Source organism: Larsenimonas rhizosphaerae, from assembly GCF_023700005.1.
GTDB classification, from domain to species: Bacteria; Pseudomonadota; Gammaproteobacteria; order Pseudomonadales; family Halomonadaceae; genus Larsenimonas; species Larsenimonas rhizosphaerae.
This window is the reverse complement of record NZ_JAMLJK010000001.1, coordinates 2,089,568-2,147,094: the sequence shown is the minus strand read 5'-3', so window position 1 is coordinate 2,147,094 and position 57,527 is coordinate 2,089,568. Positions and strand designations below refer to the sequence as shown.

The 57,527-nt window shown below is 58.2% G+C and carries 50 protein-coding genes and 5 tRNA genes (2 of these 55 running past the window's edge); 29 read left to right on the top strand and 26 right to left on the bottom strand.

The genetic code is table 11. The features are described from left to right. The 5 genes from lnt to miaB form a co-directional block, all read right to left on the bottom strand. On the bottom strand, positions 1-171 hold the 5' portion of the coding sequence (gene lnt, locus NAT21_RS09845; RefSeq protein WP_250937873.1) for an apolipoprotein N-acyltransferase. 1,365 nt of this gene lie to the left of the window's left edge; only the first 171 of its 1,536 coding nucleotides appear in the window; the start codon lies at positions 169-171; the stop codon falls past the left edge of the window. A gap of 158 nt (positions 172-329) precedes the next feature. Continuing rightward, the gene (locus NAT21_RS09840) at positions 330-1,238 is read right to left on the bottom strand and encodes a CorC family transporter (RefSeq protein WP_250937870.1); all 909 of its coding nucleotides are present in this window, start codon (positions 1,236-1,238) and stop codon (positions 330-332) included. Next, positions 1,235-1,726: an rRNA maturation RNase YbeY gene (gene ybeY / locus NAT21_RS09835; RefSeq protein ID WP_250937868.1), complete on the bottom strand. Its 492-nt coding sequence runs from the start codon at positions 1,724-1,726 to the stop codon at positions 1,235-1,237. The genes NAT21_RS09840 and ybeY overlap by 4 nt, the downstream gene beginning before the upstream one ends. Beyond that, positions 1,723-2,730 (bottom strand): PhoH family protein, encoded by a 1,008-nt coding sequence (locus NAT21_RS09830; protein WP_250937866.1) that lies wholly within the window; start codon positions 2,728-2,730, stop codon positions 1,723-1,725. Before NAT21_RS09830 ends, ybeY begins: the two co-directional genes overlap by 4 nt. Positions 2,731-2,854: 124 nt before the next feature. After that, complete coding sequence (miaB, locus tag NAT21_RS09825; protein ID WP_250937864.1) at positions 2,855-4,198, bottom strand: tRNA (N6-isopentenyl adenosine(37)-C2)-methylthiotransferase MiaB; 1,344 nt, start codon at positions 4,196-4,198, stop codon at positions 2,855-2,857. Positions 4,199-4,492: 294 nt separating this feature from the next. Here miaB and NAT21_RS09820 point away from each other — a divergent pair, with 294 nt between their 5' ends. The 5 genes from NAT21_RS09820 (at position 4,493) to NAT21_RS09800 (ending at position 8,891) form a co-directional block, all read left to right on the top strand. Further along, a complete protein-coding gene (locus NAT21_RS09820) occupies positions 4,493-4,819 on the top strand; it encodes a DUF1820 family protein (RefSeq protein ID WP_250937861.1) in 327 nt (108 codons plus the stop codon). A gap of 238 nt (positions 4,820-5,057) precedes the next feature. Then, positions 5,058-5,669: a TIGR04211 family SH3 domain-containing protein gene (locus tag NAT21_RS09815; protein ID WP_250937858.1), complete on the top strand. Its 612-nt coding sequence runs from the start codon at positions 5,058-5,060 to the stop codon at positions 5,667-5,669. Positions 5,670-5,705: 36 nt separating this feature from the next. After that, positions 5,706-6,365 carry a class I SAM-dependent methyltransferase gene (locus tag NAT21_RS09810; RefSeq protein WP_250937856.1) on the top strand — a complete coding sequence of 220 codons (660 nt, stop codon included), beginning with the start codon at positions 5,706-5,708 and terminating at the stop codon, positions 6,363-6,365. Between the two features lie 107 nt (positions 6,366-6,472). Continuing rightward, entirely contained in the window at positions 6,473-7,891 is a 1,419-nt protein-coding gene (gene aspA / locus NAT21_RS09805; protein WP_250937854.1) for an aspartate ammonia-lyase, read from the top strand. A gap of 13 nt (positions 7,892-7,904) precedes the next feature. Further along, positions 7,905-8,891 (top strand): asparaginase, encoded by a 987-nt coding sequence (locus tag NAT21_RS09800; RefSeq protein WP_250937851.1) that lies wholly within the window; start codon positions 7,905-7,907, stop codon positions 8,889-8,891. Between the two features lie 49 nt (positions 8,892-8,940). Here NAT21_RS09800 and ggt read toward each other — a convergent pair whose 3' ends face one another. Continuing rightward, complete coding sequence (gene ggt / locus NAT21_RS09795; protein WP_434084393.1) at positions 8,941-10,683, bottom strand: gamma-glutamyltransferase; 1,743 nt, start codon at positions 10,681-10,683, stop codon at positions 8,941-8,943. Between the two features lie 154 nt (positions 10,684-10,837). Between ggt and NAT21_RS09790 the strand changes: the two genes are divergently transcribed. The 4 genes from NAT21_RS09790 to NAT21_RS09775 all read left to right on the top strand — a co-directional run bounded on the left by NAT21_RS09790 (position 10,838) and on the right by NAT21_RS09775 (position 13,192). Continuing rightward, positions 10,838-11,032 (top strand): hypothetical protein, encoded by a 195-nt coding sequence (locus NAT21_RS09790; protein WP_250937849.1) that lies wholly within the window; start codon positions 10,838-10,840, stop codon positions 11,030-11,032. A 111-nt stretch (positions 11,033-11,143) separates the two neighbouring features. After that, a complete protein-coding gene (rpe, locus tag NAT21_RS09785) occupies positions 11,144-11,830 on the top strand; it encodes a ribulose-phosphate 3-epimerase (RefSeq protein WP_250937846.1) in 687 nt (228 codons plus the stop codon). Further along, positions 11,814-12,140, top strand: coding sequence for a GIY-YIG nuclease family protein (locus NAT21_RS09780; RefSeq protein WP_250937843.1), 327 nt, complete (start codon positions 11,814-11,816; stop codon positions 12,138-12,140). The genes rpe and NAT21_RS09780 overlap by 17 nt, the downstream gene beginning before the upstream one ends. A 158-nt stretch (positions 12,141-12,298) precedes the next feature. Then, on the top strand, positions 12,299-13,192 hold the full coding sequence (locus NAT21_RS09775) for a ketopantoate reductase family protein (RefSeq protein WP_250937841.1): 894 nt from the start codon (positions 12,299-12,301) through the stop codon (positions 13,190-13,192). Here NAT21_RS09775 and NAT21_RS09770 read toward each other — a convergent pair whose 3' ends face one another. Next, positions 13,193-14,491: an NAD(P)/FAD-dependent oxidoreductase gene (locus tag NAT21_RS09770; RefSeq protein ID WP_250937840.1), complete on the bottom strand. Its 1,299-nt coding sequence runs from the start codon at positions 14,489-14,491 to the stop codon at positions 13,193-13,195. Between the two features lie 191 nt (positions 14,492-14,682). On the opposite strand from NAT21_RS09770, the gene NAT21_RS09765 reads away from it, so the two are divergent. From NAT21_RS09765 to trpC, 5 genes are all read left to right on the top strand, one after another. After that, complete coding sequence (locus tag NAT21_RS09765; RefSeq protein WP_250937839.1) at positions 14,683-15,360, top strand: phosphoglycolate phosphatase; 678 nt, start codon at positions 14,683-14,685, stop codon at positions 15,358-15,360. Positions 15,361-15,553: 193 nt separating this feature from the next. Next, the gene (gene trpE, locus NAT21_RS09760; protein WP_250937838.1) at positions 15,554-17,038 is read left to right on the top strand and encodes an anthranilate synthase component I; all 1,485 of its coding nucleotides are present in this window, start codon (positions 15,554-15,556) and stop codon (positions 17,036-17,038) included. Positions 17,039-17,277: 239 nt separating this feature from the next. Next, positions 17,278-17,892: an anthranilate synthase component II gene (locus NAT21_RS09755; protein WP_250937837.1), complete on the top strand. Its 615-nt coding sequence runs from the start codon at positions 17,278-17,280 to the stop codon at positions 17,890-17,892. Positions 17,893-17,945: 53 nt separating this feature from the next. Continuing rightward, positions 17,946-18,977, top strand: coding sequence for an anthranilate phosphoribosyltransferase (gene trpD, locus NAT21_RS09750; protein ID WP_250937836.1), 1,032 nt, complete (start codon positions 17,946-17,948; stop codon positions 18,975-18,977). Beyond that, on the top strand, positions 18,970-19,767 hold the full coding sequence (trpC, locus tag NAT21_RS09745) for an indole-3-glycerol phosphate synthase TrpC (RefSeq protein ID WP_250937834.1): 798 nt from the start codon (positions 18,970-18,972) through the stop codon (positions 19,765-19,767). The genes trpD and trpC overlap by 8 nt, the downstream gene beginning before the upstream one ends. A gap of 51 nt (positions 19,768-19,818) precedes the next feature. Here the strand turns inward: trpC and NAT21_RS09740 are convergent, their stop codons facing one another. Next, positions 19,819-20,562: a glycerophosphodiester phosphodiesterase family protein gene (locus tag NAT21_RS09740; protein ID WP_250937831.1), complete on the bottom strand. Its 744-nt coding sequence runs from the start codon at positions 20,560-20,562 to the stop codon at positions 19,819-19,821. 182 nt (positions 20,563-20,744) lie between these two features. Between NAT21_RS09740 and NAT21_RS09735 the strand changes: the two genes are divergently transcribed. Continuing rightward, complete coding sequence (locus NAT21_RS09735) at positions 20,745-21,323, top strand: GNAT family N-acetyltransferase (protein WP_250937829.1); 579 nt, start codon at positions 20,745-20,747, stop codon at positions 21,321-21,323. Positions 21,324-21,365: 42 nt separating this feature from the next. On the opposite strand, the gene NAT21_RS09730 is transcribed toward NAT21_RS09735, so the two are convergent. From NAT21_RS09730 to betI, 7 genes are all read right to left on the bottom strand, one after another. Beyond that, positions 21,366-24,443, bottom strand: coding sequence for an efflux RND transporter permease subunit (locus NAT21_RS09730; protein ID WP_250937827.1), 3,078 nt, complete (start codon positions 24,441-24,443; stop codon positions 21,366-21,368). Further along, positions 24,440-27,559 (bottom strand): multidrug efflux RND transporter permease subunit, encoded by a 3,120-nt coding sequence (locus NAT21_RS09725; RefSeq protein WP_250937824.1) that lies wholly within the window; start codon positions 27,557-27,559, stop codon positions 24,440-24,442. The genes NAT21_RS09730 and NAT21_RS09725 overlap by 4 nt, the downstream gene beginning before the upstream one ends. Beyond that, positions 27,556-28,776 carry an efflux RND transporter periplasmic adaptor subunit gene (locus tag NAT21_RS09720; RefSeq protein ID WP_250937822.1) on the bottom strand — a complete coding sequence of 407 codons (1,221 nt, stop codon included), beginning with the start codon at positions 28,774-28,776 and terminating at the stop codon, positions 27,556-27,558. Before NAT21_RS09720 ends, NAT21_RS09725 begins: the two co-directional genes overlap by 4 nt. A gap of 187 nt (positions 28,777-28,963) precedes the next feature. Further along, positions 28,964-31,414 (bottom strand): acyl-CoA dehydrogenase, encoded by a 2,451-nt coding sequence (locus NAT21_RS09715; protein ID WP_250937820.1) that lies wholly within the window; start codon positions 31,412-31,414, stop codon positions 28,964-28,966. 180 nt (positions 31,415-31,594) lie between these two features. Further along, complete coding sequence (betA, locus tag NAT21_RS09710) at positions 31,595-33,280, bottom strand: choline dehydrogenase (protein WP_250937817.1); 1,686 nt, start codon at positions 33,278-33,280, stop codon at positions 31,595-31,597. A 76-nt stretch (positions 33,281-33,356) separates the two neighbouring features. Further along, positions 33,357-34,826 (bottom strand): betaine-aldehyde dehydrogenase, encoded by a 1,470-nt coding sequence (gene betB / locus NAT21_RS09705; protein ID WP_250937815.1) that lies wholly within the window; start codon positions 34,824-34,826, stop codon positions 33,357-33,359. A 44-nt stretch (positions 34,827-34,870) separates the two neighbouring features. After that, complete coding sequence (gene betI, locus NAT21_RS09700; protein WP_250937812.1) at positions 34,871-35,494, bottom strand: transcriptional regulator BetI; 624 nt, start codon at positions 35,492-35,494, stop codon at positions 34,871-34,873. Between the two features lie 295 nt (positions 35,495-35,789). On the opposite strand from betI, the gene NAT21_RS09695 reads away from it, so the two are divergent. The 4 genes from NAT21_RS09695 (at position 35,790) to NAT21_RS09680 (ending at position 36,679) form a co-directional block, all read left to right on the top strand. After that, positions 35,790-35,866: transfer RNA gene (locus NAT21_RS09695), tRNA-Met, on the top strand. A 110-nt stretch (positions 35,867-35,976) separates the two neighbouring features. Next, positions 35,977-36,052 (top strand) — tRNA-Asn (locus tag NAT21_RS09690). A 40-nt stretch (positions 36,053-36,092) separates the two neighbouring features. Beyond that, positions 36,093-36,168: transfer RNA gene (locus NAT21_RS09685), tRNA-Asn, on the top strand. Between the two features lie 319 nt (positions 36,169-36,487). Then, positions 36,488-36,679, top strand: a complete 192-nt coding sequence (locus NAT21_RS09680) for a hypothetical protein (RefSeq protein WP_250937809.1) — start codon at positions 36,488-36,490, stop codon at positions 36,677-36,679. Positions 36,680-36,746: 67 nt separating this feature from the next. On the opposite strand, the gene NAT21_RS09675 is transcribed toward NAT21_RS09680, so the two are convergent. Continuing rightward, positions 36,747-38,786, bottom strand: a complete 2,040-nt coding sequence (locus NAT21_RS09675) for a carboxy terminal-processing peptidase (protein WP_250937806.1) — start codon at positions 38,784-38,786, stop codon at positions 36,747-36,749. A gap of 125 nt (positions 38,787-38,911) precedes the next feature. On the opposite strand from NAT21_RS09675, the gene NAT21_RS09670 reads away from it, so the two are divergent. Continuing rightward, complete coding sequence (locus NAT21_RS09670; RefSeq protein WP_250937803.1) at positions 38,912-40,216, top strand: M18 family aminopeptidase; 1,305 nt, start codon at positions 38,912-38,914, stop codon at positions 40,214-40,216. Between the two features lie 46 nt (positions 40,217-40,262). Here the strand turns inward: NAT21_RS09670 and NAT21_RS09665 are convergent. The 9 genes from NAT21_RS09665 to NAT21_RS09625 all read right to left on the bottom strand — a co-directional run bounded on the left by NAT21_RS09665 (position 40,263) and on the right by NAT21_RS09625 (position 47,233). After that, positions 40,263-40,339 (bottom strand) — tRNA-Met (locus NAT21_RS09665). A gap of 49 nt (positions 40,340-40,388) precedes the next feature. Beyond that, positions 40,389-41,480 (bottom strand): redox-regulated ATPase YchF, encoded by a 1,092-nt coding sequence (gene ychF / locus NAT21_RS09660; protein ID WP_250937802.1) that lies wholly within the window; start codon positions 41,478-41,480, stop codon positions 40,389-40,391. A 62-nt stretch (positions 41,481-41,542) separates the two neighbouring features. Next, positions 41,543-42,124, bottom strand: coding sequence for an aminoacyl-tRNA hydrolase (gene pth, locus NAT21_RS09655; RefSeq protein WP_250937801.1), 582 nt, complete (start codon positions 42,122-42,124; stop codon positions 41,543-41,545). A gap of 16 nt (positions 42,125-42,140) precedes the next feature. Further along, a complete protein-coding gene (locus tag NAT21_RS09650; protein WP_250937800.1) occupies positions 42,141-42,791 on the bottom strand; it encodes a 50S ribosomal protein L25/general stress protein Ctc in 651 nt (216 codons plus the stop codon). Between the two features lie 109 nt (positions 42,792-42,900). After that, on the bottom strand, positions 42,901-43,842 hold the full coding sequence (locus tag NAT21_RS09645; protein ID WP_250937799.1) for a ribose-phosphate pyrophosphokinase: 942 nt from the start codon (positions 43,840-43,842) through the stop codon (positions 42,901-42,903). 79 nt (positions 43,843-43,921) lie between these two features. Continuing rightward, a tRNA-Gln gene (locus tag NAT21_RS09640) sits at positions 43,922-43,996 on the bottom strand. Between the two features lie 21 nt (positions 43,997-44,017). After that, positions 44,018-44,887: a 4-(cytidine 5'-diphospho)-2-C-methyl-D-erythritol kinase gene (gene ispE, locus NAT21_RS09635; protein WP_250937798.1), complete on the bottom strand. Its 870-nt coding sequence runs from the start codon at positions 44,885-44,887 to the stop codon at positions 44,018-44,020. Beyond that, a complete protein-coding gene (gene lolB / locus NAT21_RS09630; RefSeq protein WP_250937795.1) occupies positions 44,884-45,486 on the bottom strand; it encodes a lipoprotein insertase outer membrane protein LolB in 603 nt (200 codons plus the stop codon). The genes ispE and lolB overlap by 4 nt, the downstream gene beginning before the upstream one ends. 4 nt (positions 45,487-45,490) lie before the next feature. Beyond that, a complete protein-coding gene (locus NAT21_RS09625; protein WP_250937792.1) occupies positions 45,491-47,233 on the bottom strand; it encodes a tetratricopeptide repeat protein in 1,743 nt (580 codons plus the stop codon). A 265-nt stretch (positions 47,234-47,498) separates the two neighbouring features. On the opposite strand from NAT21_RS09625, the gene hemA reads away from it, so the two are divergent. From hemA to NAT21_RS09605, 4 genes are read left to right on the top strand one after another with little or no spacing between them, the layout of a single operon-like run. Beyond that, positions 47,499-48,776: a glutamyl-tRNA reductase gene (hemA, locus tag NAT21_RS09620; RefSeq protein ID WP_250938059.1), complete on the top strand. Its 1,278-nt coding sequence runs from the start codon at positions 47,499-47,501 to the stop codon at positions 48,774-48,776. Then, positions 48,773-49,861: a peptide chain release factor 1 gene (prfA, locus tag NAT21_RS09615; RefSeq protein WP_250937790.1), complete on the top strand. Its 1,089-nt coding sequence runs from the start codon at positions 48,773-48,775 to the stop codon at positions 49,859-49,861. The genes hemA and prfA overlap by 4 nt, the downstream gene beginning before the upstream one ends. Next, entirely contained in the window at positions 49,861-50,700 is an 840-nt protein-coding gene (gene prmC, locus NAT21_RS09610; protein WP_250937772.1) for a peptide chain release factor N(5)-glutamine methyltransferase, read from the top strand. The genes prfA and prmC overlap by 1 nt, the downstream gene beginning before the upstream one ends. Before the next feature lie 18 nt (positions 50,701-50,718). Then, positions 50,719-51,474 carry a HesA/MoeB/ThiF family protein gene (locus NAT21_RS09605; RefSeq protein ID WP_250937765.1) on the top strand — a complete coding sequence of 252 codons (756 nt, stop codon included), beginning with the start codon at positions 50,719-50,721 and terminating at the stop codon, positions 51,472-51,474. On the opposite strand, the gene aptA is transcribed toward NAT21_RS09605, so the two are convergent. Continuing rightward, positions 51,471-52,793, bottom strand: a complete 1,323-nt coding sequence (aptA, locus tag NAT21_RS09600) for an omega-aminotransferase AptA (RefSeq protein ID WP_250937755.1) — start codon at positions 52,791-52,793, stop codon at positions 51,471-51,473. The two genes, NAT21_RS09605 and aptA, sit on opposite strands and share 4 nt — an antisense overlap. A gap of 170 nt (positions 52,794-52,963) precedes the next feature. Here aptA and NAT21_RS09595 point away from each other — a divergent pair, with 170 nt between their 5' ends. The 5 genes from NAT21_RS09595 to NAT21_RS09575 all read left to right on the top strand — a co-directional run. Beyond that, positions 52,964-53,932, top strand: coding sequence for a LysR family transcriptional regulator (locus NAT21_RS09595; RefSeq protein ID WP_250937752.1), 969 nt, complete (start codon positions 52,964-52,966; stop codon positions 53,930-53,932). Between the two features lie 170 nt (positions 53,933-54,102). Continuing rightward, positions 54,103-55,380, top strand: coding sequence for an NAD(P)/FAD-dependent oxidoreductase (locus NAT21_RS09590; protein ID WP_250937750.1), 1,278 nt, complete (start codon positions 54,103-54,105; stop codon positions 55,378-55,380). Between the two features lie 61 nt (positions 55,381-55,441). Next, positions 55,442-56,527, top strand: coding sequence for an ABC transporter ATP-binding protein (locus tag NAT21_RS09585; RefSeq protein WP_250937747.1), 1,086 nt, complete (start codon positions 55,442-55,444; stop codon positions 56,525-56,527). A 5-nt stretch (positions 56,528-56,532) separates the two neighbouring features. Then, positions 56,533-57,450, top strand: a complete 918-nt coding sequence (locus tag NAT21_RS09580) for an ABC transporter permease (RefSeq protein ID WP_250937743.1) — start codon at positions 56,533-56,535, stop codon at positions 57,448-57,450. Continuing rightward, positions 57,447-57,527, top strand: partial view of an ABC transporter permease gene (locus NAT21_RS09575; RefSeq protein ID WP_250937742.1) — the 5' portion only. Its footprint extends 735 nt past the window's final position; the window shows 81 of its 816 coding nt (coding positions 1-81); it begins with the start codon at positions 57,447-57,449; its stop codon lies beyond the right edge, outside the window. Before NAT21_RS09580 ends, NAT21_RS09575 begins: the two co-directional genes overlap by 4 nt.

Here is a 57,527-nt window from a genome sequence, read left to right as displayed (position 1 = left end):
GGTGCGACCCAGCGCAATCTGTTGCAGGCTGGCATAGACCAGTGCCATCAGCACCGGCGCCAGCCACCAGGCATCAAAGGGAGCAAATGTCAGGGTCATCAGGGCGCCGGCGGCCAGCGCCGTTAAATCGCCCAGCCAGGTACGTCTGGCAAGCGGGTCGGAAAATACCATACATGGCCTTTTGGATGGTCAATACAGGGCGCTACTCGCCGACAGGCGGTGCATACAGACGGTGAGAATATCAGGAAGGGAAGACGAGTGTCTGTGGAGAAGCGGGCTTTTAGTGCGCTGATCGGGGGATCGGAAGCCGCCCGCGGGCGGCTCTCGATTCAGTGGTCATCTCGTGAATCGGTTGAGGATTCATTGGGTGCCCCGGCTGCCTGGGTCCCGATATGGGTGGCCTTCAACAGGCGAATCCGGCGATTATCGGCATTGAGCACGGTAAAGCGCCACTGATTAAGGTCGGTCGATTCAAGCCGGCGAGGCAGATGACCGAGTCGCTGCATTACAAGACCGCCTACGGTATCGAATTCCTCGTCGGAAAATTCCGTTTCAAAGCGGTCATTGAAGTCCTCGATCGGGGTCAGGGCCTTGACGGCAAAGCTCCCGTCACCGAGATCACGAATATCGTCTTCTTCATCCGTATCGTGCTCGTCTTCGATATCACCCACGATTTGCTCGAGAATGTCCTCGATGGTGACCAGACCGGCGGTGCCGCCGTACTCGTCCACCACGACCGCCATGTGATTGCGGGTATCCCTGAACTCCTTGAGCAGGTTATTCAGCCGTTTGGATTCGGGGATGAACATGGCCGGGCGCAGCAGGGTGCGTATATCAAGGCTTTCACGCTCCTCCGGGCTTTGCATGATCAGGGGCAGCAGGTCCTTGACGAGCAACAGGCCAATAATCTCATCGAGATTCTCGTCAACCACCGGATAACGCGAATGTGCGCTGTCCATGATGATCGGGAGAAAGTCCTCTGGGGACTGGTCGGCGCGTATGGCAACGATCTGGGAGCGGGGAATCATGGCTTCCCGTGCCTGTTGATCGCTGATTTCGAACGCGCCTTCGATGATGGCCATGCCGTCCTGGTCCAGGCTCAGGCGGGTGCCGACGTCGCGAAGAAAAAGTTTCAGCTCGTCAACCGAGCTGGGTTCTTCGCTGTCGCTGGAAAATGCACCGAGCAACTTGTCGAGCCAGGATCTGCTGCCCTGGCTACTCGATCGATCATCGCTCATTCGGGGGGTCTCTCGTCCTCTTTGGATGGCAGGTAGGGGTCGCGGATACCGAGTTCTGATAAAAGACGTCGCTCCATGGCTTCCATCTCCTCGGCCTCGGCATCCTCGATATGATCATAACCCAATAGGTGCAAGGTGCCGTGAATCACCATGTGTGTAAAGTGATCCTGCAGGGTCTTGCCCTGTTCGCGGGCCTCACGGTCAATCACGTGGGGGCTCAGTACCAAGTCGCCCAGCAGGGGAAGCTCGATGCCGGCCGGGGCCTCGAACGGAAAGGACAGCACATTGGTGCTTTTATCCTTGCCGCGGTAGGTGGCATTGAGGTCACGCATTTCATCGTCATCAACAAAGCGCAGGGTGAGTTCCCGCTCATCTTCGATGCCGACGGTATCAAGAACCAGGCCGACCCATCGAGTCAGTTGGTCCTCGTCCGGCAGTGGTGTAAATGCCGTGGCAATCTGCCGGTCAATCAAGGCGGTGGTGTTCATTCGTGTGAATGATCCTCCTGGCCGGCTTCAAACCGTTCATACGCTTCGATGATGCGCTGAACCAGCGGGTGACGCACTACATCCTTGGCGGCGAAGTGGGTCAGGCTGATGCCGGGAACGTCCGACAGGATCTTCATGACGTGAATAAGGCCCGACGCCTGCCCCTTGGGAAGATCGACCTGCGTCGCATCTCCGGTAATGACTGCCGTGGAGCCAAAGCCGATCCGGGTCAGAAACATCTTCATCTGTTCACGTGTAGTGTTCTGGCTTTCATCCAGAATGATGAAGGCGTTATTGAGCGTTCGTCCACGCATATAGGCCAGTGGGGCGATCTCGATGACCTGGCGCTCGATCAGTTTGCCTACCTGCTCGAACCCGAGCATTTCATACAGGGCGTCATACAGGGGGCGAAGATAGGGGTCGATCTTCTGAGCCAGATCGCCGGGCAGAAAGCCCAGTTTTTCACCGGCTTCAACGGCTGGTCGTACCAGCAGGATACGACGTACCTGCTGCAGGTTGAGTGCTTCAACTGCCGCTGCCACGGCCAGATAGGTCTTGCCCGTACCGGCGGGGCCGATCCCGAAATTGATGTCGTTGTCGTGAATGGACTGAACGTAGCTTTGCTGATTGAGACCGCGAGGCTTGATCATGACCCGTGGCGTGCGGATCACTACACCGCCGGCCGACTCGTCGCTGGCATCCTCTTCCTCCAGCGCCTCTATGCCTGATTCCTGAAGATAAAGGTGTACCGTGTCCGGTGACAATTCTTCGGTAGCCGTTTCGCGATACAGGTGTTCGATGACATTGGCTGCTGCCCGGGTCTTGACCTGAGGGCCGGCAATCTGAAAGGCGTTGCCACGGTTTCTGACCGTGACGTCAAGGCGGCCCTCAATGAGCTTCAGGTGCTCGTCCTGCTGACCACACAGGTTGGCCAGTCTCATCGGGTCGTTGGGTTCCAGCGACAGCTGAAGAATGCGATGTGCGTTGCTGGCGTTCTGGCTCAAGTTGGATGTCCATGCAGGTTGTTGGATGTATAAGGGCAGCTTACTGTGTGAAGGCAGCAGGGGGCAATAACACAGGGCGAGTCAGGCCCGTTTCCAGGCCTGACCGGTGAGATGCGGGATCGAATCAGTAGCGCTGCTCGGAAACCAGCTCGCCACGCAGGGAGTTGGGATAGGCCGTGGTGATGGTGACATCCACAAAGTAGCCGATCATGTCGATCGGGTTGGCAGCCTTGAAGTTGACGACTCGATTGTTCTCGGTGCGTCCTGACAGCTCACTCGGGTCCTTGGGCGAAAATCCGGTGACCAGAATGCGTTCGACCCTGCCGACCATTCGGCGTGAGATCTGCATGGATTGCTCGTTGATCCGTGCCTGAAGCAGCGCCAGACGCTGCTTCTTCACGTCTTCAGGGGTCGTGTCCTCGAGGTCCGATGCGGGTGTGCCGGGTCGTTTCGAGTACACAAAGCTGAAGGACATGTCGAATCCGATCTGTTCGATCAGTGCCATGGTGTCCTGAAAGTCCTGCTCGGTTTCACCGGGAAAACCGATGATGAAATCCGACGAAAAGCTGATGTCCGGGCGCAGGGCACGAATACGTTCCATCTTGGCAATGTATTCCTCACGGGTGTGGCCGCGCTTCATGGCTTTCAGAATCGGGTCGGCCCCGGATTGCACCGGCAGGTGAAGGTGGCTGACCAGTTCAGGAATCTCGCCATAGGCCTCGATCAGGCTGTCGGAAAATTCGACCGGATGTGAGGTGGTAAAGCGAATGCGGTCAATTCCCTCGACCGCAGCCACACAGGCTATCAGCTCGGCCAGGTCGATTTCCTCGTCCTGCTGGTTCAGCCCGCGATAGGCGTTGACATTTTGCCCCAGCAGGTTGATTTCACGTACACCCTGGTCTGCCAGATGAATGACATCCTTCATGACACTTTCAAACGGCCGCGAGATTTCCTCGCCCCGGGTATAGGGCACCACGCAGAAACTGCAGTATTTTGAACAGCCCTCCATGATGGATAGAAAGGCCGTGGCCCCATCGGAACTGGGTTTGGGCAGGTGATCGAACTTTTCAATCTCGGGGAAGGTCACGTCAACGACCGAGATGCGCTTGCCTTCCTGGCTATTGAGCATGTCGGGGATACGGTGCAGCGTTTGCGGACCGAACACCATGTCGACATGAGGGGCGCGCTGTTGAATGTTGCTGCCTTCCTGGCTGGCGACACAGCCGCCTACGCCAATTACCAGGTCAGGGTTTTTGGCCTTGAGCTTTTTCCACCGGCCCAGCTGATGAAATACCTTGTCCTGTGCCTTTTCACGAATCGAGCAGGTGTTAAGCAGCACCACGTCGGCTTCGTTTTCATCGTGGGTCAGTTCCATCTGGTGCGATTCACCGAGCAGATCTGCCATACGGGCAGAGTCGTACTCGTTCATCTGGCAGCCGTGGGTCTTGATGAAGAGTTTCTTCGTCATGTCAAAAGCCGTTTTATCGCAGGCACCAGGGCCTGTCATGAGTGATGAACCAGTAACGTCGAAGCATCGCTGCGGTGATGTCAACATCCGCGCGGTGGCAGAGAGGTGGGCAGTGCACGGTCGGGTGTGAGCGGGCCGATGCGGCCATGATGATGCGTTCTGGTCGTTTGGGCAGCATTATACGGCGCGTGAGTGCGCTCGACCAGTGGGGCAGGTGCAGGGCCAGGGCTCTGTGGTAGACTCGCAAAATTGTATCATTAACCCGGATTTTTTTCGTGGAGGAAGCAGGCTCGCATGCCAGTCAAAGCAATGTATCGGGTGATTTTTCATCAGCAGGGTGAAGTCTGGGAGCTGTATGCCCGCGAAATTTATCAAAGCGAGCTATGGGGCTTTCTGGAAGTTGAAGGCATCGTGTTCGGGGAAGCATCCTCGGTGGTGGTCGACCCGGCCGTCGAGAAGCTGCGCAAGGCCTTCGAAGGCGTGCAACGCAGTTATATTCCCTTGAACATGGTTGTCCGCATTGACGAAGTAGAGCGCGAGGGCGAGGCGCGAGCCGTCAAGGCAACAGGAAATGTGTCTCCCTTTCCAACGCCTCCTCACTGGGGAGGGAGGGAAGACTGATAAATGACGTTTTGATGTCAGTTTGGTTAAAAATTGATCAATCTGTGCTCGCGGCAGGTCATTCGGCCCTCCGCCGATGCAGGGTTGGCTGTTGTCCAAAATGTTATCCACAGATTGTGTGGATGAAACGCCGGTTCCTGGGGCGTTTGATAACAGCGCAGGAACGCACTGATGTTTCACCGGGATGCTGAGCCGCGATGGGATGGCAGTATCCTCATAGCCACAAGATGATGTGAATATGTCCAGAATCAAATACTTGGTGATCGGTGCGCTGGCCTGCACCGTGGCAGGAGTTGCTCAGGCCGACCAGACCCGCTGGGTCAGTGATCATTTATCAACCTATGTGCGCAGCGGGCCCACGGATGAGTATCGGATCGTGGGTACCGTGGCATCCGGCGACAGGGTCACGCTGCTGGCGACCGATGGAGACTACAGTCGTATTCGTAGCCAGGGCGGCGATACGGTGTGGATAAAGAGCGCCGATCTTCAGGAGCAGGAAAGCGTGGCCGAGCAGGTGCCTGCGCTCAAGGCCAGGGCCGATGAGCTGCAATCACGCCTGTCGTCCATCAATGAAACCTGGGAAAAAAAGGTGGCCGGCTCGACGGAGCTGCTCAATGCCCGTCAGCAGCGCATTGCCGAACTTGAGCAGCACACCGCCAGCCTCAACAAGCAGCTGAGTCAGGCGCAATCGCAGTCCCGGACCTACAAGGCTCGCCTTGACAGTGAAAAGGACGACCTGCTGATGCGTTATTTTGTATATGGCGGCAGTGTGGCAGGGGCCGGCCTGCTGCTGGGGTTGATCGTTCCACACCTGCCAAGACGGCGCAAAAAGCGCGACCGCTGGTTCTAGCATCCATGAATGCGCATTGAGTGAAGGAGAACGCTGGTGGCGAATGAAGCCTGGCTGGCCAGGTGGCAAAACGGGCGGATCGGTTTCAACCAGTCCCGCCCTCATCCCGGGCTTGTGGAGCACTGGGCAACACTGGCGTTGCCTCCGCGTACCAGAGTGCTGGTTCCGCTGTGCGGTAAAAGCGTGGATATGCGCTGGCTGGCAAGACATGGTCACCCGGTGACCGGTGTGGAGCTGGCCTATCAGGCGCTGGAGCAATTCACTGCCGATAGTGCCGAAGGCGTCGAACGCATTCAGCGTGACGGATTCAAGGGGCTGCGCCAGGGCTGTATCGAGTTGCTGTGTGGCGACTTCTTTCATTTTCATCGCGGGCACAGCGATGTGGCACGGGCATTCTATGATCGGGCGGCGCTGATTGCCCTGCCGCCGGCCAGGCGCCAGCGATATGCCTTTCATCTGGCCCAGCTGTTGCCTCCCGGTGCAGCCGGGCTGCTGATCACCCTTGAAAAGCCACCCGCAACACAGCTTTCAGGCCCGCCTTATCATGTGACGCCTGAAGAGGTGGGTGCTCTGTTTGACGGCAACTTCGAGCGTACCCTGCTTGAGGAGTTCGAACCGGCGGAAGATGAGCGCGAATCGGTCTGGATGCTGGTCCGCAAGGGACCCTTGGAAGAAGAGGTCAGGGTGCAGCGGTGACAACAGCGCTATACGCGACCGACATACTCCAGAGCATACCGGCATTAGACGAATGAAGGGGGGCACCGTAAGGTGGCGTTTTCCCTGAATTCGAGTGGTTATCTGACATGAGCGTTGCCTTTCGTTGCGAGAAGGATCTACTGGGCAGTCTGGAGGTTCCCGGGGATGCCTATTACGGTATACAGACACTGCGGGCGGTAGATAATTTTCGCCTGACCGGCGTGCCCCTGTCACATTATCCAAAATTCGTGATCGCACTGGCCATGGTCAAGCAGGCCGCCGCCGATGCCAACCATCAGCTGGGCTACCTGAACGATGAAAAGCATCAGGCCATTACCGGCGCCTGCCGCAAGGTCATTGATGGCGAGTTTCATGATCAGTTTGTAGTGGACATGATTCAGGGCGGCGCCGGTACGTCGACCAACATGAACGCCAATGAGGTCATCGCCAATATCGGTCTGGAACTGATGGGGCACGCTCGCGGTGAATACCACTACCTGCACCCCAACAATGACGTCAATATGGCCCAGTCGACCAACGACGCCTATCCTACGGCCATTCGCGTGGGGCTGCTGCTGGGACATCACTACCTGCTGGACAGCCTTGATAACCTGGCTGGTGCCCTCACTGACAAGGGCAATGAGTTCTCCCATGTGCTCAAGATGGGGCGGACCCAGCTGCAGGATGCGGTGCCCATGACACTGGGCCAGGAATTTCATGCGTTTGCCAATACCCTGAAGGAAGACCTTCAGCACCTGAATCGCATGGCCCCGGAACTGCTGGTCGAGGTCAATCTTGGCGGCACCGCAATTGGTACCGGTATCAATTCCGATCCCGAGTATCAGCGCATTGCCGTTGCCCGGCTTGCGGAAATCAGCGGCATGCCGCTGCGTCCGGCGCTTGATCTTGTCGAGGCCACTTCCGACATGGGCGCCTTTGTACTGATCTCCGGCATGCTCAAGCGGCTGGCGGTCAAGCTCTCCAAGATCTGTAATGACCTTCGGCTGCTGTCCAGCGGGCCACGTACCGGCTTCAACGAAATCAATCTTCCACCACGACAGCCGGGCAGTTCCATCATGCCGGGCAAGGTGAATCCAGTCATTCCCGAAGCTGTCAATCAGGTAGCCTTTGATATCATCGGCAATGATCTGGCCGTGACCATGGCAGCCGAAGGAGGCCAGTTGCAGCTTAACGTCATGGAGCCGCTGATTGCCTACCGGACCTTTGACTCCGTACGTCTGCTGACGCGTGCCATGACCATGCTGGAAGAGCACTGCATCAAAGGCATCACCGCCAATGAAGAGCGCTGCCTGGAACTGGTCGAAAACTCGATCGGGCTGATTACCGCCCTGAATCCCTGGATCGGCTATGACAACGCCACGCGCATTGCCCGCGAAGCTCTGACCAGCGGCCGTGGCGTACTGGAACTGGTTCGAGAGGAAAAACTGCTGGATGACGATACCCTGACCGACATCCTGCGTCCTGCCAACATGATTGCCCCGCGGTTGAAACCGCTGAGAAGCTGACATCGGAGATATCATGACCCAGCCCGTTCATGTGCTGTATACCGGCGGCACCATCGGCATGCAGCTCGGTCCGCGAGGATTGGCCCCGGCCGCCGGGCTTGATTTGCTGGCCCGGGATGTCCAGCAGCAATCGCCAGCGCTGAAGGAGGTGCCAGAGTGGGAGTTCACTTCGCTTTCGCCCTTGATCGACAGCGCCAACATGACACCGTTGCAGTGGATCAGTATTGCCAGGGCAACCAGAGAGGCCGTGGAAAAAGGCGCTTCCGGGGTCGTGATTCTTCACGGTACCGATACGCTGGCCTTTTCGGCAGCAGCACTTCGCTTCTGGCTGATGGATGTGAGCGTGCCGGTCATCATTACCGGGGCCATGTTGCCTGCTGGGGCACCAGACAGTGATGCCTGGGAGAACTTCTTCGGTAGCCTGAAGGCGATTGCCGATGCTGCCCCTGGCGTGGGGCTTTACTTCCATGGGACGCTGCTGCCCGCCACGCGCACCCGCAAGGTGCGTAGCCATGGCCGTCATGCCTTCCAGGCAGTGGCGGGTGACAGTGGGCCCGCCACTGCGCCGGCAGATCGCTTCAACTTCGATATGCCCGACAAGGCGCAACAAGTGGGTATCGTGCCGCTTTACCCGGGATTTGACGCCAGTATCCTGACGGCACTGATTGATAGTGGCCGCTATGGGGGAGTGGTGCTGGAGTGTTTTGGCAGCGGCACGGGCCCCGGGGACGACCCCGCGTTCATGGCCGCACTCGAACGTGCCCGTCAGGCGGGTATATTGCTGGTGGCGGTCAGTCAGTGTCTGGAAGGCGGAATCATGCTGGATATTTATGAAGCCGGTCAGCAGCTGAGAGCTGCCGGCGTGATCTCCGGTGGTGACATGACCCGCGAGACGGCGTTGGCAAAGCTTCACTTCCTGCTTCACCAGTCTTCCCTTGACGAGACCCGTCGTCGTCAGTTGATGGAGACAAACCTGTGTGGCGAGCTGTCACCTGCGTGATGGCGCGGGGCCTTGGGGCCCCGTGCCACGGGCCTGTTTTCTTTCCGGCCTAAAGCCCGAGCGCCGAGGACGTTTCCCGGCGGGGATCGGCACCTCCGTAAAAATGGTCATTGTCGATGACAATCGACTGACTCGCCCCCATGGCGGGTTTCACCTTGACCGTGTGACCCATCTGTTCGAGCAGTCGGATCGTATCCGGGCTGATGCCGGCTTCGATGCGAAGCTCCTCCGGCAGCCACTGATCGTGAATACGTGGAGCGCTGACGGCGGATTGAATATTCATGCCATGATCAATGACATTCATGATCACCTGCAGCGTGGTGGTAATGATACGTGAACCGCCCGGACTGCCTGTAATCAGGAAGTTGTTGCCTTCATGCTTGACGATGGTGGGAGACATGGATGACAGCATCCGCTTGTTCGGGGCGATGGCATTGGCTTCGCCGCCGATCAGGCCATAGGCGTTCGGTACGCCTGGTTTTGATGAAAAGTCATCCATTTCATTGTTGAGCAGAAACCCTGCGCCATCAACGACCATGCCGGATCCATAGCTGAAGTTGAGGGTATAGGTGTTTGAGACGGCCAGCCCCTGGTCATCAGCCACGGAAAAATGCGTGGTTTCATTGGATTCATAACGGCTGACAGGCCCCGGGCCAATGTCGCTGGAGGGGGTGGCATGATCCATGTTGAAGGTCTTGCGAAGGGCGCTTGCATAGGCTTTTGATGTCAGGGCAGCCACCGGCACATCGACAAAGTCGCTGTCCCCCAGGTACTGAGACCTGTCAGCGTAGGCCCGTTTCATGGCTTCGCTCATCAAGTGGATCGTTGCGGCGGAATTGGGGCCCAGCGCGTGAATGTCATCCCCTTCCAGCATGTTGAGGATTTCGACGATATGCACGCCCCCGGAAGAGGGGGGCGACATTGAATAAATGTCGTATCCACGATAGGTACCGTGCGCCGGCTCCCGGAGTGCCGGCTGATAGGCAGCCAGGTCCTTCAGTGTCATGATACCGCCGTGGCGTTTGATCTGATCAATGATCAACTGTGCCGTTTTGCCGGTATAAAATTCCTGTGGCCCATGGGCGGCAATGCGTTTCAGCGTGGCGGCCAGTTCTGGCTGTTTGAAGCGTTCGCCGGCCTGATAGGTACTTCCATCCGGTTTGAAAAACACCTTGCGGCTGGACGGCCATTTCTCGAGGCGCTCACGCGCATCGGTTACTCCCTTTTCGAATCGCTCGGGCACAATGAAGCCATCCTCGGCCAAGGCAATGGCCGGGGCGAGGGCCTGCGCCAGGGTGAGCGTGCCGTAGGTATCCAGTGCCATTGCAAGGCCTGCCACGGTGCCAGGTACGCCGGAAGCATTGGCCGAGAAGCGGGAACGCTCCTGCACTACATTGCCGTCTTCATCCTGAAACATGGTGCGATACGCACCGCCAGGTGCCTTTTCACGGTAGTCGATGGCGATGACCCGGCCGCTTTTTTCATCCGATATCAGCATGAACCCGCCGCCACCAATATTTCCGGAGCGTGGCTGAGTGACCGCCAGAGCAAAGCCGGCTGTCACGGCGGCATCGACCGCGTTGCCACCATTGTCCAGTACATCCCGCCCGATACGGCTGGCCAGATAATGGCTGGTCGCAACCATGCCATGAGTACCTTCAGCAGGATGAAAACGCTCACCTTCGATGATAGGGGCTGAATCGTCCTGAGCTGCCGTGGCCGGAAAGGATAATGTGCATGCCAGGGCCATTGCCGCAGTGTGCACGCCGTAAGTGGATAGCCATGTTGGCATGAGCAGGTTCCTTGACGTCCTGTTATTGAAATCCCGCGTACCCGGGGGCCGAGGGTGAATTTTCAGAGTAGCACTTTCGTATCACCGGGGGGCCTTGCCCGGCTCAAAACCAGCTATAGTCGAAGGTGTACTTCCCCTTTCAAGGACGAGAAACATGCCGGATCAAGCACCATGGCCTCGCAAGGCCGAAATTGTCAGGGACCAGCGCGGTGAAACGCCGGAAGGCGAAGCGGTCTACATGTATGAGTTGCGCGGGGTGGTACCCGAAGAAGGGCTTTTATTGAGTGAACATGAAAGTGAAGCCGAAGCACTTGATGCCAAGCGTCGCTACGAAAGCGAAGAGCAATAGGCACGAAGTGCCCGCTGCCCTGCAGTGATCTGCGTTTTATTGCATTGCCGTCCTTCGGGGCGGCTTTGTTATACTGGATATCTTCGTTTTTGAACCCGCAAGGAGACGCCTGTGTCTGCATGCCGTATCGCGCCATCCATTCTGTCCGCCGATTTTGCGCGGCTTGGCCAGGATGTCGAGGATGTGCTGGCCAGTGGGGCCGACATGATCCACTTCGATGTGATGGATAATCACTATGTTCCGAACCTGAGTTTTGGCGCTCCCATTTGTCATGCATTGCGTCATTACGGAATCGATGCCTTCATCGACGTGCATTTGATGGTGTCACCGGTTGACCGCTTGATCGGTGATTTTCTGGATGCGGGTGCCAACATGATTACCTTCCACCCCGAGGCCAGTGAGCACATCGACCGTTCCCTGCAACTGATTCGTGATGGTGGTGCCAAAGCGGGTCTGGTGTTCAATCCGGCCACTCCCTTGCACTGGCTGGATTACGTGATGGACAAGGTTGATATGGTGCTGCTGATGAGTGTCAATCCAGGCTTTGGTGGCCAGTCCTTCATACCGGGGACACTGGACAAGATTCGCGATGCCCGCCGACGCATCGATGAAAGTGGCCGTGATATCTGGCTTGAGGTTGATGGTGGCGTCAAGGCCGACAACATTGCCGATATCGCGGCGGCCGGAGCGGATACCTTCGTGGCCGGTTCTGCCATCTTCAAGCATCGTCGTGATGAAGACCCCCACGGTTACGACAGCGTGATCGATACACTGAAGCGCAATGCACGCCGAAACTGAGCAACCGGTCTGGCATCTTTACATGCTGTGGACAGGCCGTGGTGCCCTGTATACCGGTATCAGTACTGATGTTGCACGTCGATTTCGGCAGCACGTCAGCGGACGCGGTGCAAGATCATTACGCGGAAAGGGGCCGTTGACGCTGGCATATCAGGAAGTGGTTGGCAGCCAGGGCGAGGCGCTCAGGCTTGAAGTCCGGATCAAGAAACTGTCTCCCAGTGCCAAGCGAGCGTGGCTGGCGGAGCGGCTCAACGACCAGGCCCTGAGCCCTGAAAGGGAAGCTGAAACCGGGCATGATGCCGGCAGATGAGCTGACGATCGTCGACCTGCATGGTATTATCTGCCCTGCGCTGCGTGCCTGAATCGCGTAGCGCCAAAAGTAGATAAAGTGCCGTAGAGTACTTGATGAGGACGCCACACGGGATATCCCGAGTGGCGTTTTTTTTGAAGAAACAGACGGGAGGGCGGATGAAGATTGCAGTACTGGGAGCAGGTGCCGTGGGCTGTTTTTTTGGCGGACTGCTGGCCGAGCAGGGACAGTCCGTTATCTTGATTACCCGGCCGGCGCACGCTGAGGCCATCACGTCACAGGGGCTTGGTATTCATGAAGGAGAGCGCACCCGCTTCATTCATGCCGTGAAGGCTACTACAGACAGTTCGGCTCTGGCGGACGCCGGGTTGGTGCTGTGCTGCGTGAAAGCCGATCAGGTCGTTCAGGCGGCCGAGGCAATCAGGACGTATACCCATCACGGCGTGCCGGTACTGGCTCTTCAAAATGGCCTGACCAGTGCAGACCATCTGGCGAACCGGTTACCTGATCATCAAGTATGGCCGGTACTTGTTTACGCAGCCATCGGGATGAAGGCGGCCGGTATCGTGGCACACCGGGGGGGGCATACCCTGTGTCTTGATCAGCGAGCGCGGGCCACATCCTGGCATCCGTCACTGGTTGGTGAGCTGATCGCCCTGGATCACAGCGATGACATGACCGCTGCGCGCTGGCGCAAGCTCATCGTCAACTGTGTGCTGAATGCGTTATCTGCCGTGGCGCAAAAATCCTATGGCGAGTTGATGCAGGTGCCGTCGATGATGGATGTGATGGACGCCCTGTTCTATGAGTGCGCTGCCGTGGCAGCCGCCTGTGAGGTGGCCATCGACCCGGGGCTAAGGGACGATATTCTGCATATTGTACGCACCATGCCTGAACAGTATTCCTCCACGGCGCAGGATATTGCGCGAGGGCGGGTGACTGAAATCGAGGAATTCAATGGGTTCATCATGCAAAAAGGGCGTGAGCATCAGGTGCCCACCCCCGTCAATACGACGCTTTATACGTTGACCAAGGCGATTGAGGTACCTTGATCAGTGCAGTTTCATGCGCGGTCGAATCCAGCTGTTGAGGGCATCAACCAGCATGGTCAGGCCGGCTCTGGCCGTGCCGTGCACTGCGCGCTGGTGCATGCGATAAAGCGAGACATAAAACAGTTTCGCCAGTTTCCCTTCCACGAACAGGCCCCTGGAAGAAGAGCTGCGCATCAGATTGCCGACAGCATCGAAATGAGCCAGTGATATCAATGAGCCAAGATCCCGATAGTTGAAGTCCTTGAGGGGCTTGTTCTCCATTGCGGCCAGGATGTTCCTGAACAGCAGGTTGGCCTGCTGATGGGCCGCCTGGGCTCGAGGTGGAACAAACTTGTCTCCTGGCTGGGGGCAGGCTGCGCAGTCACCAAAGGCAAAGATGTTGGCGTCATCCACGCTTTGCATATTCTGATGTACCAGCACCTGATGATTCGGTCGGGTACTCAGCCCCAGCTCGGATAGAAAGGCCGGGGCCCTGACTCCTGCTGCCCAGACGGAAAGGTCTGCCTCGATGCGCTTGCCGTCTCCGGTTTCAAAACCATGTTCATCGGCCTGGGTTACCCGGGTATCCACGTGCAGCTGAACGCCGAGTCGGTCAAGCTGACGATGCACTGGCTGGCTTATGCGCTCGGGCAGGGCCGGCAGCACGCGTGGGGCAGCTTCAATCAAATGAATCTTGAGCTTGTGCCGGTCCACGCGGGTGACGCCATAGCTGTTGAGCATGTCGGTGGCATCAAGCAGTTCGGCCGAGAGTTCCACGCCGGTTGCCCCGGCCCCCACGATGGCCAGCGTAAGTGGTGTCTGTTGGTCATCGTTTTGATGATTATGGCGCAGGAACGTGTTCAGCAGCGCCTTGCGAAACTGTTCGGCCTGCAGGGTACTGTCCAGAAAGTAGCAGTTGTCGCTGACACCGGGGGTGCCGAAATCGTTCGAGACGCTGCCCAGGGAAAGTACCAGGTAGTCATAATCCAGCGTACGCTGTGGCAGGATTTCATGGCCGTCTTCATCTGCGATGGCGGCCAGATGGATGCGGCGGGCTTCACGATCAAGGCCGGTCATGGTGCCACGCTGAAACCGATAGCCATTGTGGCGGGAGTGGCCCTGATAGGACACTTCATCAAGCCCGGAGTCCAGTTTTCCGGTAGCCACTTCGTGCAGTAATGGTTTCCAGACGTGCGTCTGGTCCCGGTCGACCAGCACGATATCGGCTTTCTTTTTCTTGCCAAGTTTCTTGCCCAGACGTGTGACCAGCTCAAGGCCGCCGGCACCGCCGCCTACAATTACAATACGAGGAGCATTCATGATGTTTTCCTGTCAGGGGCCTCGAGGGAGTACCTTACCCTGCTTCAATTAGCCCTTGTGAATTCAAGTTGCTGTCAGCAATGGAAAAAATGGAGTTCCAAGAATACTCTTACTGATGGCGCCATGACATACCGAAGCAGGCTGATGGCACAATCAGCCAGGACATGAACATACAGACAGGGGAGTAGCACATGCACGAGGTACTGGAGGGCATTACGTTGATTGCCTATGACCTGGACGGCACGCTGATCGATTCTGTCCCGGATCTGACGTTTGCGCTTCAGGAGACCATGAGCGAACGCCACCTGCCGGTCCCCCGGGAAGAGGCCGTGCGTCAGTGGGTTGGCAACGGATCGCTGGTACTGGTCGAGCGTGCGTTGGGGGCGGCCAGTGATCAAGGGTTGATGGCACCACCGGACAAGGCGCTGGTCGATGCACTCCATGAGCGGTTTCTGCATCATTATGGCCGTTACGCCTGCCGTGCTACCCGGGTCTATCCGGGGGTACATGAGTGCCTTGCTGCCCAGAAGGCTCGTAACCTGACGCAGGTGCTGGTGACCAACAAGCCATCGCGCTTCATTGCGCCGCTGCTCGAAGGGCTGCAGCTGGGCGGCTACTTTACCCTGTTGATCGGGGGAGACTCCCTGCTTCACAAAAAGCCCGATCCGCTACCGCTTTTACATGTGATGGAGCAGGTCGGGGCACGGCCGGGTCAGACCCTGATGGTCGGGGATTCAGTGCATGACGTTCGTGCCGGGCAGTCAGCAGGGTGCCGTACACTGGGCGTGCCCTATGGCTATAATCACGGCCAGCCGATCGCTGACGCCGGCCCGGATGTGATTGTTGAATCACTGATTGAACTCGTTTAGGGTAAATTTCCCCGCGCCGGGGCCTTTTTTCAATGAAGATCAGGATATTGCCATGCCCATATTCGAAACGCCGGACGCCTGCAGATGCAATGCGGCGGGCTGGCGAGGATAACGAGCGCCCTGTTTCCGGCCTGATTCCCGGGCCTTCGCTTCCTGTTATTCATGCGCCTGACGCGCTTGCCGAGACCCCCCCATGACACCTGAACGCTTTAATGAACTGGCTGATGCCGGTTATACCCGTATTCCTGTTTCACGCCGTATTCTGGCCGACCTTGATACGCCGCTGTCTACCTATCTCAAGCTGGCCAACGCGCCATGGAGCTTTTTGCTCGAATCCGTACAGGGGGGTGAAAAGTGGGGCCGCTACTCTATTATCGGGCTGCCGTGCCGCGAGCGAATTGAAGTTCGTGGCTTTACCATCCGTCATTTCATGGATGGTGAGGATGCCGGTGCTACACAGGTAACGGACCCGCTGGCCTGGATCGATCAGTACCGGCAGCGATTCAAGGTGCCGGAAGAAGATACGTTGCGCTTTACCGGTGGTCTGGTCGGGTACTTCGGTTACGACACCATTCGTTATATCGAACCACGCCTGCAGGGCGTCGAGAAGCCGGACCCCATCGATGTACCGGATATTCTGCTGATGGTGGCCGAGGAAGTCGTGGTATTCGACAACCTTTCAGGCCAGCTGACACTGGTTGTGCATGCGGATCCATCTCGAGAGGAGGCCCTGCGCGGCGCTTATCAGCGTCTTGATGTGCTGGAAGCCCAACTGCGGGCCACCATGTTGTCGGCATCCAGTCCGGGCTCCGGTCGCGACGACATTGGCGAGAATGATTTCTTTGCGAGCTTCTCGGAAGAGGGCTACAAGGACGCCGTTCGTCGCATCAAGGAATACACCCTGGCCGGCGATGTCATGCAGTGTGTACCTTCCCAGCGCATGTCGATTCCCTTTTCGGCTCCGCCGCTGGATTTGTACCGGGCGCTGCGTTACCTGAACCCGTCCCCCTACATGTTTTTCTTCAACCTGGACGACCACCACGTCGTGGGCGCATCGCCCGAGATCCTGGCGCGGCTCGAGGGTGACGAGATTACGCTTCGCCCCATTGCCGGAACGCGTCATCGTGGCGCCACCGCGGAAGAAGACCTGGCCCTTGAAGCTGAACTGCTGGCCGATCCGAAGGAGCGTGCCGAGCACTTGATGCTGATCGATCTGGGCCGTAACGATGTTGGCCGGATCAGTCAGCCGGGAACCGTCGAGTTGACCGATAACATGAGCATCGAGCGGTATTCGCATGTAATGCATATCGTGTCCAATGTGGTGGGGCGCATAAAGCCGTCGCTCGGGCCGATGGATGTTCTGCGAGCCACCTTCCCGGCAGGCACCCTGTCCGGCGCGCCCAAGATCCGGGCGCTGGAGGTCATTGACGAAATCGAGCCGGTCAAGCGGGGGATCTATTCGGGGGCGGTAGGGTATCTGTCCTGGTCCGGCAACATGGACATGTCGATTGCCATCCGTACTGCCGTCATCAAGCGGGGTGAACTGCACGTGCAGGCGGGCGGTGGCATCGTGGCCGATTCCGACCCGGACGACGAATGGCAGGAAACCCTCAATAAGCGGCGTGCCATGTTCAAGGCGGTCGCAATGGCTGAAAAAGGGCTCGATAATCTGGACTGATCTTATAAGGCCCGCCGCATGATGCGGGCCTTGACATGGTTCTGCGGGCAACACACTATGCATTGTATGATGATCACGACAACTACACTCGTTTCGCGCCTCGGCGCTTGGTGGCCTCGCTAGAAGACAGGCGGCCAGCGTGTGTTTGTGTGATCGACGATGCCGCCGCTAGGGCGGCATTTTTGTGTCTTCCCCTGGCGCGGTCGGCGGATGGTTTGATACGCAAGGAGTAGTACATCATGTCTGTACTGATGATCGATAATTACGACAGCTTTACCTACAACATCGTGCAGTATCTGGGGGAGCTGGGTGCCGAAGTCGAAACCCTCCGCAACGATGCCGTCACGCTTGAAGACATTGCCGGAAAATCATTTACGCACCTGATCGTGTCGCCGGGCCCGTGCACGCCGAACGAGGCGGGCATTTCCATGGCATTGATACGCGAATATGCCGGCCGGTTGCCCATACTGGGTGTTTGCCTGGGCCATCAGGCCATTGGTCAGGTTTATGGCGGTCAGGTCGTGCGTGCACCGCAGGTCATGCATGGCAAGACCTCGCTGGTGCATCATGAAGGCGTGGGGGTCTTCCAGGGGCTTGAAAACCCGCTGGAGGTGACCCGGTATCATTCGCTGGTAGTCGATCGTGACAGCCTGCCGGACTGCCTGGAGATCACGGCCCTTACCGGTGATGATGATGTCACGCCCGGGCTCGTCATGGGGCTGCGCCATCGGACCCTTGATATCGAAGGAGTCCAGTTTCACCCGGAATCCATCCTGACGCGTCAGGGCCATCAGCTACTGGCGAACTTTCTCGAACGAGGCGAATGTCCGATCACCACGCGGGCAGTCGCCTGAGCCGCCGGCGCACACGCCTCACTCAGGTTGAAACAACTACAGGAAGGATTGTCGTGGAACTGAAAGAAGCCATCACTCGTGTCACACGGGGCGAGCACCTTGCGCTAAAGGAAATGCGTGAGGTCATGCATCAAATGATGAGTGGCCAGGCCGACCCGGTTCAAATGGGCGGGTTCTTGATCGGTCTTGCCATGAAGGGGGAGACCGTCGACGAAATCACGGCGGCTGTTGAGGTCATGCGTGAGCTGATGACGCCCGTCCGGGTTCAGGCTGACAATGTGGTCGATATCGTAGGGACCGGCGGAGACGGTGCAGGGTTGTTCAATGTGTCTACAGCCTCGTGCTTTGCAGCCGCAGCAGCAGGCGCCCATGTGGCCAAGCATGGCGGGCGCAGCGTTTCCAGCAGCTCCGGCAGCGCTGATCTGCTGGTGCGGGCCGGCGTCACGCTGGATCTGACTCCGGCGCAGATCGGTCGCTGTATCGAAGACGTTGGTGTCGGGTTCATGTTTGCGCCGAATCACCATACGGCCATGCGTCACGCGGTGCCGGTGCGCCAGTCGCTCGGGGTCCGGACGATGTTCAATATTCTCGGGCCATTGACCAATCCAAGCGGTGCACGGCAACAGGTGATCGGTGTTTATGATGCCTCGCTGATCGAGCCCTTTGCAGAGGTGCTTCGTCGCATCGGCAGTACTCATGCCCTGGTCGTTCATGCCGAGGATGGTCTGGATGAGCTGTCGATTGCCGGAGTAACCCATGTCGCGGAGCTGAAGGACGGGGAGATCACGACCTATACCCTGACACCGGAAGACGTCGGGCTGTCGCGCAGCTCACTGGAGACGCTCAAGGTGTCCAATGCCGAAGAAAGTCTGGCGATGGTGAAGACGGCGTTGAAAGGTGATGGTCCTGCTGCGGATATGGTGGCCTATAATGCAGGGGCTGCCATTTACGTGTCAGGTATTGCCTCCTCGATCAAGGAGGGCGTGGCCATGGCCCAGGATGCCCTGTATACCGGCCTGGCAGCAGAGCGTTTGCGCGAGTTGTCCCATTTCACGTCTGTTTTTGCAGGAGTGGCAGATGAGTGAGTTGCCCACCATTCTGGCCCGTATCATCGCGCGCAAGCGCGAAGAAGTCATCGAGCGTCAGGCCATTGCACCACTGAACGCCCTCAAGGCCCGGGTCAAGCAGGCTCCGATGCCCCGCGGATTCATCAAGGCACTTGAGCGTACCATGCTGGCCGGTGACCCGGCGGTGATTGCCGAAGTCAAGAAGGCTTCTCCGTCCAGAGGGGTTATTCGCGAGGATTTCAGGCCGGCTGATATTGCACGGGAATATGAAGAGGCCGGTGCCAGCTGCCTGTCGGTATTGACCGATGTCGACTTTTTTCAGGGCTGTGATGAATACCTGATGGCAGCCCGCGATGCCTGTGCACTGCCGGTGCTTCGCAAGGACTTTGTGATTGATCCCTATCAGGTGCTCGAGGCCCGGGCACTGGGCGCGGATTGTATTCTGCTGATTGCGGCTGCTCTGGATGATGACGCGCTCAAGGCCCTTCACGATCAGGCCCGCAACCTGGATATGGATGTGCTGGTGGAAGTGCATGATGCCCTCGAACTCAATCGTGCACTGGCGCTGGATCTGACTCTCGTGGGAATCAACAATCGCGACCTGCATACGTTTGAAACATCGCTTGATACCACGTTCAGTCTATTGCCGATGATTCCCGATGGTGTGACCGTCATCACGGAATCAGGCATTGCCACCCGCGACGATGTGCACCGTATGCAGGCGCATGACGTCAATGGCTTTCTGGTTGGTGAAAGCTTCATGCGTGATCCTGATGCGGGCGCTGCGCTGCGTCGACTCTTCTTCTGATATCCTGCCCCGGGAGATGTCGGTGGCCGTCATGGAACGGCCACCGCCCCATCAGTTCTCGAGTGCCCGGGTGAAGCGATCAAAACGCAATGGGTCATCACTGATGACGCTGGTGACACCAATGTCCCACCAGTCATTGAACCTGTCGGGGTCGTTCACGGTGTAGCAGACCAGTGCCATGCCGCCTTCGATGATTTCCCGCGCCCTCGCTTCGTTCATGTAGCGCCAGTCGACGTGGATGCTCTCTGGTTCCAGCCGTTCCGCGTCCCAGAGCCAGTCTCTGGGTATTTCCTCGCTAAACAGAATCCCCAGGGGGGCTTTTTTATCCCGCTGGCGTATCTCATCAAGCACGTCGTTTGAAAAGCTCGACATCAGCAGGCGCTCTCGCGGTAACCCGCCGTTCAGAATCGGAAGCACCGCATCAATCAGTGGGGACGGCTCGTCCCGATGATCCAGTTTGAACTCCAGATTGAGTCCCAGTCCGCGCTCGGCAATGACATCCAGCGCTTCCTTGAGCGTGGCCATGCGCTCGCCTTCAAAGCGCGGATCGAACCAGCGTCCTACATCAAGTTGTCTGGCCTCGGCCAGGGTCAGCTCCTTGAGCCGGCCCTTGCCATCACTGCACCGTCGGACGTGGGTGTCATGCCAGATGACCGGCGTGCCATCGCCCAGGCACTGTACATCGAGTTCGACCCAGGCAATGCCTGCATCCGCGGCTGCATGCAGTGCAGACAGAGTGTTTTCAGGTGCTCGGGCGCTGTATCCCCGATGGCCGATAAATTGTGGAAGTGCCATGTTGAATCTGTCCTGCGGTAGAAAATAGCGGTGAAGCTCACCGGGTAAAAAGTATAGCGTGTTGCAGGTACCTGCCAGCGGTGCATGCTGTTTTACTGCGCGATCGACGCTGGCTGTGCTAGGCTCCGCGGTGAAATCGTATGCATCAAATACGGGCGTGTTCAGTAATAAAGAGTCTCCGCATGAGAGTGGCCGAAATCAAGGACAAGGCGCAGCGTGACAGCTGCGTGGCGCTGATGTGCGCCGAAGTATATGGCAAGCAGGCCGGCCTCAAGCCGCTGGTTGTATTTACCGGGGCCCTGGCTGCCCTGATAGATAACGATGCGGCCCGAGTGGTGGCCCTGCTTGATGCCCGTCAGAAGGTCTTGAGCACTGCGCTTCTGGTGCTGGATATCGAAGGCGAAGGGTTGGAGCTGAAGCTGATGGTAACCCCTGAACACGTGCGCGGACAGGGATATGGGCGTGAGCTGGTGGAACGGCTGACGGCCACCACCAGTCTTCGGGTGGAAACCCGCGATCCACGTCTGGAGCAGTTTTTCCATGCTCTGGGGTTCAACAAGTGGTTTTACGCGGATACCGGCAGCCGGGTCGGGTTCAACCAGCTGGCGCGGGTGACCTCCCTTCATGAGGCACCGGAAACCGTCAGCTTTGATGAAGACGTCATTCTTCGAAGCTTCAAGCACAAGTCGGAGCTGTTTGAAGAATGGAAAAACCGCTTCACTACGGCCCTTGCCGAAGCGCCATCCCTCAGCGCCGGCTGACATGCCCCACCCCCTGATCCTGCAGGGGGTGGTATCCCGCCCTTACTCGTCAGTAGCTTTTCTGCCTCGCCGCAACTTGTCCAGATACAGATATACCACCGGCGTGGTATAGAGGGTCAGCAGTTGACTGACAATCAGCCCCCCGACGATTGAAATACCCAGCGGTGCGCGAATGTCTGCATTTTCATCGGTGCCGAACATCAATGGCAGCGCGCCCAGAATGGCGGCCAGTGTCGTCATCATGATGGGGCGAAAACGCACCAGTGCGGCTTCACGGATCGCTTCAATCGGTGGCAGTTTGCGATTGCGTTCTGCGTCGAGCGCAAAATCCACCAGCATGATGGCATTTTTCTTGACCACACCGATCAGCAGGATGATGCCGATGGCGGCAATCAGGGTAAAGGGCTTACCCAATAGCATGAGCAGCAGCAGTGCACCGATACCGGCGGAGGGCAGGGTGGACAGTATGGTCAATGGATGAATATAACTTTCATATAGAATGCCCAGCACCAGGTAGACCGTCACCAGTGCGCCCAGAATGATCAGCGGCATGGCAGAGGCACCTTCCTGGTATCTGGCCGCCCCGCCTTCAAAGCCAGCCTGAATGGCGGTAGGCAGGCCGAGCTGATCCAGCGCCTCGTTGATACGCGTCGTGGCAGCGTCCAGAGTGGCCCCATCGGCCAGGTTGAAGGATACCGTGGTAGCAGCAAACTGGTTCTGATGGCTGACGCTGACCGGCGTGTTGGTGCGCTCGACATGGCTGAAGGCCGACAGGGGAATCCGGTCGCCGTCCCTGTTGAACACATGGAGGCGCGACAGAATATCTGCCGAGCGCCGATAGCGGGCATCCAGTGCCATGATGACGTAGTACTGGTGGGCTCCCTGATAGACACTGGCGACCTGCTTCTGGCTGAAGGCCCCCTGCAAAAGGGTATCGATCGTGGTCATGTCGACTCTCAGCCGAGACGCCTTGTCTCGATCTACCTGAAGTGTCAGTGACAGCCCCTGACTCTGGCTGTCGGAGCTGACGCTGGTAATGGCATCCACGCTTCTCAGTTTTTCCTGCACCCTGGGTGCCCATTCATTGAGCAGGGACAGGTTGTCGCTTTTCAGTGTGACCTCATACTGCCCATTGCTTTCCCGGCCACCAAACTGAAGATCCTGCAGAGCGCGCATGTAGACGCTCATGCCTGCCATGTCGCTGGTGCTGGCTGTCAGCTCATTGGCAATGGTCCGGGTGTCCTGGGTGCGCTCGTTTTTCAGGGTGATGAAGAGCGTTGCTGAATTGCTGCCGCCGCCGCCCGGGCCACTGCCGCCAACAAATCCGAGCACCTGGTGCACGTTCTGATTGGCCAGCAGCCGCGCCCGCAGGGTGTCGAGCTTGGCTGTCATGGCATTGAACGAGATGCCCTGGTCGGCCTTGGCCGTACCCATCAGTCGGCCGGTATCCTGGTCAGGGATAAAGCCCTTGTCGATGGCGGCATAAAGGTAGCCATTCAGAACAATGACCGCGACCAGCGACAAAAGGGTCAGCCGCCGGTGACGCAGGGCCATATCCAGGCTGCGGGCGTAGCCGCGGTTGAACATCTCGCCCAGGTGATTGACCCATCGAGTCATTCGGCCGGGTTCGGAGGCATGATGCGGCTTCAGCCAGCGGGCGCACAGCATGGGTGTCAGGGTCAATGATACGACCAGTGATACCAGTACGGTAATGGACAGGGTCATGGCAAATTCATGGAAAAGCCGACCCGCTATCCCGCCGAGCAGCAGCAGGGGTATAAAGACAGCCACCAGTGACAGGCTCATCGACATCACTGTAAAGCCGACTTCTCGTGCACCTTCAAGGGCGGCGCGCATGGGGGGCAGGCCGCGCTCGATATGACGTGCGATGTTTTCGGTGACCACGATGGCGTCATCGACCAGAAACCCGATGGCTACGATCAGGGCCATCAGTGACAGGCTGTCGAGGGAGTAGCCCAGCAGATACATCATGCCGAACGTTCCCAGCACTGACACTGGAATGGTGGCACTGGGAATCAGCGTCGCCCGTCCGCTGCGCAGAAAGACGAAGACCACCATTACCACCAGAGCTACGGCCAGCAGCAGGGTAAGCTGGGTTTCGTGCAGTGACCCCCGTATGCCTGGAGAGCGATCCATGACCGTAGTCAGCTGCGCGCTGGCAGGCAGGCTACGGGCGATATCTGTCATTCGGGCCTTGATACCGTCGATGGTCTCGATGACGTTGGCCCCGCTGGCGGCCGTCACGACCATCAGCACTGCTGGCGTCTCGTTCAGAAAACCGACCCGGTAGATATCTTCAACGCCCCGGCCGATCCGTGCCACATCACCCAGTCGTATGATGTTGCCCTTGCCATCATCGCTCAATATCAGCTGACGGTAGCTATCGACATCAAACAACTGGCTGTTGCTGTCCACTTCCCAGCGATACAGCCCGCTGTGAACAAAGCCCTTGGGGGCGTTGCTGTTGGTATTGCTGATGGCTGCGCTGACCTGATCGAGCGCAATGCCGGCATGGTCCAGCCTGACCGGGTTCAGGTTGATGCGTATGGCCGGGGATGAGCTGCCGGCCACTGACACGTTACCGACGCCCTTGGCCTGCGCTACCCTGGGTGAGACCTGCTCATCTGCCATGGAGTACAGCGCTCCCTGGCTCAGGGTGCTCGAGGTCAGACTCAGGATCATGATCGGCGAATCCGCCGGATTGAACTTGCGGTAGGTCGGGCGGCTTTTCATGGCGCTGGGCAGCAGGGCCTGGGCCGAATTCAGAGCTGCCTGCACTTCCCGCGCTGCATCGTTGATGTCCTTGTCCATGTCGAATTGAATGATGACGCGCGTTGAGCCAGTCGAACTGGACGACGTCATCTGACTGATACCTGCAATGCTGCCCAGCGACCGCTCAATGGGAGTGGCAACCGTCGATGCCATCGTTTCAGGGCTGGCGCCGGCCAGGTTGGCGCTGACCATGATGACCGGAAACGACACATCCGGCAGCGGGGCCACCGGCAGCCGAAAGTAGGACAGCGTACCGGCCATGATAATGGCCAGCGACAGCAGTACCGTGGCAATCGGTCGCCGAATGAAGGGCGATGACAGGCTCACGGGTGCGCTCCATGGTCGGGATCTGCAGGCTCGGTCTCCGGGCCGCCGGTGTTCGACGTGCGGCGCCATCGACCGGCCAGTCGGTCAAAGAACAAATAGATCACCGGCGTGGTAAACAGGGTAAGCAGCTGGCTGACCATCAGGCCTCCGACCATGGCCAGCCCGAGGGGCTGGCGGAGCTCGGCACCATATCCGCTGGCGAACATCAGTGGCAGGGCGCCGAGCAGGGCCGCAAAGGTCGTCATCATGATGGGCCTGAAGCGCAGGCAGGCAGCCTGATAGATGGCATCCTCAGGCGCCAGGCCCTGATGGCGTTCGGCATCAAGGGCGAAGTCGATCATCATGATGGCGTTTTTCTTGACGATACCGATCAGCAGGATGATGCCGATGATGCCGACCATCCCCAGGTTATTGCCACTTGCCATCAGTGCCAGCAGGGCCCCAATGGCCGCCGACGGCAGGGTCGATAGAATCGTCAGTGGGTGAATGAAGCTTTCATAAAGTACCCCCAGCACGATGTACATCGTGACGATGGCACCAAGTACCAGCCAGAGCGTATTGCTTGTTGATGACGAGAACGACAGTGCCGCTCCGCGATAGGCAAGCTCGGTACCGGCATCAAGCCGGCTGGCCTGTCTGGCATCATCAATGGCATCAAAGGCCTGGGAAAGAGAGTAGCCTTCGGCAACATCAAACGAGATCAGTGCCGACGGGAACTGATCTCGTCGCTGAATGGACAGCGCCGTGGTGGTTTCGCTGATATTTGTCAATGTTGATAGCGGAATGCGGTTGTCATTGTCATCCACCACATAAAGCCTCGACAGTGCGGATGGTCCCTGTTGATGCTGTTGGTCAACACTCAGGACGACACGGTACTGGTTTGACTGGGTGAAGATGGTGGAAATCAGGCGCTGACCAAAGGCGTTATACAGGGCATTGTCGATATCGGCCACGGATACGCCCAGCCGGCTGGCCCGGTCTCGATCGATGGTCACCATGAGCTTGCGCCCGTTGTTTTGGAGGTCGGTCGATACGCTGGACAGCACCGGTGAGCGCGCCAGCTGATCAATCAGGCGCGGGACTTCCTGATCCAGTCTTTTCCGGTCGGTATTGGTGAGCGTGAACTGATACTGATTGCGGCTGACGCTGTCTTCGAGTGTCAGATCCTGCACCGGTTGCAGGTACAGGGTTATCCCCGGCAGATCGGCTACGCGATGTTGCAATCGGGTAATGACTTCGCGGCTGTCGTCACGACCACCGATCGGGGACAGCCTCAACTGCAGGCGCCCGGTATTGAGGGTGGTGTTGGTGCCATCAATACCGATGAAGGAGGTAATGCTCTCCACGGCCGGATCCTTGATCAGCGCCTTGACCAGTGCCTGTTGGCGGGCCGTCATGGCCTGGTAGGAAGTGTCCTGGCTTGCCACGGAGATCCCCTGGATCAGGCCGGTATCCTGGGTTGGGAACAACCCCTTGGCGATGGAGAGATACAGGACTGCGGTCACGCCAAACGTGCCCAGTGCCACAAGCAGGGTCAGGCGCTGATGGTGCATCACTCTGGAAAGGGCTCGAGCGTAGCTACTGCCTAGTCGCTCGAACAGGGTCCGGCGACGGGCATCGTTTCCTGCCTTTTCAGGGCGTGCCTTCAGCATCTTCGAGCACAGCATCGGGGTCAGCGTCAGCGACACAAATGCGGAGATGACGATCGAGATGGCCAGTGTCATGGCAAATTCCCGAAACAGTCGGCCCACGACATCACCCATGAACAGCAGTGGGATCAATACCGCCAGCAGCGAGACTGTCAGCGATACGATGGTAAAGCCGATTTCCCGCGATCCCTTGAGGGCAGCCTTGTAGGGGCGGTCGCCATTTTCGATATGCCGCATGATGTTTTCCAGCACCACGATGGCATCATCGATCACGAACCCGGTTGCGATGGTCAGGGCCATCAATGACAGGTTGTTCAGGCTGAAGCCGAGCAGGTACATCACGCCGAAGGTGCCTACCAGTGAAAGGGGCACGGCCAGGCTCGGGATGATGGTGGCAGGAATATCGCGCAGAAACAGAAAGGTCACCATGACGACCAGCGCGATTGCCAGCACCAGTTCGAACTGTACATCGTCAATGGAAGAGCGAATGGTCGTGGTGCGATCATTCATGACGTTGACTGACAGATTGCCGGGCAGGGTGCGTTCCAGGGATGGCAGTAGCCGCTTGATGTTATCCACCACCTGAATAACGTTGGCGCCCGGCTGTCGTCGGACATTGAGAATGATGGCCGGCGTCCCGTCTGCCGTGGCCGAAAGGTAGGCATTCTCACTGCCATCGGTGACCTCGGCCACATCGGCCAGACGCAGTACGGCGCCGTTGTCGTGCGTCAGAATCAGGCGACGATACTGATCAGCCGAGGTCAGTTGATCGTTGGCATCCAGGGTCAGGGTACGGTAGCGGCCATACAGGCTGCCCTTGGCAAGGTTGACGTTGGCATTGCTGATGGCTGTACGAACGTCTTCCATATCCAGCCCGCGGGCGGCCAGCTTACGGGTATCAACGCGTACGCGTACGGCCGGTTTGTGACCACCGATGACCGATACTTCGCCTACGCCGGTAATCTGGGAAATTTTCTGAGCTACACGGGTATCCACCAGGTCGTGGACCCTGGTCAGCGGCAGCGTGCTCGAGGTAATGGCCAGCGTCAGTACCGGCGTATCGGCCGGATTGACCTTGCTATAGCTCGGTGGCTGGGGCAAATCCTTCGGCAGCAGGCTGTTGGCCTGATTGATGGCAGCCTGAACGTCCTGTTCTGCGGTGCCGATATCGATATCCAGGCCGAAGCGCAGGGTAATCAGCGAGGCGCCCCCCGTGCTGGTGGAACTCATGGTATCCAGTCCGGAAATCTCGCCCAGCTCGTCTTCCAGTGGAGCAGTAACGTGGGACAGCATGATGTCCGGCCCTGCGCCGGGATACAGGGTCTTGACCTGGATCGTCGGATAATCCACCTGCGGGAGGGAGGCAATGCTCAGTAACCGGTAGGCAAGGATGCCGGTGATCAGTATGGCGACCATCACCAGCGTGGTGGCAATGGGGCGTTGTATGAACAGACGAGACGGGTTCATGCGTCCGGCTCGGCATCTGCTGGGTCGGTGGGACTGCCCTTGGCCTCGGAAGCCGGGTCACCTGGCAGGGCGTGGCTCACCACCTTGACTCTGGCACCATCGCTCAGCCGATCAACGCCGTCCACAACGATGTCATCTCCTGCCGATACCCCCTCTGCCACGGCTACCCGCGTATCACTGTCAGCGGCCAGAGTGACAGGGCGGCGTGAGACTTTGTCGCCCTCGACGTGGTAGACAAAGTTTTTGTCGTCACTGGTCTGAATGGCAGAGCGCGGCAGAACGACAGCCCCTTTCAGGGTATGCAGCACCAGCTGGACATTGACGAACTGATTGGGGTAGAGCGAGGCTTCATCATTGTCGACACGAGCACGCAGCCTGAGCGTGCCGGTAGCGGTATTGATCATGCTGTCCACACCGGTAACGCTACCTGTTGCCAGGGGAGCATCAGCATCATCGAGCACCGTGACCTTCAGGGGCTGGCCAGCATCGAAGCGTGGCAGAATATCATTGCGGTAGCGAGATGGCAGGGAAAAGACCACGCTCATGGCGGAAAGGTCTGTCAGGGTCATCAGCGGGTCTTCGTCCCCGAGCTGGACAATATTGCCGGGGTCCACGTTGCGGATACCGATGCGGCCATCGATCGGCGCGGTCAGTGTCGTGTAATCGAGTTGTACTTTTGCATCCTCAACGCTGGCCTTGTCCGAAGCGACCGTGCCGGTATATTGCCTGACCAGCTGCTGCTGGGTTTCAAGATCCTGTCGCGAGATGGAATTGGTTTTGATCAGCTTTTGATAGCGTGCCAGATCATCCCGGGCCGTGGACAGCTGTGCCTGGTCCTGGGCCAGTTGCCCTCGGGCCTGATCAAGCTGTGCCTGGTAGCTGCGGGGATCTATCCGGGCAATGACATCGCCTTTTTTTACCTGCTGGCCTTCTCTGACATCTACCGACAGTAATTCACCTTCGACGCGGGGGCGGACCTCGATGCCTTTCAGAGACTTGACGGTACCCAGTGCGGTGACTTCTACCGGGAAATCGGCCTCGATCGCCTGTTGTGTTGAAACAGCCGTGGTCGGGGCCGCTGGCTGGCCTGTCTTGTCATCAGGGGTGTGGTTGAATCTTGATACGGTCAGTGCGATCAAGAGCAGGGCCGCAATCAATACAACCCAGAACAGGGGACGCCGCACGAGTGGGCGGGCTGGGGCCTTGGGTGAGGTCATCAGTGACATCCGGTTGAAATCAAATCTACTGGGGCAGGTCGGCAGGCAGGCTTACCGTGCTGAATTGACCTGATATTTGAAAAGGAAGTGTCTACAGCATAAAGAAAAGCGGGCAGGTAGGAAAACAAACCTGAAGGAAATGCCATAAACAAACGGCAGGATAACAAGGCATCCTGCCGCGGTGGGGTCACTCGAAGTGATGAGCGCTGCTGTGATGTTTATCCAGTGCAAAGGCATCAAAGTCGAAGTCATCGACGGTCAGCATGTCCAGTACCTCGGTTTCGAAGGCAATCATGAATTCGCCTTCTTCGGCACTGAGCAGACCACTGGCGATACCGGCTTCAATCCGTTGCTCGGGGTGCAGCTTGTGGGCCGGTATATCACCCCGGGATTGAGCCTTCTGAAGCTTTTTATAAAGCGGTTCTGCCCGAGCCTGATCCCTGAGCAGGCAGTTGTAACGATACAGCGGATTTTCGCGATCGCCTTCCTGCCATGTGTCCCAGGTCAGTTCGGTCAGGCGATGACGAAGTGGTGTGTCGGTCGAAATGGCCTGAGCAATGCGCCGGGCAACCTGGTCCGAGGGGATCTGGTGACGCCGCCCAAGGGGGAAGATCAACGGCTTCAATATTGTGGCCAGTGCTCGGTTGGGCAGGTTGGCGAGAAAGTCGATCAATCCCTTTTCGGCATTGTAGAGCAGCCGGTCGAGGCTGAAATTCAATAGGCCGTGTTCTTCTTCCACCAGAGCGCGCTCATTGGCCTGCTTGATGACCATCGAGGCCAGATAAAGGTTGGACAGGGTGTCACCGAGTCGAGCCGAGAGCATCTCACGCCGCTTGAGCTGGCTGCCCAGTGATCCCATGGCAGCATCGGCACACAGGGCAAAGCCACTGCTCAGTCGGTCGATGGCCCGCGCATGCGATGCAAGGGTAGCATCGATGCTGGAAGCGGGTCTGGTCAGTCCCAGACCATGCAGCAGGCTTCGAGCCCCGTTGCCGGCCACAAACCCGATGTGACTGAACACGGCACCATCAAAGGCAATCAGGTCATCCTGATCCTTGGCCGCCAGCTCCTTGAGCACGTAAGGATGGCAGCGAATGGCGCCCTGACCGAAGATCATCAGGCTGCGCCCCATGATGTTGGCCCCTTCTACCGTGATCAATACCGGCGTGGCTGCAAAGGCCAGCCCGATGTAGTTACGCGGTCCAAGCGTTACGGCCCTGCCGCCATGGACATCCATCGCATCAATCATCATCTGGCGTGCCATCTCGGTCAGATGCGTCTTGATGATCACGGAGGGCACCGCCGGCTTGATGCCGTGGTCGATCATGTTGGCCGTATGCATCACGGCCGCCTGTGCAATGTAGGCTCGGCTGGCCAGTCGAGCGAGGGCTTCCTGTACACCTTCCATATCGGCCACCGGTTGGTTGAACTGACGGCGAATGCGCGTGTAGCCACCGGCATGTCCCACCAGATAGCGGCCCTCACCACTGGATCCTGACGGCAGGGTGATACAGCGTCCGATGGACAGGCACTCGACCAGCATCCTCCAGCCCTGGCCGACCATGTCCGGTCCGCCAATGACCCAGTCCAGCGGAATGAAAACGTCCTTGCCGCGAATCGGACCGTTCATGAACGGGCTGCCGATCGGGTGATGGCGGCGGCCGATGGACAGGCCGTCGGTGTCACGGGGGACCAGGGCGCAGGTAATGCCCCGATCTTCAATGTCACTCAGCAGTTTTTCCGGGTCGAAAAGGCGGAAGGCCAGCCCGACCACGGTGGCGATGGGGGCCAGAGTAATCCAGCGCTTTTCAAAGGTCAGTGCAATGCCCAGGGTTTCCTTGCCTTTGAACATTCGACGGCACACCTGGCCGATATCAGGAATGGAGGTCGCATCACTGCCGGCACGCGGTCCGGTCAGCCCGAAACAGGGAATTTCACGGCCGTCGGCCAGCCGGGGCAGGTAGTGATTCTTCTGCTCCTCGGTGCCGTATTTCATCAGTAGCTCGCCAGGCCCGAGTGAGTTGGGCACGCCGACCGTCACCATCAGGGTTTCATCGATCGACAGCTTTTGCAGTACGGCAGATTGCGCCCTGGCTGAAAAGCCCAGGCCGCCGTACTGTTTCGGAATGATCATGCCGAAGAAACGTTCGCGCTTGAGGTAGGCCCAGAGCTCTTCAGGCAGGTCGGCTCTCTCTCTTGAAATTTCCCAGGCATTACACATGCTGGCAGCCACGCTGCACTGATGATCGATGAAAGCCTGTTCCTCTTCCGTAAAGTCGTCACAGCGTTGATCGAACAGCCGGTTCCACTGGGGGCGACCGCTGAACAGCTCGCCATCCCAGAATACCGTGCCGGCTTCCAGGGCAATACGCTCGGTTTCCGAAACCCGGGGGGCCACCTGTTTGAACAGATTGAAAAGTCTGGGCGTCAGCCAGTGGCGGCGAACGTTTTTAAGGCCGCAGACGACCAGGGTAATACCGATCAACCACCAGAGCACTCCTATGACCCAGGCATGCAGGAACAGGGCCACGGTTCCCAGCACGAGGAAAAGGCTCATTACGGGTTTGGCACCCGCTTCTCGAGCCAGTAACCACAGGGTGGCTCCTGCGGTGATCACTAGGATGAGCAAGGTTATCATGGCGGGCTCCCGGTATATTTAAACGGTCGTTTGAATCACTGTAGAGGAGAAACCACTGTACTGCCAAGCCCTGCTAAAGGTGTAGAAGATGCTGCTGATTTCTTCAGTCAATATCAAACGGAAAGGCCCGCCAGTGGCGGGCCTTGATGACATGAGGCAGTGGTCTGATCGACGGTGGGATCAGGCGCGTTTGGGCGCCTCATGGGCCGGCCGGCCTTCTGCCTTGAAATAGTCGGCATCGGATTTCGGCAGTGGGGCGCGTCCCCGTACCTTGTCGGCCAGCTTTTCAGCCATCATGATGGTGGTGGCATTCAGGTTGCCGGTAACAATGACAGGCATCAGTGACGCATCGATCACGCGAAGCCCTTCCATGCCGTGTACTCGTCCTTCGCCATCGACCACGGCCATGTCATCATCACCCATTCTGCAGGAGCCGCAGGGGTGGTAGGCCGTTTCGGCATGCTCGCGTACGAAGGCATCGAGCTCTTCATCACTTTGAACATGCGCTCCAGGCGCAATTTCCTCGCCCCGGAATTCATCCATGGCCGGCTGATTGATGATGTTTCGTGTGAGCCTGATACCGGCACGGAACTCTTCCCAGTCGCGCTCTTCGGCCATGTAGTTGAATAGAATGCTGGGGGCATCATGCGGGTCAGTGGAGCGCAGCTTGATGCGGCCACGGCTGTTGGAGCGCATGGATCCAACGTGAGCCTGGAAACCGTGTGCCTCGACTGCACTCTTGCCGTTGTAGCTGATGGCAATCGGCAGGAAGTGGTACTGCAGGTTGGGCCATTCTTCGTTGTCGTCCGAGCGGATAAAGGCGCCTGCCTCGAACTGATTGCTCGCACCGATGCCCTTGCCGAACATCATCCACTCAAGCCCGATTTTGGGCTGGTTATGGATTTTCAGCGACGGGTAGAGCGAAATCGGCTTCTTGCATTCATATTGAATGTACATCTCGAGGTGATCCTGCAGGTTCTTGCCGACACCTGGCAGTTCATGAACCACATCGATGTTCAATTCGCTCAGCCACTCCGGATCGCCTACTCCCGAGCGCTGCAGAATCTGTGGCGAGGCGATGGCTCCACCACACAGCAGTACTTCCTTGCGAGCGTGCACTTCCTTGCGGGTGCCTTTCTGATCATACGTAACGCCTACCGCCCGCTTGCCCTCGAACAGAATGCGGTCCGTGGTGGCGTGTACTTCAATGGTCAGATTATCGCGCTGTCTTGCGGTATCAAGATAACCTCTCGCGGTAGAGGCACGGCGTCCGTTGGGCGTTGTCGTACGATCCATCGGGCCGAAGCCTTCCTGCTGATAGCCGTTCAGGTCATCGGTGCGCGGATATCCGGCATCGACACCGGCCTGAATAAAGGCGAGATTCAGCGGATTGGTATCCTGTTTGGGTGTGGCAACACTGACCGGGCCTGTGCCGCCGTGGTAATCGTTGGGGCCGATGTCACGGCTTTCTGCCTTGCGGTAATACGGAAGACAGTCTGCATAGGTCCAGTCCGACAGGCCTGGCCGTTCGGCCCATCTGTCGAGATCCATGGCGTTACCCCGGATATAGCACATGCCATTGATCAGCGATGAGCCGCCCAGCCCCTTGCCACGACCACACTCCATCCGGCGGTTGTCCATATGGGGTTCGGGGTCGGTCTCAAAGGCCCAGTTGTACCTTTTTCCCTGTAGCGGAAAGGCCAGCGCTGCCGGCATCTGGGTCCGGAAGTCGAGTCGATAGTCCGGACCGCCCGCTTCAAGCAGCAGTACCGTTACATCACGATCCTCGGTCAGACGTGTGGCCAGTACATTACCGGCAGAGCCGGCACCAATAATGACGTAATCAAATTCCTGGCGATCTGCCATGGTGTATTCCTCGTGTCAGGTCGTCGTGGGTTGCGTCACCGCAGGGAAGGGGGCCGGCAGGCCGGCCCCGCCGATTTCAGAAGGCGGATTCAAACGGGCCCATTTCGATCTGCACTGATTTGACGCGGGTATAGTGCCCCAGCGTGATCACTCCGTTTTCGCGGCCGACACCGGACTGCTTGTACCCACCGACCGGCATTTCAGAAGGTGAATCACCCCAGGTATTGACCCAGCAGATGCCGGCTTCCATCCGGTGGATGACTCGATGTGCACGGTTCAGGCTTTCAGTGAAGACCCCGGCGGCCAGGCCGTATTCGGTATCATTGGCGCGGCGAATGACTTCTTCTTCGTCATCGAAGGCGAGTATGGACATGACCGGCCCGAAGATTTCTTCCCTGACGATGCGCATGTCATCGGTGCAATCGGTGAAGACAGTGGCTTCAACGTAGGCACCCTTTGCAAATTCACCTTCCGTCATGCGGTGACCACCGGCCAGAAGGCGTGCGCCTTCCTGCTGGCCAAGCTCCAGATAGGAGATGACCTTTTCCATATGCTCGAAGCTGACCAGTGGGCCAAAGTTGGTGTCTTCCTTCAGTGGGTCACCGGCCCTGATGTTCTTGAGGCGCTCAAGAAGACGTGCTTCAAAGTCATCCTTGATGCTGCGTTCGACAAACACGCGTGTGCCGTTGGTGCAGACCTGACCGGTAGAGTAGAAGTTGGCCATCATGGCACCGTCAACGGCGCGATCAATGTCGGCGTCGGCAAAGACGATCAGGGGTGACTTGCCACCCAGTTCCACGGTTACTTCCTTAAGGGAAGAGGCTGCAGAGGCTGCCATGACCTTCTTGCCGGTCCCGACTTCACCGGTAAAGGAAATCTTGTCGATGCCCATATGCTCGGTCAGCATGGCGCCAACACGGCCATCGCCGTGAACCACGTTGAATACACCGTCCGGCAGGCCGGCTTCGGTAAGGATTTCAGCCAGCTTCATGGCCGTCAGCGGCGTGACTTCGCTGGGTTTGAATACCATGGCGTTGCCGGTTGCTAGAGCCGGAGCAGACTTCCAGCAGGCAATCTGAATCGGGTAGTTCCATGCCCCGATGCCGGCACAGACACCGAGCGGCTCGCGGCGGGTATATACGAAGGAATCCTCGCGCAGCGGGATCTGCTGACCTTCCACTGCGGTAGCCAGGCCTGCGTAGTATTCAAGGGCATCGGCACCGGTCACGATATCCACCGCCGTGGTTTCGCTCATGGCCTTGCCGGTATCAAGGGTTTCCAGACGAGCCAGTTCATCATTGCGCTCGCGCAACAGGGTGACGGCACGGCGAAGGATGCGTGAACGCTCCATCCCGGTCATTGCCGCCCAGACCTTCTGCCCCTGACGTGCGGCGTCGACGGCCTTGTCGACATCTGCCTGAGATGCCTGCTGCACAGTGGCAAGTACCTCACCGGTTGCCGGGTTGATCGTGTCGAAGGTTTCGCCGGAGGTCGCTTCTACGTGCTGACCGTTGATGTAAAGCTTCTGGGTCTCGAAAACGCTCATACCATCGCTCCCTGAGTTGAATGGAGGTGTCATTGAAAAGGTAACTACCGGCACGCCTGTTCCAGGTTGCCGGCGTGGTCGGCTGTCTTGTTGAATTGTTCATCGATGAAATCAAACGCGATACAGATCGCCCTGGGGATATTGAGGCCCTCCGGTGCCAGTGCACCGCGAAGCCATAATCCGTCGATCAGGGCCGCCAGGCCGCGGGCAGCGTTCTGGGCCTCGTCACGAGGCATTTTCTTGCGAAACTGAAAGCACAGATTGGAGTAGAGGCGGCGGTCATTGACGCGCTGCAGCCGCATCAGATCGTCCCGGTGCATGCTGGTGGTCCAGAAGGCCAGCCAGGTTTTCATGACGCTGCGGCTGATCTGACTGCGATCGAAGTTGGCTTCAACGATAGCCCGGAGGTGCGCGCGCGGATCACTGGTGCCCAGCATCCTTTGGCGCTGGCTTACGGCATCGCCCAGATCAGCAAGAATGTGGCGCATGGTGGCTTCCAGCAGCCCGCCCTTGCCACCAAAATAATGGCTGATGATGCCGGTCGATACGCCAGCGCGCGATGCAATGCGTGCGATGGTGGCATCTGCAAGACCGACATCATCGATGGCCTCCATGGTGGCCTTGATCAACTGATGGCGGCGGATGGGCTCCATTCCTACTTTAGGCATGCGCTTGCTCCCGGGTATCGCGATAATGGGATTACCGTTAATACAGTCAGTGTATCATTTTTTATTGAACGTTCAATCAATAAAAGAAGTTCGGCGTTTCGAGTGTTCATTGCAGGATTGTTTTACTGAAATCGGCGCATCGGGTCAGACATTGAACGGTGCCGGCCTGTAAACGCCAGAGAAGAAAAGGGCATTGATCGCACCTGTTTTCCGCGTTTTCCCGCTTTGACAGTTAGGCCTGTAAAAATAAGTACTTGCATGTAAATTTCCATGGTGTAAGATACTTGCCGTTGTTGGCTACGTAGCTCAGCTGGTTAGAGCACATCACTCATAATGATGGGGTCCCCTGTTCGAATCAGGGCGTAGCCACCACTTGAAATGGCGTAAGCCATGGGTGTAGTAGAAAATAAGGAGCGTCATTACCACAGGTGTTGACGAGCGATTTAAAATCCTTATACTACGCCGCGTACTCAGGACGTCATTCCCCGATAGCTCAGTTGGTAGAGCAAATGACTGTTAATCATTGGGTCACAGGTTCGAGTCCTGTTCGGGGAGCCATTATCCCTGATGTCCGAGTTACAATTTACAATATGTATGTTCCCCGATAGCTCAGTTGGTAGAGCAAATGACTGTTAATCATTGGGTCACAGGTTCGAGTCCTGTTCGGGGAGCCATTTTGTAAATCCTGCCGGTAAATCTCCTTTTTGTGGTTCTGCAAGAATTTCATTGTCATATCCATTAGTGTCGTTCATCGATCTTGGTTTTATCTGATGTAGATAATGCTTGACCTTTCTGTATTTATTTGCCTTTAAGCGTATGCTTTGCTAAAAGAACAGCACCAGCTGCCCGTGGCCGCTGGTGTTTGGCCTGCGTTCGTGTCAATGGCGCGTAGATCGCGGTCGGGCCTGCAGGTATTTATACTGCCTGTGCTTTCCTGACGGGTTTCCCTGATGTATTGATTTTTATTGCTGACAGTAGTGTTAAAGGATTCGCATGTCTCGTGAAAACGTCTTGTCCGTAAAGGAGAAGTGGGCGCTGGATGCGCAACTGGGTGAGTTGCTGCGCGGGCTGGATACTCGCAACGATGTGGATGAGCAGTTCAAGAAGCGGCTTGATGCCCTGATGGCTCAGTACGACATTGATCATCAAACCATGATGGACGTGCTGGTGTGGCTGGACCGCTAATGTTATTGAATAAATAAAAAAGCCGCTGATACCTATCAGCGGCTTTTTTTCAGGATGGAGTGATCGATTACTGGTCCTGCATCAGCTGGTGGTAATCATAAAGGATGGCAGCACTTTCATTGAGTTCAGCCTCGTCAATTGGGGTGGCGCTGTCCTTGTCGTCGCGGCTGTCAGTCCAGTCCTTTATCTCGGGTAGTTTCAGTGCGCGCCGGCGTTGATTCTCGAGCGAGAGTTGCTCCGCCTCCTGGGCATCCATTTCGTTTTTGCGCTGACGCTTGTTCAGGCTGACCGAGCTGGTCTGTTCCCGCAGTTTTCTGGCCAGACGTGCTTCCTGCTCGAGGTATCGAAAGTTGGGATCGTTGGATGCGCGCTGTTCGTGGCGTTTTTCAAGTTCACTCATCCAGCGTGCCGGATTGCCGTAACGGCGGTAGTTGACCGGGCGGACGGTATCCCAGGGCAGGGCGTTGTCCAGTGCGCTTTCACCGATTTCCTCGCTGTCGAGCATGCTCGGGAAGCTGATGTCCGGCGTGACGCCTTTCATCTGGGTGCTTTTTCCGGTGATTCGGTAAAACTTGGCCCGTGTCATCTTGAGCTCGCCATGGCTCAAATCCGACATTGTCTGAACGGTTCCCTTGCCGAAGGTGCGGGTGCCTACGATGATGCCGCGTCCGTAATCCTGGATGGCGCCTGCAAAAATCTCGGATGCTGAAGCTGACAGTCGGTTGACCAGTACGGCCAGTGGCCCGTCGTAGGCAACACCTCGGTCGGTGTCTCCGTAGAGGCTGATGCGACCACGGGCATCACGAACCTGTACCGTGGGCCCACGGTCGATGAACAGGCCGATCATGGAGTTGGCTTCCTGAAGGGCGCCACCGCCATCATTGCGCAAGTCGAGCACAATGCCTTCCACGTCCTGGTCCTTGAGCTTCTCGATCAGCTTGCGTACATCACGGGTTGTGCTGCGGTAGTCCTGGCGGCCTGCCTGCCAGGCTTCGAAATCGACGTAGAAGGCGGGTACGGTGATAACGCCTACCTTGACCGGTCTACCGTCACGCTCGAGCGTGACAATCTGGCTCTTGGCGGCCTGATCCTCAAGCTTGACGGTATCTCGCTTGATCTTGATGACGTGGGTTTGCGTCACATCAACGGCCTTGGCAGGTATGATTTCAAGTCGCACGATAGAGCCTTTTGCGCCTCGAATCAGGTCAACCACATCATCAAGCCGCATTCCGATCACATTGGTCATTTCGCCGTCTTCCCCCTGGCCCACCGCAACGATGCGGTCGGCGGGTTTCAGTGCGCCTCCCTTGTCGGCCGGGCCGCCGGGTACCAGGCTTGCCACCTTGACGTATTCGTTTTCGCTTTGCAGCAGGGCGCCGATCCCCTCCAGTGACAATTTCATCTGAATATCAAAGGATTCGCCCTGGCTGGGAGACAGGTATTCAGTATGAGGGTCGATCGAGCCAGTAACGGCGCTCATGATGACGCTCATCACGTCTTCGGACTTGGTTTGACGAATACGGTTAAGCTGATTTTCATAGCGGGTCAATAGCTGTTTGACGATGTCGTCATCTGCGGTATTTGACAGTGACATGGTCAGTGCGGAGTTCTTGATGCGCTTGTCCCAGAGGGCATCGAGTTCCTCGCTGCTGGCTGCCCAGTCGCTGTCCTCACGGTCCAGTACCATGCGCTCGTTGCCTGAAAAGTCAAAGACAGGCTTTTGCCTTAGCTGGTTGATGGCGTAATTCAGTCGGGCTTCAAGGCGGTCCTGGAAGCGGTCATAAAAGGCGTAGATGGGGTCCAGGTTGCCTTCCTTGATGTCATCACCAAAACTGTCTTCCAGGCCGCTGAATTCATTGATGTCGCTTTCCAGCAGGTAGACATGTTGAGGGTCAAGCAGCTTCAGAAGGCGCTCAAAGGCGCGTTTGGACCACGCCTGGTCCATAGTGACATCGTCATAGTGGCCATAGCGCAGTGCTTCGCTGACTTCTCTGGAAGCCTGCTGTTGTTCACTGGTAGACGTGATGGGGGCGGCAGAAGCCGGCAGGCTGAAGGCCAGCCATAGAAGGGTAATGGCCAGTTGGCTTGCCACGACGCGTGGGCTCATCAATGAAGCTCTCCCTGTTTCATGTACACTTGTTCCTGAATTCCTTGCACTTGTCTGCGCGTGGCGCAGGCTTTATTCATGACGCCTTCCAAAACATTCAACAGGCATATCACGAGGCTTTTTTTATGGTTTCAGCTTCCCGGGTACAGGACCACTTGTGTCGGTTTCTCGATGCATCTCCGACGGCGTGGCACGCAACCAGCACCATGACCGATCAATTGTCACAGGCAGGGTATCAGGCATTGGATGAGCGGTCAGCATGGACGCTGTCACCGGGGGGCCGATACATGGTTACCCGCAATGATACGGCGCTGATTGCATTTCAATTGCCTGAAAAGCCACTGGAAGGATTTTCCATGATGGGGGCGCATACCGACAGTCCTTGTCTTCGGCTGAAAGCCAATCCTCTGATTCAGTCAGATGACTGGTTGCAGCTTGGCATTGAAGTGTACGGAGGGGCCTTGCTGGCGCCCTGGTTCGACCGTGATCTCGGGCTGGCGGGTCGCGTGCATGTGCGACGCCCGGATCAGACAATTGAAGGTATATTAATTAATACCAGGAAGCCAATTGCTGTCATACCTTCGTTGGCCATTCACATGGATCGAGAAGCCAACAAGAATCGGACCTTCAATGCACAGACCCAGATGTCGCCGGTGCTGTGGCAGGTTGGTGAAGGCCGTACGCTGGATGATCTGATTCGTGAGCTATTGAGGGTGCAGGGCGAAGGGGATATAGAGTGTGTGCTGGGTCATGAGCTGTGCCTTTATGATACTCAGCCTGCAGCTTGTATCGGCTGGGACGGCGAGCTTGTTGCCAGTGCGCGGCTGGATAATCTGTTGTCGTGTTTTTGTGCAACGCAGGCGCTGTGTGAGGCGTCTCCGGATCAGGCCGTATTGCTGGTAGCAAACGATCATGAGGAGGTGGGTAGTGGGTCGGCCAGCGGGGCTGAAGGCAGCTTTCTTCGTGACGTACTGTCCCGGATCAATGAATCTGCTGTTGGCGAAGGGGGAAGTGAGGGATGGGTGCGCATGATTCAGCGCTCGTTCATGGTGTCCTGTGATAACGCTCACGCGCTTCACCCCAATTACCCGGAGAAGCATGACGGTAATCATGGGCCAAAAATCAACGGGGGCCCGGTAATCAAGGTCAATGCCAATCAGCGATATGCGACCAACAGTCAAACGCAGGCCCTGTTTCGGACTGCCTGCGCCATGGCCGAGGTACCGGTGCAGGAATTTGTGACGCGAGCTGATATGGGGTGTGGCAGCACCATCGGTCCGATTACGGCCACGGCCCTCGGAATCCCGGTTATCGATGTCGGATTGCCTCAGTGGGCCATGCATTCAATTCGTGAAACGGCAGGCGCGCATGACCCCGAATATCTCATTCGGGCCCTGGTGGCCTTTTTTGCTGCCGTCAATGATCGCTGAGCAGTCAGTAACGAAAAAACCCGCCAAAAGGCGGGTTTTTAAATTCTGGTGGCTACGCCCTGATTCGAACAGGGGACCCCATCATTATGAGTGATGTGCTCTAACCAGCTGAGCTACGTAGCCGTCGAACGGGGGTGGATAATACGGATCCGACCCCGCCAAGTCAAGGATTTTAGACGTTAAACCGGAAGTGAATGACGTCCCCATCCTTCACGATGTAGTCCTTGCCTTCCAAGCGCCATTTTCCGGCTTCCTTCGCCCCCTGTTCACCGTTGTTTGCCACGAAATCGTCGTAGGCAACTACTTCGGCGCGGATAAAGCCCTTCTGGAAATCGGTGTGGATGACCCCGGCGGCCTGAGGGGCCGTGGCGCCACACTTGACGGTCCAGGCGCGTACTTCCTTGACGCCTGCCGTGAAGTAGGTCTGAAGGCCCAGCAGGTCATAGCCTGCACGAATGACCCGATCAAGCCCGGGTTCGCTCATGCCGAGCTCTTCCAGAAACATGCCACGTTCTTCGTCATCCAGCTCGGCAATTTCGGATTCCAGCTTGTTGCAGACCGGAACTACTACTGCGCCTTCCTGTTCTGCAATGGCGCGCACGATATCGAGATAGGGGTTGTTGTCAAAGCCATCTTCATTGACGTTGGCAATGTACATGGTCGGCTTGAGGGTCAGGAAGCCGAACCCCTTGAGCTGTGAAAGCTCATCGCTGTCGAGTGCGAAGCTTCTCAGCGGCTGGCCTTCGGCGAGGTGCGGCTGGATGCGTTCAAGAATGGCCTTTGTCGTAACAGCATCCTTGTCGCCCCCCTTGGCGGCCCGTGCCAGACGGGTAATGGCGCGCTCAACGCTGTCCAGGTCTGCCAGAGCCAGCTCGATATTGATTGTCTCGATATCGGCCGTCGGGTCCACCTGGTTGGCTACATGGATAACGTTATCGTTATCGAAACAGCGCACCACGTGAGCAATGGCGTCGGTTTCGCGGATGTTGGCCAGAAACTGGTTGCCCAGACCTTCACCCTTGGATGCGCCTGCCACGAGGCCTGCAATATCCACGAACTCCATGGTGGTCGGGATTGTACGTTCCGGCTTGACGATTCCTGCCAGGGTTTCCTGGCGTGGATCCGGTACCGGTACGATGCCGGTGTTGGGCTCGATGGTGCAGAAGGGAAAGTTTTCGGCGTCGATGCCTGATTTGGTCAATGCATTGAACAGTGTCGATTTGCCGACGTTGGGGAGACCGACAATGCCGCAGTTAAAACCCATGCTGTCATCCTGTATGTCGTGTTGAAACGGGTAAAAAGGAAGGCTGCTGACCGGACAAGGCGTTACTTTACGCTATGAAGATGGTTCATGGCGCGAGCCTTGTCGCCGCTTAATAATGCGGGGAGGGAGTCGATGGCAGCGTCAATGGCGGCATCGATGGCCTGGCGCTCTGCCTTGCCGGGAGCGCTCAATACGTAATTGGTGACCAGTTTTGCCTGGCCGGGGTGATCTATGCCAAGGCGCAGGCGCATGAAGCCGGCGTTATTGCCCGTAGCACTGATAATGTCGCGAAGTCCGTTGTGTCCGCCATGGCCACCACCCTGCTTGAGGCGGGCCTGGCCCGTGGGAATGTCCAGCTCATCGTGGGCGACGAGAAAGGCTTCCGGGGGCAGCTTGAAGAAATTGGCAAGGGCGGCAACGGCCTGACCGCTGCGATTCATGTAGGTCGTGGGGACCAGGAGGTGAAGTTCGATGCCCTGAAAGGAGACCTTGGCATACTGGCCGAAAAATTTCTTTTCCGGGCGCAGTGATGTGCCGCAGTGCCCTGCCAGGGCTTCGATAAACCAGACGCCTGCGTTATGTCGGGTCAGTTCATACTGCTGGCCGGGGTTTCCCAGACCAACCAATACACGAATGTCCGTCATGCAGGCGTCCTTATACTCAGCTTTCGCTGGCGTCGCTATCGGCAGCTTCGCCGGTACCGTCGTCGTCACTCTCGGTACCCGGGCTTGCGTGCGTTACACTGACGATGCCGTAGTCAGCGTCTTCGTCGCCGTGGCTCAGTGCAACCAGAGATACGCCGGAAGGCAGTTTGATGTCGGACAGGTGCAGGGTGTCGCCCATGCTCAGGTCGGCCACGTCCACTTCCAGGTATTCCGGCAGGTCCTTCGGCAGGCAGCTGATTTCAACGTCGTTGTTCAGAACGTGCAGTACACCGCCTTCGTCCTTCACGCCCTTGCAGGTGGTGTCGTTGGCGAAGTGCAGCGGAACCGTCGTGGTCAGTTCGTGAGTAGCATCAACGCGCAGGAAGTCGGCATGCGTAATCAGCGGCTTGTACGGGTGACGCTGCAGGTCGCGTACAACCACGCTTTCCTTCTTGCCTTCAATGTCCAGCGTAATGATGGAGGAGAAGAAGGATTCGCTTTCGATGGCCTTGTAGAAGGCGGGCTTGTCGATGGCGATCGGCTGCGGTGCAGCTTCACCGCCGTAGACGATAGCGGCAACGAAATCGTTCTTGCGACGCAGGCGGCGGCTCGCACCTTTCCCCAGCTCGCTGCGAACGTGAGAGTTCAGAATGAATTGCTGTGACATGGTTTATTTACTCACTTTAAATGATGAAGGCGAAAACGGCTGTCCGCGACCAGACTGTCCGTTTCCGCCAAAAAGGCGCCGCGATGGCGCGGCGCCAGTACCTCAGTGCCTAGTGGAACATGGCGCTGACGGATTCTTCATTGCTGACGCGACGTATCGCTTCCGCGATCAGTCCCGCCATGCTTAGCTGCCGGATTCTGCCGCTTCTGCGGGCATGTTCCGACAGTGGAATAGTGTCACCAACGACCAGTTCATCGAGCTTGGACTGGCTGATGTTGTCCACGGCCGGGCCGGACAGGATCGGGTGAGTGGCGTAGGCCACCACGCGACGAGCCTGGTGGGCCTTGAGTGCCTCGGCAGCCTTGCACAGGGTGCCGGCAGTATCGACCATGTCGTCGACAAGAATACAGGTACGATCCTTGATCTCGCCGATGATGTGCATTACCTGAGCCTGGTTGGCCTGAGGGCGACGCTTGTCGATGATGGCAAGATCGGTATTGAGCTGCTTGGCGATTGCTCGGGCACGTACCACGCCGCCGACATCGGGCGAAACGATGACGATGTCGTCATAGTTCTGGCGTTCGATGTCATCCAGAAGGATCGGAGAGCCGTAGACGTTGTCGACGGGCACGTCGAAAAAGCCCTGAATCTGATCGGCGTGAAGATCCATGGTCATGACACGGTCAACACCGGCCTTGACCATCATGTCGGCAACCAGCTTGGCAGAGATGGGGACGCGGGCTGAGCGTACGCGCCGGTCCTGGCGTGCATACCCGAAGTAGGGTACGACAGCCGTGATCCGTGTGGCCGATGCACGACGCAGCGCATCCACCATCAGGATCAGTTCCATCAGGTTGTCATTGGTAGGGGAGCAGGTAGATTGAAGAATGAACACGTCCTTGCCGCGAACATTTTCATTGATTTCAACGGCGATTTCCCCATCACTGAACTGACCAACTGTTGCATGGCCGAGTCTGTTATCGAGACATTCTGCAACTTTACGGGCGAGTTCGGGGTTGGCGTTCCCCGCGAAAACCATCAATTTAGACACGCGCAGCCACCTTTGGACGCTAATGGAGTCGTATAAGGAAACAGGTAGAACGAGACTGAGCCAGACGTTATCAAGTAAATGGCTGGGGTACCAGGATTCGAACCTGGGAATGCCGATACCAGAAACCGGTGCCTTACCACTTGGCTATACCCCAACACGTCGTCTGCCAGTCACATTATCCGGGGCTGTCCACGGTAATGTGAAGGGGAGAAGTATTACAGCCTTTCGCCACAAATGCCTGCCATTGCCGGCGACCATCGTGGGTGTCACGCTCCTGCTGAATACGGCGCAGAATGTTAGCGGCCTCTTGCTCCGACGTCAAGGGGCAGAATACACAGGCGCCTGTGCCTGTCAGTCGGGCAGGCCCGAAGGGCGCAAGCCACGTCAGGGCATCATCGATTTCAGGATAGAGGCGTCGGGCGACTTGCTCGCAGTCGTTATGGGTCAGGGTGAGGGCCTGGTCGCGCGAGATTGGTGGCGTATTTCTGGGCAGGTCCGGCCTTGAAAACAGGGAGGCAGTCGATACGTGTGGCCCGGGGTGAAGGACCACAAACCATTGCTCTGGCAGGGTGACTGGCTCCAGTCGCTCGCCAATGCCCTCTGCCCAGGCGCTGTACCCGCGAACAAATACCGGTACATCCGCGCCCAGAGGCTCTGCAAGTCGGGCCAGCACGTCGAGGGAAAGCCCCAGTGACCAGAGCTGGTTAAGCCCGACCAGAGTGGTTGCTGCATCGGAGCTGCCGCCGCCGAGCCCACCGCCCATGGGCAGACGCTTTTTCAGATCAAGCAGGGCGCCCCGGGAGGTTCCCGTGTAGTCGATCAGGGCATTGGCCGCTCTAACGATCAGATTGTCCTCATGGGCTACGCCCTCGATCGATGAGGCGAGCTGTATGCCGGGGGTGGCCGAGTCGCGAAAGTGCAGCGTGTCACCGTAATCAAGCAGCTGAAAAAGGGTCTGCAGCAGGTGGTATCCATCGGAGCGCCGCCCGGTGATATTCAGCATCAGGTTCAGTTTCGCCGGGCAGGGCAGGGACAACGTGCTCACGGCGAGGCTCCCGGCTGCCAGTTGGTTACGACCAGTACGGCACGGATGTCGCCCTGGGTCATGGTGATTCGGCCCGGTAGCCACAGGCCGTCAACCAGAGTCCAGCGCTTGTAGGTAATGACCCATCCGGCCTGACTCAATGTGGCCGGAAAGCCCAGATCATCTCGTTCGATATGCGATTCGCTGCCCGGGGCGGGGCGCGCCTTGATCCAGTGATCCAGCGATGAGACCGGTAGCGACCAGCCAAGACGCTCCTGCATCAGGGCTTCCGGCGTCGGAGCGCTGAACTCTCCATCGCCATTGGTCAGAGTGACCTGGCCGGGCTTGCCATCCAGCACGGTGCGACCCGCGCCGAAGGGGCCGGTCAGCAGCAGGCGATAATGGCTGGCCTGTTGTGTCCAGTCCAGGTTGGCACTCTGATGGGTGTCAGGCGCACGCAGGCCTACCTTGCCTGCGAGCTTCCACGTATCCAGCTCATCCAGCGTGGTCTGCTGGTTTTTCCAGTCCCCGACATGGCGCGTGCCGTTGGGGCCAGGAGCCTGAGTGGCGCAGCCGGCCAGCAGGGCAACAAGGGTTATCAGCGGTAATGAACGTGTCATGCAGCTACTCGTGTATCTGGGTGGAGAATATGCCCTGTTCCGGCCTCAGGCTCGGGTGACGTGACAACAGGTCGTCCAGTGTAGGGTGTTCTTCAAAACGCTCAAGGGCATCGTTGATAACGGCAAGTGCCTGCGGGCGATGCCTGTCCAGCCACAGGGCTTCGGCCAGATGGGCGGCAAGTTCTTCGTCCGGCATGTCGTTGTAGGCCTGTTTGAGCAACAGGATTCCCTCTCGATAACGACCCGCACGGGTATAAGCCCAGCCCAGGCTGTCCTGAATGGCCGGGTCATCCGGGGCGAGCCGGTGTGCCTTTTCAAGGAGTGCGATGGCCTCCCTGGACCGGTCAGTAAGGTCGGCCAGAGTGTATCCGTAGGCGTTGAGAAGGTGAGGCTGGTCGGGGTGGCGCTCGACCAGAAGACGAAGATCGTCAAGGGCCGGACCTGTTTTTTGCTGGTTCAGGCGACGCATGGCGCGAAGGTAAAGAAGGTCGTCATTGTGATCGGGGTGATTGTCTATCAGGTCGTTCAGCAGCTGATCGCCCTGCCCGGGTGCGTCGAGGCGATCCAGCAGGGCTACCTGGCTGGCTGCCAGTTCGGCAAGGTAGTGTGGATGACGATCCCGTTGCGCCTGCAGCCATGCCACGGCGTCATCAGGCTGATTGATGTCCAGCAACAGGGCTACGGCCTGCCGTTGGGCTGCCATGAATGCACTACCTTCAGGGATGCGCTCATAATAGACCAGTGCCTGTGAAGGATTGTTCTGCTGGGTGGCTGCCGAGGCGGCCAGCAGCAGGCCCTCCGGTTGATCCGTGTCCAGCAGGGGGGATAGCAGTGCCATGGCCTGTTCGGGAGCCTTGTATCCCAGGTGAAGCCGGGCCAGTGACAGGCGCAGGCTGGTATCGTCATCTGTTCGGGCCAGCAGTTGCGCCGTCAGTGGGCGGGTGCGTTCAGGCTCTCCGGCGGCGAGACGTGCCTGAATCAGTGCCACTGTCAGTCGGTAATCATTCGGATGCACCGCAAGGCCCGCGCGGGCCGAGGCAATGGCCCGATCCGGCTGCCGGTCGGCGAGCCAGAGTTGCTGCCCTACCAGCCAGTAGTTGACGCCTGTTGACCGGATGCTCTCCGGACGCTCTTGCTGATAACGCTGTCGGGCCACGTCCAGTCTGTCAGCATGGATGTCGGCCAGAATCAGCGCCAGACGAGCTTCCTGATCCGTCGGGTGTGCGGCGATGTGTCGCTGGAGAGGCGGTATGAAGCCTTTGGCATCGGCCCCATGATGAATGGCGTTATCAATGAAACCAGCCAGGGTAGGGCGCTCATCCGGGGGTAATGTCAGCAACAGCGTCAGTGCTTCTGGCCAGTCCCTGTTACTTCCTGCCAGCTCCGCCAGTATATGTCGTGGAAGAGGGTTGGCAGGGGCGACTTCAGCCCACAGGCTGGCGGTCTGGCGCAGCAGCAGCTCATCATTGGTCTGCCCGGCCAGTCGCGTGGCCCGCTCCGCCATGGCGGGTGTAGTCATGCGCTCGCCATGGCTCAGGTACTCCCTGGTGGCCGTTTCAAACTGGCCGCGGGAGGCCGCCAGTTCGGCGGTCAACAGCCTTTCCAGATCAGCGCTTCGGTCGGAATCATTCGGCGTATACATGAGCTGACGATCGGAAAAGGCGGAGGGCGTGGCCGGTGCGGCGCAGCCGTTCAAGGTGCCCAGACCAATGGCAACTATAGGAAAGAACAATGTGCGAATGCCCATCCAGCCCTCGTATATTAGGTGTTTGTTCAGTGCAGGCGATGAGTGCATTCCTGCGTATTCACGCCATCCCAAGGACGCCAACGCTATGGTAGAATGCCCGTTTATCAAGGAGCAGGGGGCTATCAGTCTCTCTGATCTACCGACGATGATAAACCTGACGAGGACCATGGAACCCGAGACGTATCGTTCGCCTGGCAAGGAGAGCGCTGCGCCGGAGGACGCCAGTGAGGTCTGCGCCGCCAAGCTCTCTGAACGACACCGTAATATGACGCTTCTCGCACTGGGTATCAATCACCGCACCGCTGCTGTCGATGTGCGCGAAAAAATCGCGTTCTCGCCGGTCGAGCTCAATGATGCGCTGATCGACATGACGGCCATCCCGGGCGTCAGAGGATCAGTCGTGCTGTCTACCTGCAACCGTACCGAGCTGTATTGCGCACTTGAAACGGCGGGTGACGAGCAGGCCGTGGTGGAGTGGTTCAGTCGTTATCATGGCGTGTCTATCGAGGAAATCAGGGCGTGCAGCTACTGCCACACCGGCCCCGAGGCTGCACGCCATCTGATGCGCGTAGCCTGTGGTCTGGATTCCATGGTGCTGGGCGAGCCCCAGATCCTGGGGCAGCTCAAGGATGCCTATCAAAAGGCGCAATATCAGAAAACGGTAAAGGGCGAGCTGGATCGGCTCTTTCAGCATACCTTTTCGGTTGCCAAGCAGGTACGTACCGATACGGGAATCGGTGAAAACCCGGTCTCCGTGGCCTTTGCTGCCGTAAACCTGGCCAGCCGCATCTTCGATGACTTTTCTCGCTCGCGGGCGCTGCTGATCGGTGCCGGAGAAACCATCGAACTGGTGGCGCGTCATCTCCGGGAAGCCGGTATTCAGGGTATTATCGTGGCCAACCGCACTCAGGAGCGTGCTCAGACGCTGGCTGATGAAGTAGGCGGGGCGGCAATCGGGCTTGAAGAAATTCCGTCTGCACTGACCTGTGCCGATATCGTTATTTCATCCACCGCTAGTCCGCTGCCGATCCTGGGCAAGGGCATGGTGGAGGCGGCGCTCAAGACGCGGCGATTTCGTCCCATGTTCATGGTGGATATCGCGGTACCCCGGGATATTGAAACCCAGGTCGGTGAGCTGGACGACGTTTTTCTCTATACCGTCGATGACCTTCACGATGTGATCGAAGAAAACCGTCGTCAGCGCCAGGCCGCGGCCGATCAGGCCGAACTGATCATTACGGCGGGTATCGATGCCTGGCAGCACGAGCGCCGGATCAGAGGGGGCGGCCAGGTCATCCGTCAGTATCGCCAGCAGGCCGAACGACTGCGTCGCGATGCGGAGGCCCAGGCGCTTGCCCAGCTCGCCCAGGGGCAATCGGCGGAGGAGGTCATTCGCCGGCTGACCCATCAACTCAACAACCGGCTGTTGCATGGCACCACCCGGCGCCTGCGCGAAGCCTCGGGCGCCGAGCGGCTTGACCTGCTGCAGGCCGCCGAAGAATTATTGCTGGACCCTTCAGAGGCAGAACAGGACCCTTCATGAAAGCATCACTGCGTCAACGTCTCGATGGTTTTTCCGAACGCTTCGAGGAACTGGCCGCTCTCTTGTCCGACCCCGAGGTCATCGGGGATCAGCGTCGTTTCCGTGACTATTCCCGTGAATATGCCGATCTCGAACCTCTGGTCGAGGCATGGGCGAGTTATCGCCGTCTGGAAGCCGACCGCGAGGAAGCGGCAGCCCTTCGAGAAGATGACGACGCTGACATGCGCGACATGGGTGAGCAGGAGTGGTATTTGCTGACCGATCAGCTTGAGGCGCAGGAAGGTCAGCTCAAGAAACTGCTGGTGCCAAAGGACCCGAATGACGAACGCAGCGTCTTTCTTGAGGTTCGTGCCGGCACAGGCGGAGATGAAGCCGCCATCTTTGCCGGGGATCTGTTTCGCATGTATTCCCGGTACGGTGAGCTGCAGGGCTGGCGGACAGAGATCATCAGCCAGAGTCCGGGCGAACACGGCGGCTACAAGGAAGTCATCGCGCGTCTGTCCGGTCAGGGAGTGTATGGCCGACTCAAGTTCGAATCCGGTGCGCACCGGGTGCAACGGGTGCCGGCGACGGAATCCCAGGGCCGCATCCATACCTCGGCCTGTACCGTGGCCATCATGCCGGAAGCAGACAGCGTGGATGACGTCGAGCTCAGCGCCTCGGATCTGCGCGTGGATACCTTCCGTGCCAGTGGCGCAGGCGGTCAGCACGTCAATACCACGGATTCGGCCATCCGTATCACCCACCTGCCAACCGGTACGGTCGTCGAGTGTCAGGATGAACGTTCACAGCACAAGAACCGTGCCAAGGCGATGTCACTGCTGGCGGCAAGAATCAAGCAGGCCGCGGAAAGTTCGCTTCAGCAGCAGCAGGCTGATGAGCGTCGTTCGCTGGTCGGATCGGGCGATCGCAGTGAACGCATTCGCACCTATAACTTTCCTCAGGGGCGGGTTACCGATCACCGTATCAATCTGACGCTTTACAAGCTGAACGAAATCATTCTTGGCAATGAGCTGGGCGACATCATCGATAGTCTGGTGCAGGAACATCAGGCAGATCAGTTGTCAGCCATGCAGGCCTCCTGATGTCAGCGGCGCGTATTGATGCTGTTCTGGCGGAGGCTGTGGAACAGCTCGGCAATATATCGGACACGGCGCGACTCGATGCTGATGTTCTGCTGGCGCATGTTCTTGAGCGGTCCCGCACCTGGCTTTATACGTGGAATGATCGGCTCGTGGATTCGTCTGATCTGGCGGCTTATCAGGCACTGGTCAGCCGCCGAGCCGAGGGTGAGCCCGTGGCTTATCTTGTCGGCGAGCGGGAGTTCTGGGGGCTGCCTCTTTACACCTCGCCGGCCACGCTGATTCCCCGCCCTGATACCGAGTGTCTGGTTGAACAGGCACTGATGCGCATGCCGGGTAAAACGGGGCAGCTGCTGGACCTTGGAACAGGCACCGGTGCCATCGCACTGGCTCTTAAAAGCGAGCGCCCCGGCTGGGACGTGACGGCGGTCGAGCTGTTTGATGAGGCGGTGGCGCTTGCCCGGCGCAACGCGCAGCGTCTGAACCTTGATATCCGTTGCCGGCAAGGCAACTGGTTCGATGGCCTGCCTCCGATGCACTTTGATGTGATTGTCTCGAACCCGCCCTATATTGCCGACCATGATGAGCATCTGGATCAGGGCGATGTGCGCTTCGAGCCGCGCTCTGCGCTGGTTGCCACCGGTGAGGGGCTTGATGATCTTGCTCATCTGGTGAATGAAGCCCGTACATGGCTGCTCCCCGGCGGCTGGCTGCTGCTGGAGCATGGGCACGGGCAGGGCGAGGCGGTTCGATGTGCCATGCACCAGGCGGGATTCGGCCATATTGATACCGTGCAGGATATCGGGCGACGTGATCGCGTGACCCTTGCACGTCTGACGTAACCCCAAAAGGATTTCGAAATGGATGACTCGGCCCTGCTGCGTTACAGCCGGCACATCATGCTTCCCCAGATGGATATCGTCGGTCAGGAGCGCCTGCTTGCCGCTCACGTTGTCATCATGGGCGTCGGTGGACTTGGGTCTCCTGCGGCCCTGTATCTGGCGGCCAGCGGCATTGGTCATCTGACGCTGGTGGATGACGATGTAGTGGACGTCACCAACCTCCAGCGTCAGATCGCGCACACCACTTCATCACTTGGCCAGTCAAAGGCAGAGTCTGCACGACGCCAGGCGCTGGCACTCAACCCCTCCTGTCATATCGATGCGTTGACGTCTCGTCCGGATGAGACGCATATGCGTGCGCTGGCGGTGGAGGCCGATGTGGTACTGGACTGCACGGATCGTTTCACAAGCCGCTATCAGATCAATCGTGCCTGCATGGCTGCGGGCACGCCGCTGGTTTCCGGTGCCGCCATTCGTTTTTCCGGGCAGTTGGCGGTATTCGATCCACGCGATGAGACCTCGCCCTGTTACGCCTGTCTGTACGGTGATTCCACTGAAGACGATGAGCTGACCTGCGCCGAAAGCGGTGTAGTAGCACCGCTGGTGGGCATCATTGGCGCCTTCCAGGCCCTTGAGGCGGTGAAGCTGCTGAGTGGGGCGGGGACGCGGGCAGGCGGCCTGTCGACGCTGGACGGTCTGTCCGGAGAGTGGCGGCAGTTCGATGTGCCGCGTGACCCTGCCTGTTCGACCTGCCGAGACCGGGCGGGCGGTTAGCCCTGCCCGTGATGCTCTATCGCTTCGCCCACCGCATTGAACAGCGTGCTCAGTTCCTCGGGAGTGGTCGAGAAGGGGGGAGCAAACTGCAGGGTATCGCCGCCGTGACGAACATAAAAGCCCTGCTCCCACAGGGTTTTGGCGATGTTCGTGGGCTGCAGGGTCGGGTCCGCGTCTCGCGGTGCGAGTTGAATTGCGCCAGCAAGGCCGTAATTGCGCAGGTCGGTTATACCCGGCACCCCCTTGAGTGAGTGCAGCCCTTCTTCGAAATGCGGTGCAAGCCGTCGGGTCTGACCCGGAAAATCCTCCTGCTCATATAAATCCAGTGCGGCCAGCGCGGCGGCACAGGCTACCGGGTGCGCCGAATAGGTATACCCGTGCGTAAACTCGATGGCATGTCGGGTGCTGCTCTGGTTCATGAAGGCGTCGTGAATGGTGCGGTCAGCAATGACAGCGCCCATCGGGATGGCGCCGTTGGTGACCTGTTTGGCAAGAGTCAGGATATCGGGCGTGACGCAAAATGCCTGGGCCCCGAAGGCGGCGCCTACACGTCCAAATCCTGTAATGACTTCATCGAATATCAGCAGGATATCGTGCTCGGTGCACAGGGCACGAAGGCGTTCCAGATACCCCCTTGGCGGCACGATGACTCCTGCGGAGCCGGACATGGGCTCCACGATAACGGCAGCGATGTTGTCCGTGCCCTGCAGGGCGATATGATCCAGCAGGGCATCAGCCAGCTCGGCGCCGGTGTCTGCCTGACCGCGCGTAAATGACAGCTCCGGCTGTAGGGTGTGAGGCAGGTGGCTGGTTTCCAGCAGCGGGCCATAGGCCATGCGGTTGGGGCCGATGCCACCGACACTGGTACCACCGACATTGACGCCATGATAGCCCTTGGCACGGCCGATCAGCCGTATCTTTTCCGGACGCCCCCGCAGACGCCAGTAGGCTCTGGCCATCTTGATGGCCGTATCTGCTGCATCCGAGCCGCTATTGGTAAAGAAGACATGATCAAGGCCTTCCGGTGCCATGCTGGCAAGGCGTTTTGCCAGTGTGAAGGCCTGGGGATGGGCGTACTGAAAGGCGGGTGAATAGTCCAGCGTTTCCAGCTGCCGGGCCACGGCCTGTTGAATCTCGCGGCGATTGTGGCCGGCCCCGCAGCACCATAATCCGGAGAGCGAGTCAAACTTGCGTGCGTCCCTGTCATCAAACAGATAACGGCCTTCAGCGCGTGTAATGATGCGTGGAGTATCATGAAAGGCGCGGTTGCCGGAAAAGGGCAGCCAGTATGCCGAGTCGGAAACATCGGTATGGGACATGAGTGTTCTCCAGGCAGGCGAGCGTTGATCAGCCAATGATGTCCAAAGGAGGTCCCTGGAAGCAATAGAAGGATCAAGACGTTTACGTTGGCGATTAGCAATCCATCGCTATTCAAGCAGGCGCCTGATTAGTGTTGACTATAGGGATAGTGTTTCGAGGGCAGGGCGGCATGGATAATCATCGGGCATCGTCGAGCATGGATCTGCCCTTCGTGGGACGAGGTCGGGCGCTGGGGCAGGTCAGTGATGTCGATCTCAGATTGTTGCGTGTTTTCATGGCCGTGGTGAACAGTGGCGGGTTCAGTGCTGCTGAGCCGGTGCTGGGTGTGGGACGGTCTTCCATCAGCACGTACATGGCGGATCTTGAAACACGCCTGGGCCTTCGGCTGTGCCATCGCGGGCGGGCCGGCTTTCAGATGACCTCGGAAGGTGAGCAGGTCTTCGAGGCTGCCACGCGACTGTTCAGGGCCGTCGATGGATTTCTCGATGACATCGATAGCGTCCATCAGACACCACGCGGCAGTCTGGCGCTGGGGCTGGCGGATGCGCTGGTGTCTCTGCCGGAGATGTCGATCACGCATGCACTGGCCCGGTTCAGCGCGGACTTTCCGGCGGTGCATGTTCATTTGCACATGCTGACACCGGAACAGGTCGAGCAGGGGGTGCTGGACGGTCAGCTTCAGGTCGGAGTTGTGCCGGCACGTCATCGGCTGGAGGGTTTGATATACCAGTCGCTTTACGAAGAGACCTCGGCCTTGTATGTCACGCCGGACCACCCGTTGGCCATCATGCCGCAGGCCGGGTTGGAGGAGGCGTTGCCTGATTGTGAGGCCGTAACGCCCGAGTATGCCCTTCCTCCTGCCGGCCATGCACTGCAGCGGCAGTTGCGCAGTACCGCGACAGCCTCCAACCGGGAAGGCATGGCGTTTTTGATTCTGACCGGACGCTATGTCGGATTCCTGCCCGTGCACATGGCGACGCCCTGGGTGGCCCAGGGGCGGCTCGTGTCCGTCGCCCTGCCGACCTGGCAGTTCAGCACCGCGATGCTGGCCATCTATCGCCGCGAGCAGCGCCCCCATCGGCTGCGTGAAGGCTTCATGGCAACTCTCGCCCAGGTCATGAGCAATGACTCGGCATGAAATGAGCGGTATGGTTTCATTGATGCTGTCGTCTGGTTCATGACAGCGGCGTTGAAGCCGTGAGTTGAATTATCATTGACAGCCTTTACCGGGGCGTTGGAAAAAGAGCGACCTTGAGATATCAATAACAACGCGAGATGAAATGCTCGTCTTCATGGTCTGGAGCCCTTATGTCGGTCGCGGTCAATTCGTACTACGAAGACAGTGTGACGGTACCCTGGGTACCGTGCCCCTCGCTTTCCGAAGACCGGGAGGTGGATGTCTGTGTCATTGGTGGCGGCATCAGTGGCTGCTCGGCGGCGTTGCATCTTGCCCACGAAGGGTATCGTGTTGCGCTGCTGGAAGGTAAAACCATTGGTTATGGTGCATCAGGGCGGAGTGGCGGGCAGATCCTGCCCGGACTTGGCACTGATCTTGCCGTGATAGAGCGTCAGCTGGGGCTGGACGCTGCACGTGCGATCTGGACCATGAGCCTTGAGGCCGTCGAGCTGGTGCAGTCACTGATCCGGCAATATTCCATCCCCTGTGACTTCCGATCCGGTTACCTGCATGTGGCGCTCAAGGCGCGTCACGTGGAAGAATTGAAAGGCTGGCAGGCTACGATGGCCTCCCGTTATGGCTATGAAGGCCTTGAGTGGCTGGATGCCTCCGCACTGAGGGAGCGGGTTGTTACGGATGCCTACCTCGGAGGGCTTTCCGAGCCGGGGGCCGGCCATCTTCATCCGCTGAATTACACCCTGGGGCTGGCGAGGGCAGCCAGTGACGCCGGGGTCGATATCTTCGAACATTCACCTGCTACCGCAATAACGCAGGGTGAGCCTTGCCGAGTGACAACCCCATCAGGCACTATCCGCGCCCAAAAGGTCGTATTGACAACCAATGCCTATCATCAGGGGCTGGTGCCGCCACTGGCATCAAAGCTGATGCCGGTAGCCAATTACATTATTGCTACCGAACCGCTCAGCAATGAACAGGTCGCCCGGGTGCTGCCGTTCAATGAGGCCGTCTCGGATGCCAACTTCGTGCTGGATTATTATCGGCTTTCCGGCGATCAGCGCCTGCTGTATGGCGGTCAGGTCAGCTATAACGGGCGTGAGCCGCCCGGGCTGCTGCAGCGAATGCAGGACAAGATGACCTGGCTGTTTCCGGTACTGGAAGGTATCTCGATCGATTACCGCTGGGGAGGTGACGTGGCCATTACACGCAACCGGGCGCCTCATCTGGGGCGTCATGGAGAGCACCTTTATTATGCCGACGGGTATTCGGGCCATGGTCTGGCGCTGGCCGGTCTGGCCGGCAAGCTCCTGTGTGAAGCCATTGCCGGCAAGCCACGGCGGTTTGATCACTTTGCCGCATTGAAACACCGGAGCTTTCCTGGTGGTCAGCGGTTACGAACCCCTCTGCTGGTGCTGGCGACCTCGTTTTTCAAGTTGAAGGATCGGCTGTAGGGGCAGCGGTCGAAGCGAGCATTCGGCCGGATGTTGTGACACTTTTTCTGTAGGCAAATTGATGACAAATGCATTGGCAACCGACGACGCCGGCCGACCGGCGCCTTCCATCACTCTGGAAGGGCTAGAGAAATCCTTCAGCCGGGATGTGATAGCGCTGGATGGCGTGGATCTCACCATCCGTGCCGGTGAATTCTTTACACTGCTCGGCCCTTCCGGGTGCGGGAAAACCACGCTGCTGCGGATTCTGGCTGGTCTGGATACCGCCAACAAGGGCGTTGTTCGGATTGGTGGCCATGATGTCACTGAAGTTCCGCCTCACAAGCGCAGCGTCAATACCGTATTTCAGTCCTATGCGCTGTTTCCTCATCTGAACGTCGAAGACAACATTGCCTTCGGCCTCAAGATGCAGGGCGTGGAAAAGGATGACCGTCAGCGGCGCGTACGTGAGATGGCAGAATTCATCAAGCTTACGCCCCTGCTGGGCCGGCGCATCGATCAGCTTTCCGGCGGGCAGCGTCAGCGTATCGCGCTGGCACGGGCTCTTGTATGTGAACCCAATGTGTTGCTGCTTGATGAGCCCCTGTCGGCGCTGGACGCTGGCCTTCGTGGTCAGTTGCAGGTCGAATTGCAGCGAATTCAGCGTCGTCTGGGCATGACGTTTGTGTTCGTGACGCACGATCAGCAGGAAGCCATGGTCATGTCCGATCGCATCGCTGTTCTCAATAACGGCAAGATTCAGCATCTGGGCACGCCGCGTGAAATCTTCGAGCGTCCGGCAAACACCTTTGTGGCTCGCTTCATGGGGCATGACAACCTGTTTGATATTACTTCTCGGGAGGGTGACCTCCTTGATACGCCGCTGGGCCGTCTGACGGTGGACACCCGGACCCACGGTGACAAGGTGTTGATTCGGCCTGAAACCATTGAGCTGGGTGAGGACGCCGAAACGGATGCCAATTACTTTACGGCGGTGGTACGTGAGAGCTTTTATCGAGGCAGCTATATCGAATACCGCCTTGATGTCGGGGAGGTATCCCTGAGGGCGCTCAGCAGCAATCAGGGGCAGAAGCTGCACAAGAACGGCGAACGTGTGCCTATCAGCATCTGCCCCGAAGACATTGTCACCGTGACCGACGGGGAATAATCATCATGCCGCCATCCTTTGAAGTTTCCCGGCGCAGCCTGAAATGGCGTGAAACGCGCCATCTTCTGCTGACGACCGCCCCGGGCGCACTGTGGATCGTCATTTTTCTGGTATTACCCAGTCTTTATCTGGTCAGCATGGCCTTCATGACCAATGGCCCCTATGGCCAGCCGGGAATGCCCCTGAGCCTGGATGCCTTCCGTCAGCTGGCCGGTTTCGGGTTTCTGGGCTGGAGTCCGGGCAATCTGTATACGTTGCTTCGTTCGATATGGCAGACGATCGTCGCCACCGGGCTGGTGGTGGTGTTGTCCTATCCGATTGCCTATTACATCACTACCTGTCGCGCCTCCCTGAGGCCGATCATGCTGCTGGCTGTGGTGGTGCCTTCATGGACGAATCAGGTGATTCGTACCTTTGGCTGGATGAACCTGCTGGCTCCGGAAACTCCCCTGTCGGATGCGGCGCAGTTTCTTGGCCTGATCCCCGAGCACATGGGACTTTTTCCCTCGAGTTTTGCCGTGACCCTGGGGCTTGTCTACAACTTTCTGCCCTTTATGGTGCTACCGCTGTACGCTGCCTTTGAAAAGCTCGATACCACCCTGATCGAGGCGGCGATCGATCTTTATGCGTCGCCGATGCGTGCCTTCTGGGCCGCCGTATTCCCGCAGACCCTGCCAGGTCTTCTGGCGGGTGTGGTGCTGGTGGCGGTGCCTGCCTTCGGGATGTATGTGGTGCCGGAATTGCTGGGTGGCGGGCGGTCCATGATGATCGGCAACCTGGTGGCCGGACAGTTTACCGGCGCGTCCAACTGGCCTTACGGCGCGGCGGCGGCGTTGCTGATGCTGGCGGCTACGCTGATCGGCATCTTTCTGTTGCGGCGGCTCGGCAAGCGTGCCGGTGGCGGAGAGGAGGTCGTCATATGAAACGTGGAGCCTTGAAGCGGGCGCTGGGCATCTACTGGTGGGTACTGCTGTTTTTCCTGTACCTGCCGCTGGCGGTT

What these genes read in the sequence shown, in the direction of transcription:
- miaB (WP_250937864.1), bottom strand. Translation starts at nt 4,198, where the DNA reads ATGACGAAGAAACTCTTCATCAAGACCCACGGCTGCCAGATGAACGAG.
- prmC (WP_250937772.1), top strand. Translation starts at nt 49,861, where the DNA reads ATGTCAGCGGCGCGTATTGATGCTGTTCTGGCGGAGGCTGTGGAACAG.
- NAT21_RS09755 (WP_250937837.1), top strand. Translation starts at nt 17,278, where the DNA reads ATGTCTGTACTGATGATCGATAATTACGACAGCTTTACCTACAACATC.
- trpE (WP_250937838.1), top strand. Translation starts at nt 15,554, where the DNA reads ATGACACCTGAACGCTTTAATGAACTGGCTGATGCCGGTTATACCCGT.
- NAT21_RS09720 (WP_250937822.1), bottom strand. Translation starts at nt 28,776, where the DNA reads ATGACCTCACCCAAGGCCCCAGCCCGCCCACTCGTGCGGCGTCCCCTG.
- NAT21_RS09670 (WP_250937803.1), top strand. Translation starts at nt 38,912, where the DNA reads ATGGTTTCAGCTTCCCGGGTACAGGACCACTTGTGTCGGTTTCTCGAT.
- NAT21_RS09590 (WP_250937750.1), top strand. Translation starts at nt 54,103, where the DNA reads ATGTCGGTCGCGGTCAATTCGTACTACGAAGACAGTGTGACGGTACCC.
- trpC (WP_250937834.1), top strand. Translation starts at nt 18,970, where the DNA reads ATGAGTGAGTTGCCCACCATTCTGGCCCGTATCATCGCGCGCAAGCGC.
- NAT21_RS09815 (WP_250937858.1), top strand. Translation starts at nt 5,058, where the DNA reads ATGTCCAGAATCAAATACTTGGTGATCGGTGCGCTGGCCTGCACCGTG.
- NAT21_RS09725 (WP_250937824.1), bottom strand. Translation starts at nt 27,559, where the DNA reads ATGAACCCGTCTCGTCTGTTCATACAACGCCCCATTGCCACCACGCTG.
- prfA (WP_250937790.1), top strand. Translation starts at nt 48,773, where the DNA reads ATGAAAGCATCACTGCGTCAACGTCTCGATGGTTTTTCCGAACGCTTC.
- NAT21_RS09790 (WP_250937849.1), top strand. Translation starts at nt 10,838, where the DNA reads ATGCCGGATCAAGCACCATGGCCTCGCAAGGCCGAAATTGTCAGGGAC.
- NAT21_RS09770 (WP_250937840.1), bottom strand. Translation starts at nt 14,491, where the DNA reads ATGAATGCTCCTCGTATTGTAATTGTAGGCGGCGGTGCCGGCGGCCTT.
- NAT21_RS09780 (WP_250937843.1), top strand. Translation starts at nt 11,814, where the DNA reads ATGCACGCCGAAACTGAGCAACCGGTCTGGCATCTTTACATGCTGTGG.
- NAT21_RS09580 (WP_250937743.1), top strand. Translation starts at nt 56,533, where the DNA reads ATGCCGCCATCCTTTGAAGTTTCCCGGCGCAGCCTGAAATGGCGTGAA.
- ybeY (WP_250937868.1), bottom strand. Translation starts at nt 1,726, where the DNA reads ATGAACACCACCGCCTTGATTGACCGGCAGATTGCCACGGCATTTACA.
- aspA (WP_250937854.1), top strand. Translation starts at nt 6,473, where the DNA reads ATGAGCGTTGCCTTTCGTTGCGAGAAGGATCTACTGGGCAGTCTGGAG.
- aptA (WP_250937755.1), bottom strand. Translation starts at nt 52,793, where the DNA reads ATGTCCCATACCGATGTTTCCGACTCGGCATACTGGCTGCCCTTTTCC.
- NAT21_RS09605 (WP_250937765.1), top strand. Translation starts at nt 50,719, where the DNA reads ATGGATGACTCGGCCCTGCTGCGTTACAGCCGGCACATCATGCTTCCC.
- NAT21_RS09650 (WP_250937800.1), bottom strand. Translation starts at nt 42,791, where the DNA reads ATGTCACAGCAATTCATTCTGAACTCTCACGTTCGCAGCGAGCTGGGG.
- ggt (WP_434084393.1), bottom strand. Translation starts at nt 10,683, where the DNA reads ATGCCAACATGGCTATCCACTTACGGCGTGCACACTGCGGCAATGGCC.
- NAT21_RS09585 (WP_250937747.1), top strand. Translation starts at nt 55,442, where the DNA reads ATGACAAATGCATTGGCAACCGACGACGCCGGCCGACCGGCGCCTTCC.
- NAT21_RS09735 (WP_250937829.1), top strand. Translation starts at nt 20,745, where the DNA reads ATGAGAGTGGCCGAAATCAAGGACAAGGCGCAGCGTGACAGCTGCGTG.
- NAT21_RS09625 (WP_250937792.1), bottom strand. Translation starts at nt 47,233, where the DNA reads ATGGGCATTCGCACATTGTTCTTTCCTATAGTTGCCATTGGTCTGGGC.
- betB (WP_250937815.1), bottom strand. Translation starts at nt 34,826, where the DNA reads ATGAGCGTTTTCGAGACCCAGAAGCTTTACATCAACGGTCAGCACGTA.
- ychF (WP_250937802.1), bottom strand. Translation starts at nt 41,480, where the DNA reads ATGGGTTTTAACTGCGGCATTGTCGGTCTCCCCAACGTCGGCAAATCG.
- NAT21_RS09800 (WP_250937851.1), top strand. Translation starts at nt 7,905, where the DNA reads ATGACCCAGCCCGTTCATGTGCTGTATACCGGCGGCACCATCGGCATG.
- NAT21_RS09715 (WP_250937820.1), bottom strand. Translation starts at nt 31,414, where the DNA reads ATGATAACCTTGCTCATCCTAGTGATCACCGCAGGAGCCACCCTGTGG.
- NAT21_RS09840 (WP_250937870.1), bottom strand. Translation starts at nt 1,238, where the DNA reads ATGAGCGATGATCGATCGAGTAGCCAGGGCAGCAGATCCTGGCTCGAC.
- betA (WP_250937817.1), bottom strand. Translation starts at nt 33,280, where the DNA reads ATGGCAGATCGCCAGGAATTTGATTACGTCATTATTGGTGCCGGCTCT.
- NAT21_RS09740 (WP_250937831.1), bottom strand. Translation starts at nt 20,562, where the DNA reads ATGGCACTTCCACAATTTATCGGCCATCGGGGATACAGCGCCCGAGCA.
- NAT21_RS09820 (WP_250937861.1), top strand. Translation starts at nt 4,493, where the DNA reads ATGCCAGTCAAAGCAATGTATCGGGTGATTTTTCATCAGCAGGGTGAA.
- pth (WP_250937801.1), bottom strand. Translation starts at nt 42,124, where the DNA reads ATGACGGACATTCGTGTATTGGTTGGTCTGGGAAACCCCGGCCAGCAG.
- NAT21_RS09675 (WP_250937806.1), bottom strand. Translation starts at nt 38,786, where the DNA reads ATGAGCCCACGCGTCGTGGCAAGCCAACTGGCCATTACCCTTCTATGG.
- betI (WP_250937812.1), bottom strand. Translation starts at nt 35,494, where the DNA reads ATGCCTAAAGTAGGAATGGAGCCCATCCGCCGCCATCAGTTGATCAAG.
- hemA (WP_250938059.1), top strand. Translation starts at nt 47,499, where the DNA reads ATGACGCTTCTCGCACTGGGTATCAATCACCGCACCGCTGCTGTCGAT.
- NAT21_RS09775 (WP_250937841.1), top strand. Translation starts at nt 12,299, where the DNA reads ATGAAGATTGCAGTACTGGGAGCAGGTGCCGTGGGCTGTTTTTTTGGC.
- lolB (WP_250937795.1), bottom strand. Translation starts at nt 45,486, where the DNA reads ATGACACGTTCATTACCGCTGATAACCCTTGTTGCCCTGCTGGCCGGC.
- NAT21_RS09680 (WP_250937809.1), top strand. Translation starts at nt 36,488, where the DNA reads ATGTCTCGTGAAAACGTCTTGTCCGTAAAGGAGAAGTGGGCGCTGGAT.
- NAT21_RS09595 (WP_250937752.1), top strand. Translation starts at nt 52,964, where the DNA reads ATGGATAATCATCGGGCATCGTCGAGCATGGATCTGCCCTTCGTGGGA.
- NAT21_RS09765 (WP_250937839.1), top strand. Translation starts at nt 14,683, where the DNA reads ATGCACGAGGTACTGGAGGGCATTACGTTGATTGCCTATGACCTGGAC.